Origin of the sequence: Streptomyces kronopolitis (assembly GCF_014646275.1) — a bacterium.
Taxonomy (GTDB): Bacteria; Actinomycetota; Actinomycetes; order Streptomycetales; family Streptomycetaceae; genus Streptomyces; species Streptomyces kronopolitis.
Window position 1 is genome coordinate 1 of sequence record NZ_BMND01000037.1, and the last position, 57262, is coordinate 57262.

Genomic DNA, 57262 nt, shown 5'->3' on the forward strand with positions numbered 1-57262 from the left:
CGGCCGGCCCGGTACGCCTCGGCGGCTCGCCCGCCCCGATAGGGCCCGGTCCGCGTGCCGACGCCCCGGGCCCGCAGCCGCGTGCGCAGGCCGGTGCGGCCACGAACTGGGTGCGTCCGCCCGGCGCCGCCACGGCCGGTGTGCCGTCGCAGGGTCCGGCGGCCGGCGGCGCGACGGAGGGTCCGGCCCGCGGTGAGGCCGCGCCGCCCGCCCCGCCCGAGGCCCCGACCGCCGAGCCGGGCCGCTGGCGCCCCTGGCGGTTCCGGATGTCGAACGACGTCTGGGGCACCCCCGCCGTCGCCGACGACCTGCTGTACGTCACGTCCTTCGAGGTGCACGCGCTCGATGTGGCCAGCGGGCGCCGCACGTTCAAGACCCGTGACGTCGCCTGGGCGATGGCGGTCGCGGACGGCCGGATCCACGCCTCGGACGGCCCCAGCCTGTACGCGCTGGACGCCAAGGACGGCAGCGACCGCTGGCGGCTGAGCACCGAGGGCTGGGTCTACGCCCTCACGGTCGACCACGGGACGGTCGTCACCAGTACCCGCGGCGGCGGCGTCCAGGCGTGGGAGGCCGGGACCGGCGAGCTTTTGTGGGAGACCGGTGGCGTCCAGACCGACTTCGAGAGCGCCGAGGCCGGGCCCGTGGTGCACGACGGCACGGTGTTCCTCTGGGCCGACGCGCGGCTGAAGGCGCTGCAGGCGCGGACCGGCGCCGAGCGCTGGTCGTACCCGATCGGCGACGCGGCGGCCTGCGGCGGGGTGCCGATGCGGCTGCTGCCTGCGTCGGACGGCACGGTCTACGTGGTGGCCGGCACCCGGGTGCTGGCGCTCGACATCGCCCGCGGCGACGTGCGCTGGCACTTCGAGGCGCCCGCGGTGTTCCTGAGTCCGCCCGCCTTCGCGCCCGGCCCGGCCGTCACCGGCGGCGGGGTCTATCTGGCGGACTACCTCGGCACGGTCTACGCGCTGGACGCGGCGGACGGCCGCGACCGCTGGCGGATCGCCACCGAGGCGCGGCAGTCCACCGAACCGGTGCTGGTGGCGCACGGCGCGGTCCATCTGGGCAGCGGCAAGGCGCTCTACACCCTCGACGCGGTCACCGGCACCCCGCGCTGGCGGTTCCAGGCCGGCGCCGAGGTCGTGGGCGCCCCGGTCGTCGCGGAGGGCCGGGTGCACTTCGGCTCGGCTGACCACTGCCTCTACACGCTCGACGCGATGGGCGGCCAGCTCCGCTGGAAGCTGGAGACCGGCGGCGAGATCACCGGCTCCCCGGTGGCGGTCGGCGGAGTGGTCTACGCGTGCAGCAAGGACCGCTGCGTGTACGCGCTGGACGCGGCCAAGGGGACGGGGCTGGCGCGGCGTTCGTGACGCGGCGGCCGTGCGGGGCGGTGCCCCTGGCGGCCCGTGCCGTGCGGCGCCGCCGTGCGTGCCGCCACTGCCGCCCGGACGTCTACTGACGCTCCTCCGGGGGCTGTTCGGGTTCCTGCCGGGGAGGCGGCTCGGGCTCCTGGCGCGGCTGCGGCTCCTGCGGCGCCCCCTGTCCGGGCTCCTGCGGCCGCCGCTGCCGGTGTTCCCTGCCCCATTCCACGGGAGGCGTGGGGGGCTGGCGGTGGGCCGGCATGGTCGGCGGTGGCGGAGGTTGCTGCTGCGGCTGTTGGGGCTGTGGTGGTGTCTGCTGCCGGGTGGGCGGAGGCGGCGGGGTCACCGGCTGGGGAGCGGTGGGGGTGTCGTCGCCCGGCCCGTGGGCGCCGGCGCCGTGGCCTGTGTGGGCGGGGCCCGCCGGCGGTCCGGCGGGGGTGGGGCCGGTCGGGTACGGCTCCGGGTTCCACCCCTCGGCGCCCGGGCGGCCCTCGTCCCAGGGTTCGGGGAGCCCCGGGGGATAAGGGGTGCCCTGGTCGTAGTGGGTGGGGGCGTCGTAGCGCGCGTCGTACGGCGGCCGTGCGTAGTACCCGTCGTCGTATCCGCGGTCGTCATGGCGCCGGTCGTCGTACCCGCGGTCGTCGTAGCCCCGGCCGCCCTCGTCGCGGTCCAGGACCCGGCGGCCGCGGCCCCGCATGATCAGGGCGCCGAGCAACAGCAGGAAGCCACCGCCCAGGGCGTTGGCCACGCCCACGCCCAGACCGCGGGCGCCGGCCGTCAGCTCGGTGGCGGCCTGCCCCTGGCGGACCATCCACAGGACCGTGAAGCCCAGCACCACCAGGCCCGCGAGGGTGACCAGCAGCCGGGAGCGCAGGGCGACACCGATCAGCGTCAGCAGCGCGGCGAAGGCCATGGGGAGGAGGAGGGAGCCGAAGAGCGCGGCACCGTTGCCGGTGAGGCCGTGGAAGAGGTCCTCGATGCGGAAGTCGATTCCGTGACGGCCGTCGTACCAGGGACGGAAGGGGCTCCAGACGGCGGCCGCCGCTCCGATGAGGGCGATCAGCGACCCGAGAACGTTGCGCACCACGGGCGTCGCCTCGCTTCGGGTCGTCCGGTCGTCCTCCGTGACCGACGCTACGCCTGGGTGTGCGCGCCCGCGAGACAAGTACGCCCGCCCGCGTGGCCGGTGCCGCTCCGGGGTGTCGGCGGCGCTTGCTAGGGTGCCGTGCACGCGTCAAGCCACGGGGTGGCGGCGAGGTCGGACGTTTTCACGGGGGATCGAGCGGAGCATGAAGCAGCGCACGCGCACGGGCACGGCCGGACGCGGGGGCGCCCGCAGGGGGAGCAGAGCGGTGGCCGCGGCCGCCCTGACCCTGGTGGCGGCCACCACTCTCAGCGGCTGCCTCCTCCCGCGGGCGCACCCCGTGATCCTGCCGCCCTCCCCGTCGCCCACGTCGAGCGACGGCTACGACCCGGACGCGAGCCCGTCGGAGGAGACCGGTTACTCGCCGTCGCCGGCCGAGGAGACCTACGACCCGGACGGCCGCTCGGACGTCCGCGGCAGCGACTGCGACTTCTCCAATTCACTGCGCCAGTTCACGTACACGGTCTCCATCACCAACCCGTCCACGACGGACTCCTTCTCCTACGACATGGCCGTCAACTGGATGAAGGCCAAGCCGGCCGACGGCAAGGCGTACGGGCTGCACCAGCGCTCGATCGTGGTCGGCCCCGGGGACACCGAGACGTACACCGCCAAGTACACCGTCAACCAGTCCTCCATCGGCCAGTTCTGGTACACCTGCCAGATCACGCGGGCGCACAAGACCCGTATGTGAGGCGCCGCCCGCCGGGTGTCCCCGGGGGCGGTCCCGGGGTCACCTCACCAGGGGGCCGTCGTCGGTTCCGCCGGCCGGGTGGCCGGGCCGTTTGCGGGCGGCGAACAGCTCCGCCTGGCGGTCCGGGGGCAGGTTGCCCAGCGCGATCAGCTGGGGGGCGTGGGCCAGGGCCGGTGCCGCGGCCGCCTCCCGGGCCGCCCACAGGGCGCGCACGGTGCCCTGGACCGCCTCGGTCGGCTGGGCGGCGAGCACGGCCGCGCGGCGCAGCGCCACCTCGGCCGCGGCGCCGGGCGCGGTCAGCTCGGAGACCAGGCCGATCGCGTAGGCGCGGGGGGCGCCCAGCCGCTCCGCCGTCCCCATCAGGGCCAGCCGGGCGCTCTCCCCGTAGGGCATCCGCTGGGCCAGGTAAACGGACTCGTAGGCGCTGACCATCCCGTAGGTGGTGTGCGGGTCGAAGAAGGTGGAGTTCTCCGACGCGATGAGGAACTCGCACTCGCCCAGCAGGTAGAAGGCGCCCCCGCAGGCCATTCCGTCGACCGCGGCGATCACCGGTTTCCACAGGTCGTTGGCCTTCGGGCCGATGTGCAGCAGCGGGTCGTCCAGGGAGAACGGCGAGGTGGGCTGGGGGACGTGCGCGGAGCGGTCGAGTCCGGTGCAGAAGGCCCGGCCGCCGGCGCCGGTGAGCACCGCGGCGCGCACCGCGTCGTCGTGGCGCAGCGCCCGCCAGGTGGCGGCGAGTGCGGCGGCGGTGTCCAGGTCGAGGGCGTTGTGCCGGTCGGGCCGGTCGAGGGTGACCAGCGCGACCCCGTCCTTGACGGCGGTGTGCAGGGTCATGGCCGCTCCAGAAGCCAGCGGGGCACGGTCATGCCCTCCGGGAGGGTGTGGAAGGCGGCCTTGACCGGGGCGCCGATGCGCAGCCGGGCGGGGTCCACGGAGTTGAGGGGGGCGTCGGCGGCGGTGACGAGGTTGCCGACGAGGCGGATGCGCGGGGCCTCGGCCAGCTCCACGACGATCGCGTTGTAGCCGGGCAGGGCGGCGTACGCGGGCAGCAGCGGCGGGTGCGGCAGGACGTAGGACCAGATGCGGCCGCGGCCGCTCATCCGCTGCCAGCGGGCGGCGAAGGACTGGCAGTGCGGGCAGCAGGGCCGGGGCGGGAAGCGCAGTGCGCCGCAGCCGTCGCAGGCCTGGATCCGCAGCTCGCCCCGGGCCGCGTACTCCCAGAACGGGGCGCCGTCCTCGTCGGGGACGGGGAGCAGCAGGCGCTCGCCGCTGTCGCTGCCGCCGGGCCGGTTGTCAGTGGCGGGTGCCACGCTGGGTGTCATGGCAGCACGCACGGACTCCCGCACGGGCCCGCCGGCGGATTCACCGATGGTCATGGCGTCTCAACTCCTCAGCAGCAGGGCCGAGGTGGGGACGCCCTCGCCCGCGGTGACCAGACAGGTGGCGGCGCCGGGGACCTGCGCGGTGCTGGTGCCGCGCAGCTGCCGGACGCCTTCGGTGATGAGGTTGAAGCCGTGCACGTACGCCTCCGAGAGGCCGCCGCCGCCGGTGTTGAGCGGCAGCCGGCCGCCGGTCTCCAGGGCGCCGCCCTCGGTGAAGGCCGCGCCCTCGCCGCGTCCGCAGAAGCCGTAGCCCTCCAGCGAGAGGGGGATCAGGGGGGTGAAGGCGTCATAGATCTGTGCCACGTCGACGTCCTGCGGGCCCAGGTCGGCGCCCTTCCACAGGTGCCGGGCGGCGGTCCAGGCGGGGCCGGTGAGCGGGTCGTCGTTCCAGTAGTTGACCATGCCGTGGTGCTGGGCGGGCAGGCCCTGGGCGGCGGCGTGGACGTAGACGGGCCGGTGGCGGCAGTCGCGGGCGCGGTCGGCCGCGACCACGACACAGGCCAGGGCGCCGTCGGTCTCCAGGCAGTTGTCGAACAGGCACAGCGGCTCGCTGATCCAGCGGGCGGTCATGTACATCTCGCGGGTCAGCGGGCGCTCGTACATCATCGCGGCCGGGTTCTGGTTGGCGCGGTTGCGGCAGGCGAGGGCGACGTTGAAGAAGTGGTCGCGGGTGGCGCCGTATTCGTGCATGTAGCGGCGGGCCAGCAGGCCGATCTCGTCGGCGGGGCGCAGCAGTCCGAAGGGGCGCGTCCACTGCCCCGGGGTGGGCAGCTGCACCCGGGTGTTCTTCCAGGGCCGCGGTCCCGAGCCGCGCTTGCGGGACCGCCAGGCGACGCCGACGTTCGCCTGGCCGGTGGCGATGGCGGCGGCCAGGTGCGCCACGGTCGCGCAGGAACCGCCGCCGCCGTAGCCGACCTTGGAGAAGTGGGTGACGTCCCCGGCGCCGATGGCCTTGGCGATCTCGACCTCGTCGGTCTCCTCCATCGTGTAGGAGGCGAAGGCGTCCACCTCCGAGGGGGCGATCCCGGCGTCGTCCAGCGCCGCGACGATCGCCTGGCAGGCCAAGGTCTTCTCGGATGCCGGGAGTTGCTTCGCGAACGGCGTCTGCCCGATGCCGGCTATCGCCGTCGCGTCCTTGAGGGTCGCCACCGTCGCCACCTCCGTGGTCGGTCGTCAGTGCTGACAGCGGAGGAGGCTACCGCTAATCTGACGCCCAGTCAGCTAGTGCTGAGGGATGCTCTCTTCGCCGGGAGGAAAGTGCATGCGTGACGACCTGGATGCGCGGGCCGACCTGGAGTACGGCGCCATTCCCCGGCTGGTGCGCGCGGCCGCCCTGCGGTACGGCCCCCGGGAGGCCGTCGTCGAGGGCCGCACCCGCGTCTCGTACGCCCAGCTGGGGGAGCGGGTGGAGCGGGCGGCGGCCGCCTGCATCGCCGCCGGGGTGCTGCCCGGCGACCGCGTCGCCGTCTGGGCGCCCAACACCCTCGACTGGATCGTCTCCGCCCTCGGGGCCGTCACCGCCGGCGCCGTCCTCGTCCCGGTCAACACCCGCTTCAAGGGCGCCGAGGCCGCCTACGTCCTGCGCCGCACCCGCGCCCGGCTGCTCTTCGTCACCGGCACCTTCCTCGGCACCTCCTACGCCGCCTCGCTGCGCCGCGCCGCCCGGGAGGGCACCGGCCGCGGCCCGCTGCCCGGACTCCCGCAGCTGGAGCGGGTCGTGGTGCTCGCCGACGACGCCCCCGCGGACTTCGTCAGCTGGCCGGACTTCCTCGCCGGAGGAGCGGCGGTGCCCGCCGGGACGGTCCGCGAGCGGGCCGATGCGCTGCGCCCCGAGGACGCCTCGGACATCATCTTCACCTCCGGCACCACCGGCCACCCCAAGGGCGCCGTGATCACGCATGCGCAGACCCTGCGCGCCTACGACGTCTGGAGCGAACTCGCCGGCCTGCGGGAGGGCGACCGCTACCTGATCGTCAACCCGTTCTTCCACACCTTCGGCTACAAGGCCGGGATCATCGCCTGCCTGCTGCGCGGCGCGACGATGATCCCGCAGCCGGTCTTCAGCGTGGAGACCGCGCTCGCCCACATCGCCGCCGAGCACATCTCCGTGCTCCCCGGCCCGCCCACCCTCCACCAGCAGCTGCTCGACCACCCCGCCCGGGGCCGCTACGACCTGTCCGCGCTGCGCCTGGTGGTCACCGGCGCCGCCGTGGTCCCGCTGGAGCTGGTCGAGCGGCTGCGCAGCGAGCTGAAGATCTCCACCGTGCTGACCGCGTACGGCCTCTCGGAGAGTTCGGGCATCGTCACGATGTGCCGCCGCAGCGATCCGCCCGAGACCATCGCCACGACCTCGGGCCGCGCCCTGCCCGGCACCGAGGTCCGGGTCGTCGACGCCACGGGCGCGCCGGCGGCCCCCGGCGAGGCGGGCGAGGTCCTGGTCCGCGGCTACCACGTGATGTCCGGCTACTTCGAGGACCCGGCCGGCACCGCCCGCGCCCTCACCCCCGACGGCTGGCTGCGCACCGGCGACATCGGCGTCCTCGACCCGGCGGGCAACCTGCGGATCACCGACCGCCTCAAGGACATGTTCATCGTCGGCGGCTTCAACGCCTATCCCGCCGAGATAGAGCAACTCCTCGGCCGGCATCCGGACATCGCCGAGGTCGCCGTCATCGGCATCCCCGACGCCCGACTCGGCGAGGTCGGCCGGGCCTACGCGGTCCGCCGGGCCGGCTCCCGGCTCACCGCCGACGACCTGATCGCCTGGTCCCGCCGCGAGATGGCCAACTACAAGGTCCCCCGGGAGGTCACCTTCGTCGCCACGCTCCCACGCAACGCCAGCGGCAAGGTCCTCAAGACCCGGCTGCGCGCCGCCGTCCCGGGGCCCGCGCCCGCGTGACCCGCCGGGCGCGCGGACCGGCCCCCGGGCCGCGGCGGCCTACGCCCCCGGGGGCGTCCAGTCGGGCCGGCGGCCGCTGAGCGCCACCACCCGGTCGAGCAGCGGCGCGTCCTCGGGCACGGCGACCGCGGCCCCGAACGGCCCGTCGCCCGTCCCGCCCGCCCCGCCGTCCCCGGCCCAGGCGGACAGCAGCGCATGGCAGACGTCCAGGTCGGCCCGGGCGGGGGCGTAGTCCTGGCCGGTGGCGCGGGCCAGGTCCCAGCCGTGCAGGACCAGCTCGTTGAGCGCGACCCGGCCCGCGACCGCGCCCGGCAGCGTCACCCCGCCCGCCTGGGTCTCCCCCTCCCACGCCCGCGGATCGCGCCAGGCCTCGGTCATCCCGCCGAGGTTGCGGTCCAGCTCGGCCCGCCAGCCGGCCGCCACGTCGGCCCGGGGCCCGGAACCCGGAGCCGTGCCGGTCACCGGCCCGAGGTCCTTGCGCGCCACGTCCTGGAAGGCGCCGGCCAGCCCGACGAGATGCCCCAGGAGATGCCGCACGGCGTAGTCCTCACAGGGGGTGGGCGCCTCCAGCAGCGCATCGTCGGTGTGTTCCCCGAGCCGCGCCACCAGCCGGGCCTGCGCCGCGAGGTCGATCATCTCGGTCATGTCGGTCATCGTCCGGGATCCTTCCGTTCCGAGGGGGCCGTGCCGGCGCAGAGCTGTCGCCGCACTCCCAGTGAAGACTCCGCCCGCCCCCGGAACTCATCGCCACACCGCCCGCGGCTCCCGGCTACTCCGTATACCGCTGCGCGGGCGGCGGTGCGTACCGCTCCCGCAGCGCCGCCTTCAGCACCTTGTCCAGCGGCCCGCCGCGCGGCAGCTCCCCGGTGATCTCCAACTGCTCCGGCAGCTTCTGCACCATCAGCCCGGCCGCCCGCAGATGCGCGGTCAGCGCGTCCAGGGTGAGCGGCGGCGCGGCCGGATCGGCGGGGACCACCACCGCGCACACCCGCTCGCCGCGCTCCCGGTCCGGCAGCCCGATCACCGCCGCCTGCGCCACCGCCGGATGGGTGTGCACCAGATCCTCGATCTCCTGCGCGGAGATGTTCTCGCCCTTGCGGATGATGATGTCCTTGAGCCGCCCGGTGAGCACCAGGTGACCGTCGGGGCGCACGGTGCCCAGGTCGCCGGTGCGGAAGTAGCCCTCGGCGTCGAAGGCCTCCGCGGTCAGCGCCGGGTCGGTGTAGCGCCGGAACAGCATCGGGCCCCGCAGCGTCACCTCCCCGCTCTCCCCGGCGGCGGCCTCGGACCCGTCCGGCCGGGCGATGCGCACCCGCGCGCCCGCGACCGGCCTGCCGACCGTACGGGCGAGCTGCTCATCGCTGTCGTACGGCGTGCCCATCGCGATCATCGGGCACTCGGTCATCCCGTACCCGTGCACGATCGCGCAGCCCAGCTCCCGCCCGGCCGCCCGGTACAGCTCCGGCGGCAGCGGCGCCCCGCCGCCCGACAGCAGCCGCAGCGACGGGATCAGCGGGCCGGCCTGCGGCGTCCCCTGCCGCAGCCGCCGCGACTCGTCCAGGAACGCCTGGTAGAAGGCGGTACTGCCGCCGGCCATCGTCACCCCGTGCCGACGGTAGACCTCGGCCGCCCGCCCCGGCTCGAAGCTCTCCAGGACGACCGCCGGAAATCCGCTCACCAGCATGGCGATGACGTAGTCCGGGCCGGCGATGTGCGCGTAGGGAAAGGCGATCGAGCCGATGTCGTCCGGGGACATCCCCAGCGCGGTCGCCAGCCCGACGCCGCCGGCGATGAGGGTGGCATCGGTGTGCTCGACGCCCTTGGGGGCGGCGGTGGTGCCGGAGGTGTAGTAGATCCAGGTGGTGTCCCCGTCGCCGCCCGGCGCCGGCTCGGGCAGCCCCGCCGGATCCCCCACGGGCAGCCGCTCGCCCACCGGCAGCACCCGCACCCCGTCCCCGGCCAGCGCGCGCACCATCGCGGTGTGATCGAACCCCCGCCACACGCCCGGCACGAGCACCCATTCCGCCCCCGACTCCGCCAGGATGAAGCCCACTTCACGCGCGCGGTGCTGGGGTATGACAGGTATCTGCACGGCCCCGACCCGAGCCAGCGCCAACGAGACGACCACCGTCCCGACCCGACTCGGCAACTGCCAGGCGACCCGGGTGCGGGGGCCGATGCCCAACGCCAGCAGGCCGGCGGCTACCCGCAGCGCCTCGTCGCGTACCTCGTCGAAGGTGACCGTCCGTCCGCCCTCGTCGAAGAACATCGGTGCCCCGCGCGAGGCCTTTGCCCGGTAGTTGACCAGTTCCCACAGCGACTGCACACGGGCGGGTTCGAACACGGCGCGCCTCCTGGGGTGGGCAGGACGGAACGTGATCCGGCCCCGGCGATCTCGCCGGGGCCGGATGGCGCGACTGTAGCAGCGAAACTGACGGATCGTCAGAGTGCTGCGGCCTACTGCTGCGTCTGCTGCTGTATGGCCGCTGGGCCTACTGCTGGGCCACGGGCCGGTGCCGGTCCAGGGTGGTCAGGCCCGCTCCGGGAACGTGATGGCTGCTGTCCGCCAGCGCCGGTGCCGCGGCGGCGCCGGATATGGCGGCGGCCACCGCCAGGGTCACCAGGGCCGTCTTGAGTCGGTTCATGCGTACTCCGGGTGTGAAAGGTTCCGTGGGCGGAGGGGACAGCAGAAAACGCCGCAGGGACCGGTCCCGATGGCTCCCCTCCGTGCCATCGAAACCAGCCCCTGCGATCCCCCGAAACGTCGTGCTCCCGCTCAGAACTACTGCGGGTCCACGATCGGCCTGTGCTTGTCCTTGGCGGACAGGACACTCGGCGCCGGCGCCGAAGACGCCTCCGGCGCGGTGCCCTCGCCGATGATCGGCCGGTGCTTGTCCATCGGCTTCATGACGGGCTTCTGGGTCGGCTGGACGTTGCTCTCTTCTGTGCTCACGGTGACCAACTCCTGTGTATGGGCGCTGTACAGTACGCCTCGCCGGCGACTCCCCCGAGGGCCGCCGGAGAGGTGTACCAGGGCCGAACACCTTACGGTGAGGCCGGGTCACCGAGCCGCTTGCCCCCCGAGGCGGCGGATCGGTTGGTAAGAGAATGGCCGCCGGCGATGAACGATCGATAAACGCCCGCGATTACGTCGCTGACCTGCGGTTACGCGGCGGCCATGGGGGCCAGCAGCGAGCGCACCGTGATGACCTCGGGCGAGCCGAGCCGGTCGTGGATGGCCAGCGCCTCCTGCCAGCACACCCGCGCCCGGCTGGGGTGGCCGATGGCGTGCAGGGCCCGGCCGAGCGTCGTCAGGGCGTTGGCCCGCCACCATTCGCCGCCGATGCCGCGCAGCGTGGTCAGCGCCTGCTCGGCGTGGTTGGCGGCGTCCGCGGGCCGGTTCCCGGCCAGTTCGACCTCGGCGAGCCGGAAGTACGTCATGCCCTCCCAGAACCGCTGCCGGCTCTGCTGGAATATCGTCAGCGCCTTCATCAGCTGAACGGTGGCGTCGTCCAGGCGGTCGGCCAGCGTGAAAGCCAGCGCGAGGGCGTACATGCCGTTGGCCAGGCGGCGTTCGGCGCCGAGCCGGCGGTAGATGGCGATGCCCTGTTCGGCGAGTTCGATGGCGCTGTCCGTGCGCCCGGTGTCCAGATGGACCCGGGAGAGGTTGCACAGCGCGCTGGCCTCGGACTGCTCGTTGTTGTCCGCGCGGAAGGCGCTGAGCGCCTGGTTGAGATAGGCCTCCGCGTCCGCGTGCCGCTTCTGCTCACCGGCGATGATGCCCCGGTCGTTGGGCGCGTTGGACGACGAGAAGGGGTCACCCACGGCCAGCCCGAGCAGCATGGCCGACTTGGCGTGCTCGTCCGCCTCGTCGAGCCGTCCGGCGAGGGTGTGGACGTTGGTGAGCGAGGTGTGCAGCCGGGCCTGGGCGTGCTGGTCCTCGGCGGCCCGGGCGGCCTCCAGCAGCCGCACATTGGCCTGCTCGTACTGCCGGGCGTCGGCGCCGGACTCGGCGAGGTCCAGGGTCAGCAGCAGCAGGTCGACCGAGCGCCGCAGGAAGGCGGGGCCGGTGGCGTGCCGGGCGCAGGCGAGCACGCAGCTGGCCTCGCTGAACAGCCAGGCCAGGGCGTCCTGCCGGTCCGTCAGCTCCAGCCCGGGATAGCTCGTGGTCTCCATGTGGTCGATGAGCCGGTCGCCGGGCCGCTCCAGGGCGTACATCCGGGCGGCCGTCGCCAGATAGAAGTCCAGCAGCCGCGACAGGGCCGCCTCCCGCTCCGAGGGCGGCTGTTCGTCCCGCTCGGCGCAGGCCCGGGCGTAGAGCCGGACCAGGTCGTGGAAGCGGTAGCGGCCCGGGGCGGCGGACTCCAGGAGGCTGGCGTCGACCAGGGACTCGACGAGGTCCTCCGCGGCATCGATGTCAAGGTCGAGGACGGCCGCCGCGGCGGCCAGCGAGATGTCCGGGCCGTCGGCCAGCCCCAACAGCCGGAAGGCCCGTGCCTGGTGGGGCTCCAGCTGCCCGTACCCCAGCTCGAAGGTGGCCTTGACGGCGAGGTCGCCGGCGCGCAGCTCGTCCAGCCGGCGGCGTTCGTCGGCGAGCTTGCTGGCCAGGACGGAGACCGTCCACGTACGGCGCGCGGCCAGCCGGGAGGCGGCGATGCGGATGGCCAGCGGCAGGAAGCCGCAGGCGCCGACGACGGCCATGGCGGCCTGCCGCTCGGAGGTGACGCGCTCCTCCCCGACGATGCGGGTGAAGAGGGTCAGGGCCTCCTCGGGGCTCATCACGTCGAGGTCGATCAGATGCGCGCCGGCCAGGTCGATCATTCGGGCGCGGCTGGTGATCAGCGCGGCGCAGCCCTCCGCGCCGGGCAGCAGCGGGCGGATCTGGGCGGCGTCGCGCGCGTTGTCCAGCAGCGTCAGGACGCGGCGGCCGGCGACGGTGGAGCGGTAGAGCGCGGCGCGCTCCTCCAGGCCGTCGGGGATGGCGGAATCAGCGGTTCCGAGCGCCCGCAGGAAGGCGCCGAGCACCGCCTCCGGCTCGGAGGGGGCCTGGCCGGCGCCCTGCAGGTCGACGTAGAGCTGCCCGTCGGGGAAGTGCTCGCGGGCGGCGTGCGCGACATGGACGGCGAGGGTGGTCTTGCCGACGCCGCCGATGCCGGTGAGCGCGGAGACGGCCATCACGCTGCCCTCGGCGGTGGCCAGTTGCCGGCCGAGGTCGTCGACGAAGGCGCTGCGGCCGGTGAAGTCGGCGACGGTGGCCGGGAGCTGCTGGGGGCGCACGAAGACCTGGTCGCTGGTGTCGGGGCAGTCGTCGATGACGGGCGGTGCGTCGAGCTCGGTGTCGGCGCGCAGGATCCGCTGCTGGAGGTCGGAGAGCGAGGCGCAGGGGTCGACGCCGAGTTCGTCGGCGAGCAGCCGGCGGGTGTCGGCGTAGACGGCGAGCGCCTCGGCCTGCCGTCCACTGCGGTAGAGGGCCAGCATGAGGAGTTCGCGCAGCCGCTCGCGCAGCGGGTGGGCGGCGGTGAGCGCGGTCAGCTCGGAGACAACCTCCGCGTGGCAGCCGGCTTCCAGGTCGAGTTCGAGGCGGGTCTCGGTGAGGGAGAGCCGCCACTCCTCCAGGCGGGTGCGCTGGGTGTCCACGTACGGCCCGGCCAGCCCGGCCAGCGGCTCGCCGTCCCACAGCGCCAGGGCCGTGTCGAGGAGTTCCCGGGCGCGGGTGCGGTCGCCGGAGGCCTTGGCCTTCTCGGCCTCGGCGGCGAACTGCTCGGCGTGGTCGTGGTCGAGGTCCAGCGGGCGGCCGTCCACCGGGCGCAGGGCGTAGCCGCCGGACTCGCTGACCAGGGCCTCGGAGTCGTCGCCGAGGGCCTTGCGCAGCCGGGAGGCGTAGGTGCGCAGCGCGGCGAGCGCGGCGTGCGGCGGTTCGTCGCCCCAGAGGGCGTCGACGAGTTCGGCCGCGGTGGCGGTGCGCCCGCCGCGCAGCAGCAGTGCAGCGAGCAGCGCGCGCTGCTGCGGGGAGCCCGCTGCCAGCGGTGTTGCGCCGCGCCAGGCCCGTACGGGACCGAGCACGGTGAAGCGGAGCCGCTCCCGCCCCGGACCGTCGTCCATGGTGCCCCCCTGCTGTGTGACTCTGTCGCGCTGTACGCACAACCTCGCTGTGCGCAACGGTCAGTCTGCCTTGTCGCGCCCGCTTCCGTCAGTAGGGGTCCCGTCCGTGCACAAAGCCTCCCCGCCTGATCGGGACCGGGGCCGGGGCGGCGCGCCCCGGGGCCACGGATTCGAACGTTCCATGCGCGCTCGGTATTCCCGTCCCCGCCTTCCTCGTTGCTGACGGATCGTCAGATCGGCGCTACCGTATCCGGCATGGCGACCTTCCCCAGGATCATTTCGGTGGATGACCACACGGTGGAGCCACCCCACGTCTGGCGGGACCGGCTCCCGTCGAAGTACCGCGACAGCGGTCCGCGCGTCGTCCGGGCGCCCGTGAAGGAAATGACCTTCGTCGGCGGAAAGTTCGCTCCAAAGATGGGCGCCGCGGGCGACGAGGGGCCGATAGCCGACTGGTGGGTCTACGAGGACCTGCACCGTCCGCTGACCCGCCTGGACACCGCCGTCGGCTACTCCCGCGACGACATCAGGCTCGAAGGGATCACCTACGAGCAGATGCGCCCCGGCTCCTTCAGCGTGCCCGAGCGGCTGGCCGACATGGACGTCAACCACGTCCAGTCCGCCCTGTGCTTTCCCACCTTCCCGCGCTTCTGCGGCCAGACCTTCACCGAGGCCGCGGACCGTGAGCTGGGGCTATTGGGCGTGCGGGCGTACAACGACTGGATGGTGGAGGAGTGGTGCGGCCCGCAGGCGCGGGGGCGGCTGATCCCGCTCACCCTCGTCCCGCTGTGGGACGCGGAACTGGCCGCCGCGGAGGTGCGGCGCAACGCGGAGCGCGGGGTCCGGGCGGTCTGCTTCAGCGAGATCCCGCCACATCTGGGGCTGCCCAGCATCCACACCGACTACTGGGACCCGTTCCTGCGCGCCTGCGACGAGACCGGCACGGTCATCGCCATGCACATCGGCTCCTCGTCGAAGATGCCCTCGACCTCGCCCGATGCCCCGGCCGCCGTCGGTTCCACGATCACCTTCGCCAACTGCTGCTTCTCGATGGTCGACTGGCTGATGAGCGGAAAGTTCGACCGCTTTCCCCGGCTGAAGATCATGTACGCCGAGGGGCAGATCGGCTGGATTCCGTATGTCCTGGAGCGCGCCCATGTGGTGTGGGAGGAGAACCGCGCCTGGGGCGGCGTCGCCGACAAGGTCCTGCGCCCGCCGGCCGAACTCTTCGCCGAGCACATCCACGGCTGCTTCTTCGACGACGCCTTCGGCCTGCGCAACCTCGACGCGATCGGCGTCGGCAACGTCCTCTACGAGACGGACTACCCGCACTCGGACTCCACCTGGCCGAGGTCGAAGGAGGTCGGCGAGTCCCAGATGGGCCACCTGGCCCCGGATGTGGTGGAGCGGATCGTGCGGGGGAACGCGATCGAGTTGCTGGGACTCACGGGGGAGGGGTTGTGGGCGGGGGCGGCTGCCGGCGGCTGAACGGGGGGCCAGGTCTTTGGCCCCTCCGGCATTGAACCGTCGCCCGTCGCCCGTCGCGCCCGTCGTCCGGCCTTCCGGCGGAGTGGCTTTCCCGCGCGTGGTCGCAGCAGAAGCCCCACATCCTGCCCTGGAGAAAATCTGTCGCGGTCAGAGTAGACATCTGGTTCTCAGTGGAGTTAGTGTTTCGTTCGTAGCCAAGACAGCAAAGAGGGCACGGCAGAGATGAACTGCCATGCATGCAGGTCACAGCACGTGTGGAACGGCAGTGGAGCGGCGGGGCCGGAATTAGTGGGTCCCCTCACTGACTGCCGGGCCCAGCGGTCCAAGGGGCCGCAAGCAGTACCGGCAAGTCCAGTAGTACGACCGATTCAGCGAACGAGGTAAGGAGCAGACGCCATCAGGATCGCCCGGGCGAGGAAGAGTGCCGCTCGGGTACCGCAGGCCCCAGATTGGAAGGTGGTCCCCGGTCACGCATTCGCGATCCCCGCACCTCCGCCCTCCCAGGCGGACGAGCGGAAAAAGAAGGCCGGCGCAGTCAGCCGGTAGATGGTGTTGAAAGCTCGGGGTCCGAGTGCCGTACGGCACTCGGACCCCTCGATGCGTCCCCGAAAGAAGAGGTGCTATGCCCCCTAGTAGTCCCCGCACCACCCACAATCTCGACGACGATGACTACCCCGCCTACACCATGGGCCGGGCCGCCGAAATGATCGGCGCCACTCCCGCCTTCCTCCGCGCCCTCGGCGAGAACCGCCTGATCACCCCGCTGCGCTCCGAAGGCGGTCACCGCCGCTACTCCCGCTATCAGCTCCGCATCGCCGCCCGCGCCCGTGAACTCGTCGACCAGGGCACCAAGGTCGAGGACGCCTGCCGCATCGTCATCCTCGAAGACCAGCTCGAAGAGGCCCAGCGCATCAACGAGGAACTGCGCTCCCGCGGCACCACACCGCAGTCGAACGCCTCAGCGTGACCGGAGTCGGCGTTGCGGGGCCGCGTGCCGATCGTTTCCGGGGGTGGGCAGGCTGCTGATCTCGCCTGGTCGCACTGCCGGCGGGGCCGACTTGAGGGCCCCGCCGGCGGCCTGGTCAATGGCGATGCCATGCGAGTGTGCAGCGCCGGAACAGCCGACGGCGGAGCCGTGCGCCGGGCGGGGCGTCATGGGCCTCACTGACGATGTCGGGAAAGCTCACGTCCGCCGGCCGGGGTGAAAGGCCGACGGCCACCAGGGTCCTCCGGGTGCCAGGTGCCGTCGGAAGGCGGCGGGAGCTTCGGTGAAGCGCAGATGGTGGCGGGTGGCACGCAGGTGATGGCGTCGTGGGAACCGGCGGGGATTCCGGTCAGCGCGTGCGGTCTTGGACGTGGCGTCCGACTGGCGGCGTAGGGGGTCGAGGGCTCGTGCTCGTCGATGAGTGGTGCGGCCCAGCCGGCCCGGCCGCCCCGCCCCCAGTGCGATCACCCGCAGGGCTCTGCCCCCACCCCCTTGTCTGATGTCACGTCAGGCACGACGATGTCCCGCGCAATCTATATGACGAACCGTCAGGTATAGCGGGAGGGCGTATGGACGGCGCGGGTGGGGCGGTGTGGCGGCCCGAGGTGGGGCGGCTGGCGTATGGGATGCAGTTGCCGGTGCAGGCGCAGAGCACGTTGTTCGCGGAGGGGTGGGAGCCGGGGGCCGGGCCGGCCGATCTGGTGGCGGTCGCGCGGGCCGCCGACCGGTACGGGTTCGCGTATCTCGCCTGCTGTGAGCACATCGCGATCCCGCGGCGGCTGGCCGAGGCGATGAGCACGGTCTGGTACGACCCGGTCGCCACCCTCGCGCATCTGGCCGCCGTGACGGAACGGGTGCGGCTGCTGAGTCATGTGGCGGTGGTCGGGCTGAAGCATCCGCTGGTCTCGGCCAAGCAGTACGCGACGCTGGACCGGCTCTCCGGGGGGCGGCTGATCCTCGGCGTCGGGGCCGGGCACGTCCAGGAGGAGTTCGAGGCGCTCGGGGTGGACTTCGCGCGGCGCGGGGCCGTATTGGACGAGACGGTCGACGCGCTGAAGGCGGCGCTGGGGCCCGAGGAGTTCCCCGAGTTCGCGGGGGAGCGGTTCGCGTTCGAGGGGCTGGGGCAGGCGCCGCGCCCCGTGCAGACGCCGCGGCCGCCCCTCTGGGTGGGCGGCTCCTCGCCCGCCGCCGTCCGCCGGGCCGCGGAGCGCGGCGACGGCTGGCTGCCGCAGGGGGACCGGCGGGACGCGCTGCCCGGGCAGATCGCGCGGCTGCGGCGGCTGAGGGAGGCCGCGGGGGTCGAGGCGCCGCCGGTGATCGGCGCGCTGGCCGAGTCGCTGTACGTGGGCGAGCCGAAGTGGGCGGTCGGCCGGCGGACGCTGTCGGGGGCGCCGGAGCGGATCGCGGACTCGCTGCGGGAGTACCGGGCGATGGGCGTGGACCAGGTCCAGGTGCGGTTCCGCAGCCGCAGCCGGGTCGAACTGACCGACCAGATGGCCGCGTTCGGGACGGACGTGGCGGCGCTGCTCGACGACTGACGGCCCGGGCGCGGGCGGATGCCGGCGCCCGTCACGCACGGTCGTGCTCATCAATCAGGGGAGTGCAGGTATGGGCAAGCTCGACGGTCGGGTGGTCATCGTGACGGGGGCCGCGCGGGGGCAGGGGGAGCAGGAGGCGCGGCTGTTCGTCGCGGAGGGGGCGCGGGTGCTGCTCGGGGACGTGCTCGACGGGCAGGGGGAGGCGCTCGCCGCGGAGCTGGGGGAGGACGTCGCGCGCTACGTCCATCTGGACGTGACGCGGGAGGACGACTGGGAGGCCGCCGCCGTCGCCGCGAAGGACGCCTTCGGGAAGATCGACGGGCTGGTCAACAACGCCGGGATCCTGCGCTTCAACGAGCTGGTGTCGACGCCGCTGGCGGAGTTCCAGCAGGTGGTGCAGGTCAACCAGGTCGGCTGCTTCCTGGGGATCCGTACGGTGGCGCCGGAGATCGAGGCGGCGGGCGGCGGGACCATCGTCAACACGGCCTCGTACACGGCGCTGACGGGCATGGCGTTCGTCGGGGCGTACGCCGCGACCAAGCACGCGGTCCTCGGGCTGACCCGGGTCGCCGCGGTGGAGCTGGCCGCCCGGAAGATCCGCGTCAACGCGGTGTGCCCGGGGGCGGTGGACACCCCGATGACCAACCCGGCCGCGCTCGACCCGGCCGCCGACCCCGCCGAGTCGAAGCGGGCCGTCGACGAGCTCTACCGGAAGGTGGTGCCGCTGGGGCGGATCGGGCAGCCGGCGGAGGTCGCCCGGCTGGCGCTCTTCCTGTCGTGCGAGGACTCGTCGTACATCACCGGGCAGCCGTTCGTCGTCGACGGGGGCTGGCTGGCGGGGGTCAGCGTCATCTGATGTAGCGTCAGCTCGTCCGGTGGCGGGCCTTGACGCTCCATGCGTGCGCTGGAACAGTCGGCACATCGGATCTGACGATGCGTCAGAAACAGTACAGGGGACGGTGAACCTCCGTGGAATTCGGGCTCTTTGTACAGGGGTACGTGGGCAAGCGGGCCGAGACCGATCCGCTCGCGGAGCACAAGGCGCTGATGGAGGAGACCGAGTACGTCATCCAGGCGGACAAGTCCGGCTTCAAATACGCCTGGGCGTCCGAGCACCACTTCCTGGAGGAGTACTCGCACCTCTCCGCCAACGACGTCTTCCTGGGCTATCTGGCCCACGCGACCGAGCGGATCCACCTGGGCTCCGGGATCTTCAACCCGCTCGCCCAGGTCAACCACCCGGTGAAGGTCGCCGAGAAGGTCGCCATGCTCGACCACCTCAGCGAGGGGCGCTTCGAATTCGGCAGCGGGCGGGGCGCCGGCAGCCACGAGATCCTGGGGTTCCTGCCGGGCATCACCGACATGAACCACACCAAGGAGATCTGGGAAGAGACCATCGCCGAGTTCCCGAAGATGTGGCTCCAGGAGGAGTACCCGGGATTCCGGGGCACCCACTGGCAGCTGCCGCCCCGCAAGATCTTCCCCAAGCCGTACGGGGCCTCGCACCCGGCGATGTGGTACGCGGCCGGCTCGCCTTCCTCGTACGCCATGGCGGCGAAGAAGGGCCTGGGCGTGCTCGGCTTCAGCGTGCAGAAGGTCTCCGACATGGAGTGGGTGCTGGAGCAGTACAAGACGGCGATCCGGGACGCCGAGCCGATCGGCGACTTCGTCAACGACAACGTGATGGTGACCTCGACCGCGATCTGCGCCGAGACGCACGACAAGGCGGTGGAGATCGCGGTCAACGGCGGGCTCAACTACCTCCAGTCGCTGGTCTTCCGCTACCACGACACCTTCCCGCGGCCCGACGGCATCCCCGAGTGGCCCGAGCTGCTGCCCGACTACACCACGGAGGTCATCGAGCTGCTGATCGCCGAGGAGCTGATGATCTGCGGCGACCCGGACGAGGTGCTCGGGCAGTGCCGGCGCTGGGAGCGGGCGGGCGCCGACCAGCTGAGCTTCGGGCTGCCGATCGGGATCCCCTACGAGGACACCATGAACTCGATCCGGCTGATCGGCGAGCACGTGATCCCGAAGATCGACACGGATCCGGTGCACCGGACCACCCGGTTCCGCACGACCGCGGGCAGCTGACGCCCGCCGGCCGCGCTCCGCCGCCGAGGAGCGGCCACCGAGCAGCCACCGAGGAGCCACCGAGAAGGGGGCATCGCCCGTGCTCGACCACCTGATCAAGGGCGCGACCGTCGTGGACGGCACGGGCGCGCCCGCCCGCACCGCCGACGTCGGCATCCGGGACGGCCGGATCGCCGTCATCGCGCCGGCCGGCACCGTCACCCGGGCCGCGACGACCAGCGAGGACGCCACCGGGCTGGTCCTCGCCCCCGGCTTCGTCGACCCGCACACCCACTACGACGCCCAGCTCTTCTGGGACCCGTACGCCACCCCCTCGCTCAACCACGGGGTGACGACGGTGGCCGGCGGCAACTGCGGCTTCACCCTGGCCCCGCTCCACCCCGAACGGCCCGCCGACGCCGACTACACCCGCCGGATGATGGCCAAGGTCGAGGGCATGTCCCTGGTGGCGCTGGAGGAGGGCGCGCCCTGGACGTGGAGCTCCTTCGGCGAGTATCTGGACGCGCTGGAGGGGCGGATCGCCGTCAACGCGGGCTTCATGGTGGGGCACTGCGCGCTGCGCCGCTACGTCATGGGGGAGGACGCCGTCGGCGGGCAGCCCACGCCCGCGCAGCTGGAGCAGATGCTGACGCTCTTCCACGAGGCGATGGACGCCGGGGCGTGGGGCTTCTCCACCACCCGGTCCGCCACCCACTCCGACGGCGACGGCCGGCCGGTCGCCTCCCGGCACGCCGAGCCGGCCGAACTGCTGGCGCTGGCCCGGGCCGTCGCCGCGCACGAAGGCACCCAGATCGAGGCGATCGTGGCCGGCTGCCTGGACCGCTTCAGCGACGACGAGATCGACCTGCTGGTCGAGCTGAGCGCGACCGCCGGACGCCCGCTGAACTGGAACGTGCTGACCATCGACGCGGCCGTGCCCGACCGCGTACCGCGGCAGCTGCTCGCCGGCGAACGGGCCCGGCGGGCCGGCGGCCGGGTCGTGGCCCTGACGATGCCGATCCTCACGCCCATGAACATGTCCCTCGGCACCTTCTGCGCCCTGAACCTGATACCCGGGTGGGGCGAGGTCCTGGGCCTGCCGGTGCCCGAGCGGATCGAGCGGCTGCGCGACCCGGACGTGCGCGACGAGATGCTGCGGCGGGCGAACAGCGAGGAGGCGGGCGTCTTCCGGCGGCTGGCCCACTTCGGCCGATATGTCATCGGCGACACCTACTCCGCCGCCAACGAGGGCCTGACCGGCCGCGTCGTCGAGGACATCGCGGCCGAACGCGGCCAGGAGCCCTTCGCCTGCCTGGTCGAGATCTGCGCCAACGACGCGCTGCGGACGGTGCTGTGGCCGATGCCCAGCGACAACGACCCGGCCTCCTGGGCGCTGCGCGCCGAGACCTGGCGGCACGAGGACGTGCTGCTGGGCGGGTCGGACGCGGGCGCCCACCTGGACCGGATGTGCGGGGCGCCGTACACCACGCGCTTCCTCGGCGACTGCCTGCGCGGCCGGAAGCTGAGGGGGCTGGAGCAGGCCGTGAAGATGCTCACAGACGACCCCGCGCAACTCTTCGGCCTGCGGGAACGGGGCCGCATCGAGGAGGGCTGGCACGCGGACCTGGTGCTCTTCGACCCCGAGCGGATCGACGCGGGCAAGGCCACGCTGGTGCACGACCTGCCCGGCGACAGTCCGCGCCTGGACTCCCGGGCGATCGGCGTCACCGCGGTGTGGGTCAACGGCGTCGAGGTGATCCGGGAGGACGTGGTGACCGGCGCGGTGCCGGGGACGGTGCTGCGCTCGGGGCGGGACACGCGAACGGTGAGCACCAAGTGAGGGCCGCGGAGCGGCTGTTCATCGGCGGGGAGTGGACCGAGCCGGACGACGGGCACCACGAGGTCGTCGACCCGGCGACGGAGGCCGTCGTCGGGCTCGCACCGCAGGCGAGCCGGGCGCAGGTGTACGAGGCGGCGGCCGCGGCGCGCGCGGCCTTCCCGGCCTGGTCCCGTACGCCGCCGCAGCGCCGGGCCGCGCTCCTGGACCGGGCCGCGGAGCTGATGCAGCGGGACTTCGCCGCGCACGCCGAACTCGCGCAGGCCGAGAGCGGGGCGACGACCGCCACCGCGCGCGGGATGCAGGTCGCGGTGGGGGTGGCCCGCTTCCGGCGCTATGCGCGGGGGGCGCTGGAGCCGGTCGAGCAGGGGCTGCCGCCGCAGATCAACGAGGCCGGGCCGATGGGGCGGGCGGGCGTGCTGGGCGCGCTGGCCGTACGGCAGCCGGTCGGCGTCGTCACCTGCATCACCTCGTACAACAACCCCTGGGCGAACCCCGCGGGGAAGATCGCGCCGGCCCTGGCGATGGGCAACACGGTCATGGTCAAGCCGGCCCCGCAGGACCCGCTGTCGGTGTACCGGATGGCGGCGGCGCTGGCGGAGGCGGGGGTGCCGCCGGGGGTCGTGAACGTCGTCGGCGGGGCCTCGGCGGAGGTCGGCGCGGCGGCCGTAGAGGCGCCCGACGTGGACATGGTGAGCTTCACCGGCTCCACGGCCGTCGGGCAGCGCATCGCCGAGGTCTGTGGACGCGGGATGAAGCGCCAGCTCATGGAGTTGGGCGGCAAGGGCGCCGCGGTGGTGTTCGACGACGCGGACCTGGACGCGGCGGTGGCCGGCATCGGCACGACGTACTCCTTCTACAGCGGCCAGATCTGCACGGCGCCCACCCGGGTGCTCGTGCAGCGCCGGGTGTACGAGGCGCTGGTGGAGCGGCTGGCGCGATACGCCGAGCGGCTGCCGGTCGGCGACCCCCGGGCGCGCGGGGCGGTGGTCGGGCCGGTGATCTCGGCCGCGCACCGCGACCGCGTCGAGTCGTACGTGGAGCTGGGGCGCAAGGAGGGCGCGCGGGTCGTCACGGGCGGGGAGCGGCCGTCCGGTCCGCGGCGCGGCTTCTACGTCGCGCCGACGCTGCTGGCCGACTGCACCCCCGGGATGCGGGTGGTGCGCGAGGAGATCTTCGGCCCGGTCGTCGTCACCCTGCCCTTCGACGACGAGGACGAGGCGGTGGCCCTCGCCAACGACAGCGACTACGGCCTCCTCGACTACGTGTGGTCCGGCGATGTCGCCCGCGGCTTCCGGGTGGCCCGGCAACTGCGGGCCGGCGGGGTCGGGGTGAACACCGTCGGGCGGAACATGGAGGCGCCGTTCGGCGGCTTCAAGCAGAGCGGGGTGGGACGGGACGTGGGCTCCTACGCCCTGCACGCGTACAGCGAACTCCAGGCGATCGTCTGGCCGGGGTGAGGGCGGGCCGATCAGGGCGTCTCCCGGCGGATCACCGTCAGGACCACCTCGGCGGCCGGGACCCGGCCCGGGGCTCAGCACCGGCGTCCCAGGAAGACCGGGTTGGTCATCGCGGCCATCGGGCCCGGGAGGCCCGGGGTGGTGGCGGGGTGGCGGACCTCGGCGCGCAGGTAGGCGGCGTTGTCGGGGGTGGTCCGCCAGCTGAGGGTGCCGTCGCCCGAGGGCGGGAGCGGGGCCGAGTGCAGCCGCCCCTGGTCGGTGACGAACGAGGCCGTGCAGCCCGGGGCGCCGGTGACCTTCAGCCGGGCGGTGACCTCGGAGGCGCCGGGGACGTCGAGGCGCTCGCCGATCCCGGCGTGTTCGCCGTGCGCGCCGGTGACCGAGAAGGCCAGGTCGACCTTCGCGGACTCGGCGATCCAGACGCGTCCCGCCCGGATGCCGTCCAGCAGCGCGCGGCGGGAGAGGTCGTCGGCGAGCACCACGGTCTGCGGCAGGCCGACGACATCCGGATCGCGGTGGGCGTCGCTGTGGCCGACGGCCGGCAGCCAGTCGGCGCGGCCCTGGGCGTGCGCGACCAGGGTGTTGTCCCACTCGGCGAGGGTGACCTCGTCATCGGGGGTGTACGGGCCGTTCCACACCTCCACGGCGTCGGCGTCGTTCAGCCCGAACTTCCAGTTGCAGCCGATGCAGGTGGCGTGCGGATGCGCGGGGATGACCAGGCCGCCGGCCCGCCGCACGGCACGGGCGTACCTGCCGAAGGCGTTGTCGCGGGCACGGTAGCGCCAGTCGAGGAAGACCCCGGGGTCGGTGCCCATCGCCACCACGTGGCCGTTGCGGGTGGTGATCTCCTCGCCGGTGAGGATCAGCAGGTCATCGCCCCACAGGCCCTCCCAGGCGCGGTGCGAGGAGGTGGTGTTGTGCTCGGTGGTGGTGAGGAAGTCCAGCCCGGCGGCGCGGGCCAGCGCGGCGATCTCGGCGGGCGTGCGTCCGCCGTCGGAGTGCACGGAGTGCAGATGGCTGTCCCCGCGGTACCAGGCGCGGCCGCGGCCCCGGGCGCGCTCGGGCGGATGGACGGGAGGCGGGGTGTGGCCCCGGGGGCCGTACCGCAGGGTGACGGTGACGTCGTAGGACAGCCCCTGCGGCGCGACCGTGTACGGGCCGAGGGCGATGTGCCAGGTGCCGGCGTTGACGGGGCCCGGGAGGTAGCCGGGGGTGGCGTCGTCGGCGCGCAGGAAGAACTCCGTGCGCGCCCCGCCCGACCAGCCGCGGAAGCCGGCGCCCCCGAGGGCGGTGCCCCGTTCGTCGAAGATGCCGATGTCGCAGGCGTTGCCCGCCGTGCCCTCGGGGACGGCGGGCCGGTCATAGGTGTAGGAGACGGCGATCTCGCGGACGCCCTGGGGGACTTCGACGGGCAGATAGACGAAGTCCGGCGCTCCCGTGGGCAGATGGCCGGTCACGCGGCGGGTCTGCTCGCCGGGCCCTCCTCCGGGCCGCCCGTCCGCGGGTGCCGCGTCGGCGAAGCTCACACGTCCGAGCGTAAGCGCGCCCGCCGCGCCCGCAACCGCCGAAAGTCTCAGGACCTCGCGTCGTTCCATCCCCGCCCCCTTGCCGGTCTTGCCGAGTGGTGTCCGTTCCGTGTCGCGCCGCGGTCGGCTCGTTGCGCCGCGTGAACTGTTGTACGCGGAGCGGGACACGCGGCGAAAGGGCTGTGGATAACCGTTGACCGGTGAGGCACCATGCGGTCACCCACACGTCTGACGGAGGTTTCCCCATGCGGATCGCGACCACGATCTTCCTGACGGACGAGACGATCCGGCCGGACCGGCTGGGCCGCGAACTGGAGCAGCGCGGGTTCGCCGGGCTCTACCTCCCCGAGCACACCCACATCCCCGTCAGCCGCGAGACCCCCGCACCCATGGGCGAGCCCCTGCCCCGCGAATACGGCCGCACCCTCGACCCGTTCATCGCGCTCGGCCAGGCCGCCGCGGTCACCGAGCGGCTCGCCCTGGGCACCGGCATCACCCTCGTCGGCCAGCACGACCCGGTCGACCTCGCCAAGCAGGTCGCCACCCTCGACTTCCTCTCCGGGGGCCGCTTCACCCTCGGCGTCGGCTACGGATGGAACGCCGAGGAGGCCGCCGACCACGGGGTGGAGTGGTCGACCCGGCGGGAGCTGGCCCGTGACCGGGTGGCGCTGATGCGCGCGCTGTGGGCCGGGGAACCGACCGCGTACCAGGGCGCGTTCGGCTCCGTACGGGCGTCCCTCGCGTACCCCAAGCCGGTGCACGGCGCGCCGCGCATCCTGCTGGGCGGCGCGGCCGGGCCCAAGCTCTTCGGGCAGATCGCGGACTACGCGGACGGGTGGCTGCCGATCGGCGGGCGGGGGCTGACCGAGACCGTGCCGGCGCTGCGGCAGGCCTGGACGGACGCCGGGCGCACCGGTGAGCCGGTCGTGGTGCCGTACGCGGTCCGCCCCTCGCCCGGGAAGCTGGCGCACTACCGCGAGCTGGGCCTGGCGGAAGTGGTCCTGCAACTGCCGGCGGCCGGGGACGCGGAAGTCCTGCGGACGCTCGATGACTTCGCGCAGTATCTGTGACGCAGGGGAGTGGGGCGTACGGGGACGGTGACGGCCGGAGCCGGCGGCCGGGGGCGCGAAGGGCGCCCTCCCCGGGGCGGCGGGGGCGTCGCGCCCGTTCACCCGCACCACGCCCGCCCTCCCGCGCCACACCCCACCGGCGAGCCCTAGGACCATCGGCGTACCGTCCCCCGCCCGGAGGGCGACCGATGGCCGTTCCGGGAGCGCCCGCGCAGTCGTAGCGTCGTAGGTGAGGACCCCGCGGCCGGGCGTCGCGGCGGCTCAGGGGTCCGCAGGAGTCCGGTCAGCGGCCCCGAAGAGCGACGGCCGGCCCGCTCCCCGTGGTGCGGGGCGGCGGCGCCGGTCAGGGGCCCGGAGAGAGCAAGGAGATCCCATGCCCCGCCTCGACCACACGATCGTGCACAGCACCGACCGGTTCGCCTCCGCCAGGTTCCTGGCCGAGCTGCTCGGCGCGCCCGAACCGAAGGCGTACGGCCCCTTCGCCGCCCTCAAGCTGGACAACGGGGTGGCCCTCGACTACGCCGAGCATGTCGCCAGCGGCCGCGAGTTCGTCCCCACGCACTACGCGTTCCTGGTGACCGAGGAGGAGTTCGACGCGATCTTCGCGCGCATACAGGAGCGCGAGCTGTCCTACTGGGCCGACCCCCTGCACCACAGGCCGCAGGAGATCAACACCCTGGACGGCGGCCGGGGGCTCTATCTCAACGACCCCGACGGCCACAACATGGAGTTCCTGACGCGGACCTACTCCGAGGAGTTGCTGTCCGGCATGTAGGCATGCGGTGAGCCGCCGCCGGGAAGTGCCCGCACGGGCCCGGACGGAACCTCCGGCCGTAGTGATCAGTGGCACAGCCGCCGCCCGATCTCCGGCGGCGGCGCTGTCGGTGGGCGCTCGTATCCTCGGAGGATGACTTCCAGCGCGCAGGGACCTGACCAGGCATCCGACCAAGGGACCGACCGCGACCTCAGCCTGGGGCCCACCCGCGGGAGCCGGCCCACGGCCAACGCCATGCGCCGTGCGCTCAAGCGGGCCAGGGACGGCGTGGCGCTGGACGCCGCCGAGGCCACGGTGCTGCTCCAGGCCCGCGGTGAGGACCTGCGGGACCTGTGCGCCTCCGCGGCCCGGGTGCGGGACGCCGGCCTGGAGGCCGCCGGCCGCCCCGGCGTCATCACCTACTCGCGCGGCGTCTTCCTCCCCCTGACGCGGCTGTGCCGGGACAAGTGCCACTACTGCACCTTCGCCACCGTCCCCGGCAAGCTGCGCCGGGACGGCCACGGGATGTTCATGTCGCCCGACGAGGTGCTGGACATCGCCCGCCGCGGCGCCGAAATGGGCTGCAAGGAGGCCCTGTTCACGCTCGGCGACAAGCCGGAGGACCGCTGGCCCGAGGCCCGCGAGTGGCTGGAGGCGCACGGCTACGACGACACGCTCTCCTATGTACGGGCCATGGCCATCCGCGTCCTGGAGGAGACCGGCCTGCTGCCGCACCTCAACCCCGGGGTGCTGTCCTGGACGGACTTCCAGCGTCTCAAGCCCGTGGCCCCCTCCCTGGGGATGATGCTGGAGACGACCGCCGAGCGCCTGTGGAGCGAGCCCGGCGGCCCGCACCACGGATCGCCCGACAAGGAACCGGCCGTCCGGCTGCGCGTCCTGGAGGACGCCGGCCGCTCCAACGTCCCTTTCACCACGGGCCTGCTCATCGGCATCGGTGAGACGTACGAGGAGCGCGCCGAGTCCCTCTTCGCGCTGCGCCGCATCCAGCGCGCCTACCACGGCATCCAGGAACTGATCATGCAGAACTTCCGCGCCAAGCCGGACACGGCGATGCGCGGAATGCCCGACGCCGAGCTGGAGGAACTCGCCGCGACGATCGCGGTGGCCCGGCACCTCATGGGCCCCTCGACCCGCATCCAGGCACCGCCCAACCTCGTCGACGGCGCATACGCCCTGCTCATCGACGCCGGGATCGACGACTGGGGCGGCGTCTCCCCGCTGACCCTGGACCACGTCAACCCCGAGCGCCCCTGGCCCCAGATCGAGGAACTCACCGCGCGCTGCGCCGCCGCCGGCTTCGAGCTGCGCGAACGGCTCCCCATCTACCCGGAGTTCCTCCGGCGCGGCGAGCCCTGGCTCGACCCCCGCCTGCTGCCCCATGTCCGTGCGCTCGCCGACCCCGAGACGGGTCTGGCGGTGGAGGACGCCCCCGTGGTGGGCCGCCCCTGGCAGGAGCCCGACGAGGGCTTCACGATGAGCTCCTCGGGCCGTACGGACCTGCACCACACCATCGACACCGACGGCCGCACGACCGACCGCCGCGACGACTTCGACGAGGTCTACGGCGACTGGGAGGCGCTGCGCGAGGCCGCCGCCCCCGGGATGGTCCCCGAGCGCCTCGACGCCGACGTACGGCAGGCGCTGTCCCGGGCAGCCGACGACCCGACCCGGCTCACCGACGCCGAGGCGCTGGCACTGCTGCACGCCGACGGACCGGCCCTGGACGCCCTCTGCGGCATCGCCGACACGCTGCGCCGCGACACCGTGGGCGACGACGTCACCTACATCGTCACCAGGAACATCAACTTCACCAACGTCTGCTACACCGGCTGCCGCTTCTGCGCGTTCGCCCAGCGCCGCACCGACGCCGACGCCTACACCCTCTCCCTCTCCCAGGTCGCCGACCGCGCCCAGCAGGCCTGGGACGTGGGCGCGGTGGAGGTGTGCATGCAGGGCGGCATCCACCCCGACCTGCCCGGCACCGCGTACTTCGACATCGCGCGGGCCGTCAAGGAACGCGTCCCGGGGATGCATGTGCACGCCTTCTCGCCCATGGAGGTCGTCAACGGCGCCACCCGCACCGGGCTGTCGATCCGCGAGTGGCTGACCGAGGCCAAGGCCGCCGGCCTGGGCTCCCTCCCCGGCACCGCCGCCGAGATCCTCGACGACGAGGTCCGCTGGGTCCTCACCAAGGGCAAACTGCCCACCGCCACCTGGGTCGAGGTCATCAAGACCGCCCATGAGCTGGGCATCCGCTCGTCCTCGACGATGATGTACGGCCATGTCGACCAGCCGCGCCACTGGCTGGGCCATCTGCGGCTGCTGTCGCGCATCCAGCAGGAGACCGGCGGCTTCACGGAGTTCGTCACCCTCCCCTTCATCCACACCAACGCCCCCGTCTACCTCGCCGGCATCGCCCGCCCCGGCCCCACCACGCGCGACAACCGCGCGGTCACGGCCATGGCCCGGGTGCTGCTGCACCCCCACCTCACCAACATCCAGACCAGCTGGGTCAAGCTCGGCGCGGAGGGCGCCGCCGAGATGCTCCGCTCCGGTGCCAACGACCTGGGCGGCACCCTCATGGAGGAGACCATCTCCCGGATGGCGGGCTCCAGTTACGGCTCCTACCGCTCTATCCAGGACCTGATCGCCATCGCCGACCTGGCCGGCCGCCCGGCCCGCCCGCGCACCACGACCTACGGCCCGGTCCCCGAGGAGCGCCGGGCCGCCGCCCTCGCCTCGGACGGCCATCTGCCGGAGCTGCTGCCGGTCGTGGAGTAGCGGGGGGCGGGGGACGGCGCCGCGGCTCCCGCTACTCGCCGCCCTCGTACTCGGCCTCGTGTTGCAGGATGGACTGCTGCCACTGCGACAGTGCCTCCTCGCGGTCGCCTCCGCTGTCCTGGGCGGCGACGATCAGCGCGTCGGCGGCCATCGCGGCGAGCCGTACGGCGATATGGCAGACATCGCTCTGGGGGAGCGGACGGAGGAGTTCCACCGCGCCGTCGCTGTCCCCGGAGAGCGCGGAGGCGACAACAGCCATGGTGGTGCGATCCCACTCGTACTCGGACATGGGGACAGCATGCCCAGCGGGCGGCACCGCCATGATCGAACGGTTGACCCCCTGGGCGGGGCCGGACCGCCCTGCCGTCCGCCCGCCCGGCGCCGCCCGCCCCGCGTCAGCCCAGTACGCGGACCGGGCCGCCCGCCAGGAAGGCGGTGATGTCCTCGACGGCCTGCGAGAAGTAGCCCTCGTAGTTGCGGCGGGTGACATAGCCGAGGTGGGGGAGGGCGAGCACGTTCGGGAGGGTGCGCAGCGGGTGGCCGGCGGGCAGCGGCTCCCGGTCGAAGACGTCCAGCCCGGCGCCGGCGATCCAGTGCTCCCGCAGCGCCCGCAGCAGCGCGGCCTCCTCGACGATCGCGGCCCGGGAGGTGTTGACGAGGTACGCCGTGGGCCGCATCCGGCGCAGCTCGTCCGCACCCAGCAGGCCGCGGGTGCGGTCGCCGAGCACGAGGTGCACGGAGACGAAGTCGCCGGTCTCCAGCAGCTCTTCCATGGAGGCGGCGCGCCGCACGCCCGCCTCCGCGGCGCGCTCGTCGGTCAGATTCCGGCTCCAGGCCGTCACGTCCATGCCGAAGGCCTGGCCGACCCGGGCGACCCGGGTGCCGATCCTGCCGAGGCCGAGCAGGCCGAGCGTGCGGCCGTGCAGATCCGCGCCGAGCGTGCTCTGCCAGGGCCCGTCGGCCCGCATCGCGGTGCTCTCGGTGGTGAGGTGGCGGGCGAGGCCCAGGATCAGCGCCCAGGTCAGTTCGACCGGCGGCTCGGTGTGGCTCGCGGTGCCGCAGACCGTGACGCCGTGCCGGGCGGCGGCCGCCAGATCGATGGCGGCATTGCGCATCCCGGAGGTGACCAGCAGCCGCAGCCGGGGCAGCCGGGCCAGGAGCGAGGCGGGGAACGGGGTGCGCTCGCGCATCGCGACCACGATCTCGCAGTCGCCGATCGCCGCCACCACCTCGTCCTCGGAGCCGAGCGGCCGGCGCAGCGCACGGACGTCCACGGCGCCCGCCAGCGGGGACCAGTCGGCCATCGACAGGGCGATGTCCTGGTAGTCGTCGAGTACGGCGCAGCGCAGCGTCATGCGGGTTCTCCCTGGAGGGCGCGGGGGACGGCCGGGGTGGCCGGATGGTGCTGATCGGGACCGTACCGGCCAAAAGCCTCCTTGCGAGTGACTATTCGCATTACCCTCTCGGCCAAAAATTGATCAATCCTGAACGATTACAGTGCTGCTCCGAGGGGCCTCTGCTAGGCCCCGAACGTCGTGAGCTTCGGGAGGCGCAGTGAGCGCAGCGGGAGGCGGCGCCATCTGGGGGCGCGCGGAACAGCAGGACTTCCGCAGCCGGGTGCGCGGCTGCCTGCTCGGCGGCGCCCTCGGTGACGCACTGGGCGCCGGTATCGAATTCGACTCGCTCGACGCGATCCGCACGGCGCACGGCCAGGACGGCGTCACGGACCTGGTGCCTGCCTTCGGGCGGCGCGGCGCGATCACCGACGACACCCAGATGACCCTGTTCACCGTGGACGGACTGATCCGGGCGCAGGTCCGCCGCGACACCGGGGCCTGGCACCCGCCGACCGACGTGCACCGCGCCTATCTGCGCTGGGCCGCCACCCAGCGCGACTGGGGCCCCGACGAGCGCAAGAAGGACGACGGCTGGCTCGCCCGCGAGGAGTGGCTCTACTCCCGCCGCGCGCCCGGCCGGGCCTGCCTGAGCGGACTCGGCGACGAGGCCATGGGCACCCTGGAGGCGCCCAAGAACCCGGACTCCAAGGGCTGCGGCGCGGTGATGCGCTCCGCGCCGTTCGGGCTGCTGGTCGGCTGGGAGCCGCAGCTGGTCTTCCAGCTCGCCGCCGAGTGCGCCGCCCAGACCCACGGCCACCCCACCGGCTATCTGGCCGCCGGCGCCCTCGCGGTCATCACCCACTCACTGGCCCGCGGCGAGGTGCTCGACGGGGCCGTGCAGAAGGCCCTGGCGCACCTGGCCACCCGCCCGGGCCACGAGGAGACCTCCGACGCCCTCAAGCGCGCGCTCGGCGCAGTGCGGCAGGGGATGCCGACGCCCGCCCGGGTGGAGTCGCTGGGCGAGGGCTGGACGGCCGAGGAGGCGCTGGCGATCGGGGTGTACTGCGCACTGGTCGCCGAGGACATCCGGCACGGGCTGCTGCTCGCCGTCAACCACGGCGGCGACAGCGACTCCACCGGCGCCGTCTGCGGCAATCTGCTGGGCACCCTGCACGGCGAGACGGCGCTGCCGCCGGAGTGGCTGGCCGAGCTGGAGGGCCGGGGCACGATCCTGCAACTGGCCGACGACTTCTCGATGGAGATGACCCAGGGGGCCGCGCTGCACGGCCCGGCCGGCTCGTCGCCGGGGTGGCTGGCCCGGTACCCCAGGGCGTAGGGCGCACCGGCCGGCCGATCAGCACCGGAACCGGCTACCGCATCAGCTCCCCCGCGTTGACCAGCAGGGACTGGCCCGTGATGGCCCGCGCCCGGTCGGAGGCCAGGAACACCGCGGTCTCGGCCACGTCCGCGTCCGTCGCCAGCCCGGGAAGCGCCATCCGCGCGGTGAGGCGGTCGAGCACCTCGGACTCCGGGACGCCCTCGGTGTGCGCCTGGAAGCGCACGTACGCCTCCACCGGCGGGCCCCACATCCAGCCCGGCTGCACGGTGTTGACCCGGATCCGGTCCGGCCCCAGCTCCCGCGCCAGCGAGTACATCGCCGAGACCAGCGCGCCCTTGGACGCCGCGTATGCCGCCTGCTGCACCTGCGAGGGTGCGGCGAGGGACGACTGGGTGCCGATCATCACCACCGAGCCGCCGCCGCGCGCCGTGAGCGAGGGCAGGCAGGCGCGGGTCATCCGCAGCGTGCCGAAGAGGTTGATGTCCACGACGCGGCCCCAGGACTCGAAGTCGGCGTCCCGCAGGCCCCCGAAGAGCGAGTCCAGCGCGGCCACATGGATCACCGCGTCGATCCCGCCGAACCGCTCCACGGCCAGTGCGGCCAGCGCCGCGCACTGCGACTCGTCGGCGATATCGGTCGACCGCCAGGCCGTCCGCGCGCCCGAAGGATCCAGCTGCGCCGCCGACTCGGCGAGCTGCGCCGCCGTGCGGGCGCCCAGCACCACCGAGGCGCCGTCCCGCAGGCAGGCCGCCACGACCTGCCGGCCGAGCCCGGTGCCCACGCCCGAGACGATGACGGTCTTGTTCCGCAGCAGCATGCGCGCCTCCCGGCCGGGCCGTCCGGTACGTTCCGCGTTCCTGATGGCGCGTCAGGATAGGTGCGGGACCCGCGGAAGGCCAGAGCCTCGCCGCGCACGGGGGCCCGCGGAGGCGGCTCGGACGCGGCCCGTGGCGCTCGTCGGTCCCGGCAGCCGCCGTCCGCCGGACTCATCCGCCCCCGTGGGCGTGCTCCAGCGCCTTCCGCAGCCGGCCGAGACCCTCGCGGATCTCCTCCGGGGAGTGCGTCACGAACGACAGCCGAGCGGCGGTGGCGTCCGGCGGCCCGGCGAAGAACGGCGCCCCGGGGACGTAGGCGACATCGTGCCGCACCACCTGGGGCAGCAGCGCCGTGGCGTCGTACCCCTGCGGCAGCGTCGCCCACACGAACATCCCGCCCGCCGGACGGTTCCACCGCGAGCCCTCGGGCAGCGCCTCGGACAGTCCGTCGACCAGCGCGTCGCGCCGCGCGTGGTAGGCCGTGCGCACCCGTATCAGATGCGCGTCCAGGTCGGCGACCGCCAGATACCGCGCCGCGGCGGCCTGGTCGACGGTCGAGGTGTGCAGATCGGCGGCCTGCTTGGCGATCACACAGGCGCGCCGCAGCGCGGCCGGTGCGCGCAGCGTCCCCAGCCGCAGCCCGGGCGCCATCACCTTGGAGAACGAGCCGAGCAGCGCCGTGCGGTCCTCGGCCCCGGGGAAGGAGGCGACCCACGGCACCGGTTCGCCCTCGAAGCGCAGCTCGCCGTACGGATCGTCCTCGGCTATCCACAGGCCGCGCCGGGCGGCGATCTCGGCCACCGCGGCCCGGCGGTCGGCGGACAGCGTACGACCGGTCGGATTCTGGAACGTCGGCACGAGGTAGAGCAGCTTGGGCCGCTCGCGCGCGGTGATCTCGTCCAGCGCGACCGGGTCCAGCCCCTCGTCGTCGGTCGGCACCGGCACCACCCGGGCGCCGGCGAAGGAGAAGATCTGCAACGCGGCGAGGTAGCAGGGGTCCTCGACCAGCACCACGTCGCCGGGCTCCAGCAGGGCCGTGGCCAGCAGCGTCAGCCCCTGCTGGGAGCCGGTGGTCACGAGCAGGTCGTCGGCGCCGGTGGCCAGCCCCCGCGCGGTGGTACGCGCCGCGACGGCCGCGCGCAGCTCCGGATCGCCCTCCGTCGTGGAGTACTGCAGCGCGCGCGACGGGTCCTCGGCCAGAACCTGGGCGAAGGCGGCCGCGATGCCCTCCGCGTCGAACAGCTCGGGCGCGGGCAGCCCGCCGGCGAACGAGATGACCTCGGGCCGGGCGGTGAGCGCCAGGATCTCGCGCACCGGCGAACCACCGGTACGCGCCGCCCGGGAGGCGAGCCCGGGCACGGGGACACCCGCCCGGCCACCTGGTGCGTCCGGCATGACGACTCCCCTCGCTACTGGTCCGCGCGACGCCTGAGCGGCAGACGACACGAGCTTAGGCGGGGCGGTCGGGGGTGCACAGGTTTTCCACAGGGCGAACCCGGCCCCGGCCGGAGGCGCCGAATGGCACGGTGCCGGGGTGGGCCGCGCGGGACGCCCCGCGGCAGCCGCACCCCTGGCGCCAGATCTGACGGAGCGTCAAACTTGCTTCCCCGTAACTGCCGTCGCCCCGGGAGGACCGTCATGAGCGAGGCCAGTGATCTGGAGACCTATGCCCGGCTGGCCGGTGCGGGCCCCTACGGTGTGCGCCCGGGGCATGCGCTCATCACGATGGTGGAGCCGCACCCCGGACAGGAGCGCGCCTACAACCGCTGGTACGAGGACGACCACTTCATCGCCGGGGCCATGGCCATGCCGTGGATGTACGCGGGCCGCCGATGGGTGGCGACGCGCGACCTCCAGCTCCTGCGGTATCCGGTGGAGTCCGCGGTCGCCGATCCCGTGACAAGCGGGTGTTATATCTCGACATACTGGGTCACGGAGGGGCGCTATTCCGAACACCTGAAGTGGAGTGTGGGAATCAATCAGCGCCTCCACCGCGACGGCCGCGTCCATCACGACCGGACCCATGTCTTTACGGCGTTCCACGGACACCTGGCCACGGTGTACCGCGACGGAAGCGACGGCCCCCGGGACATTCACGCGCTGAATTACCCCTACGGCGGTTTGGTCGTGGAGGTTATCGACGCCGCCGGCCCGGATCAGCGCGGGCGTCTTCTGGAGTGGCTGTGCGCGCGGCACCTTCCGGCACGGCTGTCAGGATCCCCCGCGGCCATGGTGCTGATCTTTCGCCCCCACCCATTGCCGGACGACCGAATGTCATACGTCGATCAGGTCGCCGGCGTGGATACCCGGCTGACGCTTCTCTGGTTCCTGGACCGGGATCCACGCGAGTGCTGGGACGAGCACTTCACGGGGCTCGATTCCCTGGTCGCGGAAGGTGGTGCGGGGTCCGTCGAATTCGTCGCGCCGTTCATTCCCACCGTGCCGGGAACCGATCGCTATGTGGAGGAACTCCGCTGACGCGGGGCCGCCCCGTCCCGGGGGGAGGTGGCGGGTGGGGCTGCGCGACGGGCGAGGCTGAGCCCCCTCGGCCAGGACGGCGGACCAGTCGAGAGGGCTCGTATCGTGACGCGGGTGAGAAGCGTGTCAGGCGCTGCCAAGACGTCCGTGGTCGATATCCGAGAGCAGGGCCGTCCATGCCTGCGCGGAGAAGGAGAGAACCGGTCCGCGGGGGGCCTTGCTGTCGCGCACGCCGACCACGGAGTCGTCCACGCGGGCCACCTCGACGCAATTTCCGTCCTTGCCGGAGTATGTCGACTTCCGCCACATCAGATCGGTGTTGAGATTCCTCGTCATTTGCACTCCCGTGCGTTCAGGTGGGCGAGAAGTGGTGACTTCTCGGGGTGCTGATGACGCTACGCTCCAACATCGCTAACGGGAGGAGCCGCTCACTCGACTGGATGACATATGCCGGAGGGCTCTTCCTTCGCAGTGCGGTGGTGGTGTACTTTCCGGCCCGCCGGATCAGGCCGCGTACTCCTTGGCCACATCTGAGATGAATTTGCGTGTCTCGTCCGCATTCAGTGCTTGGGCCCGGAGATGTTCGTACATGATCCCGTACTTGTGCACGTCCCCGTGCTTCTCCAGGTAGAGGTCGCTGGTGACGCCTTCCAGATAGACCGTGGTCGAGTCCGAGGGGTCGTCGAACTCCAGGATGGAGAACGTCCCGGTCATCCCGGGGTGGGAGCCCACGGTGTACGGCACCACCTGGAGCGTGACGTGGGGCAGCAGGCTCAACTCGACGAGCCGCTCCAGCTGTTCGCGCATCGTCCGGCGGTCCCCGACGACCCGGCGGGTGGCCGACTCGTCGATCACGGCCCAGAAGCGGAGCGGGGCCTCGGGAGCGTGCAGCCGCTGCTGCCGCTTGAGGCGCACGCCGACGCGGCTCTCGACGTCTTCCGGGGTGGCCTCGGGCCACATCCCGCGGATCACCGCCTCCGCGTACTCCGGGGTCTGGAGCAGGCCGGGCACCAGGAGTGACTCGTAGTTCCGCACGGAGAGCGCGTCGGCTTCCAGCCCGATGTAGACGCTGTAGCTCGGCGAGAGGCTCCCGAAGGCGTGCCACCAGCCCTGCTGGCGGGACTCCTTCGCCATTTGCATCAGAGATTCGACCATGTGCTGGTCGGCCACCTCGTAGACCCCGCAGAGATCGCGCACATCCCGCTGGCTGATGCTGCGGCGGCCGTTCTCCAGCCGGCTGATCTTCGACTGGGAGACCAGCAGCCGGTCCGCCACTTCTTCTGCCGTCATGCCTTTGGCCTCGCGAAGCCTGCGCAGCTCCTGGCCCAATCGGCGTCGCCTGACGGTGGGGTTGACATTGGACGCCACGCTAAGTGCACCTCCGGCTCCGTACTGCTGTTTTCTGTTCAGCAGACTGCCACCAACGGTCCGCATCGCGCTGGCAAATGGCTGGACAAGGTGGTCAGGCTGGAAATTTGGGGCCGGAACCGGTAAAGCGCGGCGGGACGGACGCAGAGGCGCGGGGTGGCGGGCCGACCGCTTTGGAGATCGGTCGGCCCGCCACCCCGCGCCGTGTGCTGCGGCTCCCGAACGGGATGTGGGGACGGTGGTGCGCGCGGTACCTGTGCGCGGGCACCGCCTGTATGGGTGCTGTCGATGGCGCGGAACGGCGTCCGCCGAGGTCAGCGGGCGCCCACCCGGGCCATCCTGCCGTGGCCGTGCCGCGACTGGCCCGGCGCGCCGGCCGGTTCCGCGGCGGCCCGGGCCGCCGGTTGCCGTACCGGTGCCACGGCGGCGGCCTGCGGCCTCCGGGGCTGGGCCCCGACGCCGTTCTGCACATCCATGACGGCGTGTGCGACCAGCCCGCCCATCGGGTCGTGGCGGATCAGGTCCCGGAGACGGGAGCGCGATGACCGCCCTTCGTTCCCGGGGTACAGATGCTTGCCGAGCCCGACCGCATGGGCCAGCGCGGCCAGCGCCGCGGTCCGCGGGTCCGGGGGTACGCCGGTGCGGATCGCGTTGTCCAGCCGGGTCCTGATCTCCCGGCTGATGGCCGTCTCCGTCGCCTGGTAGCGCGTCGTCGGCAATACCCCGCACATCTGGCCCGCCACGGCATGCACCATGCCGCACCGTTCGAGATGCGTGAGGTAGGTCTGGCGCAGCCCGAGTCGGGGCCCGCCGATCCAGTGGACCGCACGCACCGGACTGCCGCGTCGGCGCAGCAATTCGAGCGCGGAGTCCAGTGTTGGATCTCCTGTCGGCCGTGCCATCACCACGGCGATACGATCCCCGTCTGGGGCTATCCGTCCTGCCAGAGCCAGCTCTACTAGCTGGGCCCCGGCCAGGCCGAGGTCGAGCGACTGCGGCTGCGCTGTGGTGCCCGTGGCCGGGTCCAAAGCCAGCAGCAGAAGCTCCTCCGGAATTGTTCTGCGGCTCCTGCCCATCCATGCCTCCCCGCGTGGATGAATGACAGGGTGACCCCTCTCACATTCATCTGTCGAGGGTGCGTGGGGGGTTCGGTAGGGAACCGGTAGGTATGTCGTTCTCGTCTTGCACGTCGGCGACATCTTTCTGCGGGGTGTGACGCGTCCTGTTACGCGTGGCGGCGAGATGGTGCACCGCATACACAGGGACACTTGGAAACACTGGGCCAAGGCAGGCAGTGCGACAAATGAAGGAGACATCGGTGGCGGGCGAGTCCCCCGACAAGTCGGACAAGAAGCAGTCGTCGGGGGAGACGGCGCGGAGCGAACGTGATCCGCGCCTGTCCGCCTTCCGCCGTGAGCCGGACGAGCCGGCGAAGAAGCAGGAACCGGGGGCGGGGGAGGACGCGCGCCCGGAGGAGGGCGCCTCGAAGAAGGACGGTCCGAAGAAGGACGGTTCCAACGGGCCGAAGGGCGGTGCGCAGGGCGTGAACGGCGCGAAGTCCTCGGCCGGGGCGACATCGAAGCCGAAGTCCGAGGAGTCGGCATCCGGGAAGTCGAAGTCGGAGAAGCCGGCGTCCGGGAAGTCGGCGTCCGCGGAGACGCCGGAGGCCGCGGGCGGGGCGAAGGCCGTGGAGCCCTCCGAGGGGGAGGCTGCGGGCTCGTCCGAGGCATCCGGGGGAAGTGGCGCCTCCGAGGCCGCTGAGGCGTCTCAGGGGGCCGCTGAGGGCGATGGGGGCGGTGAGGGTGGCGACGACCGCCTCCGCGCCGCTGTGGCCGCCTGGGTCGCGGGGACGGACGACGAGGCCGAGGGCGACGCCGAAGGTGACGGCGACGCGGCCGCGGTGGAGGAGTCGAAGCCGGCGGCCGCCGGTGCCGACGCAAAGCCGAAGTCCGACGCGAAGCCGAAGCCGGAGGCCGACCCGGACGCGAAGGCCGAGGTGGAGGCGGACGCGAAGTCCGAGGCCAAGAAGGAGTCCGAGGCCGAGCCGGAGTCGGAGGAGGCCACCTCGTCCGAGGCCGGGGCCGGTGCCGCGTCGGTGCCGCGGCAGGCCGGGGCCGTCGATCAGCCGACCGCCGTGTTCAAGACCACCGGGGCGCGGAAGGGCAAGCCCGCCGGTGCGGAGAACAAAGACGGCAAGGACGGCAAGGACGGCGCGGCGGACGAGGGCGCGGGTGACGGCGGTGACGCCGACGAGGCGCCGGTCGATGACGCGACCCGGGTGTTTGCCATTGCGAAGCTGAAGCTGAAGGGGAAGGGTGCGGCGGCCGAGTCCGTCGACCAGGCGACCACCGCGTTCAAGATCAACCCGCAGGCCAAGGCCAAGGCCAAGGACGAGGACGCGGCCAAGGGCAAGCCCGGGAGCACCGGCAAGGCCGATGCCAAGGAGGACCCCAAGGCCAAGGACGAGCCCAAGGCCAAGGAGGACCCCAAGAGCACGGCCAAGGCCGAGGCCAAGGACACCTCCGACGGTGACGGCGGGGCCGGTGCCAAGAAGGACGGCGACGCCAAGGGCGACGCCAAGAAGGACGGCGACGCGGAGAAGGGCGCCGGCGGCAAGGCGAAGGGCGCGCCCGAGCGGGACTCGGAGCGGACCAGCCAGTTCGTGGCGCTGAAGTCGGCGGACGACGGTACGGCGGGCAGGTCGCTGGGCAAGACGGCGCCCAGGACGCCGGCCCGTACGCCCGACAAGGCCTCGGACAAGGCGTCTGACAAGACGGACGACAAGGCCGAGGGCAAGGCCGCGGAGAAGCCCGCGGACAAGGCGTCGGAGAAGCCCGCCGACAAGCCCTCGGGCAAGGGCGCGGGCGCGGGCACGTCCTCGGACGCGGCGGCCGCGAAGTCCGCCGGTGCGGCGGATGGCAAGGCCGCCGAGAAGCCCGCGCAGAAGTCGCCGGAGAAGCCGGCGGCCAAGGCGCCCGGTGCGCCGCCCGCCGCCAAGCCGGCCGCGGCACCGTCCGCCGAGGCCACGGGTGCGTCGGCGGCAGCCGGGCTGACCGACTCGGAGCGGACCAAGCAGGAGCCGCTGCCGCCGCTCGACCTCCTGGCGCAGCTCACCAACACCCCGCCGCCGGCCGAGACGCCGCTGCGCACGGTCGTCCGCCGCTTCAAGATCTGGACCCCGCTGGCGGTGCTGCTGGCGATCGTGTTCGTGGTCGCCCAGGCGGTGCGTCCGCTGCCCAACCCGACGCTCACCGTCGGCGACGCCAAGTCCTCGTTCACCTTCGAGGGCGGCAAGCTCACCATCCCGTGGCCCGACCAGGGGCAGGCCGCGATCAAGGTGGTGGGCTCCGGGGACCTGGGCACGTTCGGCCCGCAGAAGCCGGTGCCGACGGCGAGCGTGGCCAAGATCATGACGGCCTACGTCATCCTCCGGGACCACCCGCTCAAGAAGGACGAGAAGGGCCCGCAGATCAAGGTCGACGCCAAGGCGGTGGCCGAGGGCGGCTCCACGAGCGAGTCCCGGATCGAGGGGCTCAAGGCGGGGCAGAAGTTCAGCCAGCAGGACATGCTGAAGATGCTGATGATCCCGTCCGGCAACAACATTGCCCGGCTGCTGGCCCGTTGGGACACCAACTCCGACAACGAGACGGCGTTCGTCAAGAAGATGAACGCCGCCGCCAAGGAGCTGGGCATGAAGAACACCACCTACACCGACCCCAGCGGCCTGGACCCCAAGACCGTCAGCACCGCCGTCGACCAGCTCAAGCTGGCCGAGGCCGTGATGAAGTTCGACGCCTTCCGGCCGATCGTCGCCATGACCAACGCCGACATCCCGGGCCTGCCGGAGCGGATCAACAGCAACATCGACAACCTGCTGCTGGCCGGACTGAGCATCAAGGGCATCAAGACCGGCTCCAGCACGGCGGCCGGCGGCACGCTGTCCTGGGCGGCCTACAAGACCGTCGACGGCAAGGACCGGCTGATACTGGGCACGATGATGGACCAGCACTTCAAGGGGCTGGACCCCAACGGCTCCAACAGCCTCACGCTGGTCAAGAACAACAGCCAGAAGGTCATCGAGGCCGTGCGCGACGCGCTGAACTCGGCCACGGCGGTGAAGAAGGGCCAGGTCGTCGGGTATGTCGACGACGGTCTGAACGGGCGCACGCCGGTCGTCGCCACCAAGGACCTGAAGGCGGTCGGAGTCCCGGGCCAGAAGCTGGAGTTGAGCGTCGGTGACGGGGGCAAGACCATCCCGCACACCGCCAAGGCAGGCACCGAGGTCGGGGTGCTGACCGTCGGCAACGGCCAGAGCATGCAGAAGGTGCCGGTCGCCCTGCAGAAGGACCTCGTCGAGCCGGGCTTCGGCGCGAAGCTGGTCCGCATCGGGTGAGCGATCCGGGGGCTCCGGGCGGCCGGCCCGGAGCCCCCCCGCACACCGGGCCGCACCGCCCGCGAGCCACCCGGCCCGCCCCCTCTCCCCCGGGCCGATCGCCGGTCCGCCTCTGCTCGTGAGCCTGTCTTTCTGACTGTCTGTCCGTCCGTCCCGTGCGTGACCGGAGTCCGTCATCGACGTAGCGCAAGCACAGAAGACCTACGCGCCCGCAGTGGCCGCCCGCGGCGCGTGGGCGGCACGGAGCGCGGTGGTGCTGGCGCCCTCCGGGCTGATGCTGCTCCTGGGCGCCTGGGGCATCCGCCGGCAGGACGCCGTCTGGCGGGACGAGGCGGTCACCTACGACATGGCGCACCGCGGCCTGGCCGACCTGTGGCCCACGCTCCAGCAGGTCGATGTCGTCCACGGCCTGTACTACGCGCTGATGCACTGCTGGTTCCTGGTCTACGACGCCACCCTCGGCGACGCCCTCGGCGCGGTCATCGGCCTGCGGCTGCCGTCCGTGGCCGCGATGACGGCGGCCGCCGCGGGGGTCGCCCTGCTGGGGCAGCGCCTGGTCGGCCGGCGGGCGGGGCTGCTGGCGGGCCTGACCTTCGCGCTGATCCCCGTCGTGCAGCAGTACGCGCAGGAGGGGCGCTCGTACGCCGCGGTCTGCGCGCTGGTCGTCTGGGCCGGCTATCTGCTCGTCCTGGCCGGCGCCCGCCCGCGCCGCCGGCTGTGGCTCGGCTACACGGCGCTGATGCTGCTCGCCTGCCTGCTGCACGAGTTCGCCTCGCTGGCGCTGCCCGCGCACGGCGCCGCGGTGGTGCTGGCCCGGCTGCCCCGCCGCGTGCTGCGCGCCTGGCTGCTCTGCGCGGCGACCGTCCTCGGCTGCCTGGCGCCGCTCGCCGTCTTCAGCACCCGGCAGTCGGCGCAGATCAGCTGGCTCATGTGGCCCGACCCCGTCCAGCTGCTGACCTTCGCCGTGCTGGCGGTCCTCGGCCTTGCCTGCGCCCGCGTCCCGATCCGCTCCCGCGGCCCGATCGGCCTGCGCGCCCTGGGCATCCCGCTGCTCCTGCTGCCCACCCTCCTGCTGCTGCTCCTCTCCCATGTCGAGCCGGCCTACGTGGACCGCTACGTCCTCTACTACGTCGTCGGGTTCGCGCTGCTGGCGGGCGCGGCGCTGGCCCGGCTGCTGCGGCCGGCCGGTGAACAGGGCCAGACCCGGGGCCGGCGGCTGCGCCGGACGCTGGCGGTGGCGCTGGTGGTGACGGCGCTGCTGCCCGTGGACGTCCATCTGCGCAGCCCGGACAGCCGGGTCGACGATGTCACCGCGGTCGCCCGGGAGGTGCGGGCGATGTCCGAGCCCGGCGACGGGCTGCTGTTCATGCCCGCCCGGCGGCGGATCTGGCGCGCGACCCAGCCGCACGACTTCCGGGGGCTGCACGATCTCGCGCTGGCGCAGAGCCCGCGGGCCTCGCACACCCTCTACGGCATCGAGCGGTCCGGCGACGCGATCCGCGCGCGGATGCTGACCGCCCGCCGGATCGTCGTCGCCGGCGACCCGGACGGCGCGACGGACGACGACAACGACCAGGAGCTCGCCAAACGGGCCACGCTGCACGACGCGTTCACGGTCTGCCGCAGCACGGAGGTCCGGGGCGCCCGGATCACGCTGTACGGGCGGCCGGGGACGTGCCAAGGGGGCGGGTAGCGGGCGGCGGCGGCTTCAGGAGGCTCGGGGCCGTCGTGCGGGCCCCGGGGGAAGCCTCCGTCGGCGGGTCTCCCGGAGGGGGCCGCGAGCGGTGTGGCCCCCCCGGGCGGGCGCGGCGCTGTACGCCGGAATGGTCATCACTCCGGTGTCCGCCGCGAGTCTTCGGTGACTGTCGAAGGGCCTCCGGCCTACGGTGCCCGTATGAGTAGCTCCCCGGAGTACGCCACCTTCCACTTCCACGCGCTGCACCACGCCGATCAGCCGCTGCTGCTGCCCAACGCCTGGGATGTCACCTCGGCCCTCGCACTCGCCGGGGCCGGGTACGCGGCGGTCGGCACGACGAGCCTGGGCGTCGCCGCGGCTCTGGGCTGCCCGGACGGGGAGGCCCGCCCCGAGGTCAGGGAGGCGACGCTGGCCCTGGCGCGGCGGCTCTCGGGCCGGCTGGCCTGCCCCTACACCGTCGACATCGAGGGGGGATTCGGCGGTGACATCGGACAAGTGAGCCAGCTGGCGGCCGAGTTGGCGGAGGCCGGGGCCGCGGGGCTGAACCTGGAGGACGGTCTGCCGGGCGGCGAGGGGCTGCAGGACCCGGTGCGCCAGGCGGAGTTGATCAGCGCGCTGAAGGAGCGTGCGCCGGGCCTGTTCCTCAACGCCCGGGTCGACACCCACTGGCTGGCGGACGCGCCGCCGCCGCTGTCGGTGACACTCGCCCGGGCCGAGAGCTATCTCGCGGCGGGCGCGGACGGCATCTTCGTGCCGGGGGTCACCGCCGACGAGGACGTGTCGGTGCTGGCCGCCGAGATCCCCGCCCCGCTGAACATCCTCTTCGCGCCGGGGCGGCACACCGTCGGCCGGCTGGCGGAGCTGGGGGTGCGCCGCATCAGCACCGGCTCGCTGCTCTTCCGCACGGCCCTGCAGGCCACCCTCACGGCGGCGGACGCCATCCGGACGGCCCGGCGCCCGGAGGACGCGGCGGGCGGCGAGGTGATGGGGTACCAGGAGGTGCAGCGCCTGGTGGGGGAGGAGTAGCCCGCGGGGAGGGCGGGGCGTTCGGTGCGGTGGGGCGGCGGCTCAGGCCTGCCGGCCCCGGGTTCCGCTGCGCCGGCGGTGCAGGGCGGTGGCGACGCCGGCCACGCCCAGCGCGCCCACGCCGCCGAGCAGACCCGCCTTGGGCAGGTGGCCGGCCTTCTCGGCCAGTCCGGCCAGCCCGTTGTCGGGCAGCATGATCGATGTCCGGCTCTCCGTGGGTGCGGTGGAGTCGGCGGCGAAGGCGGCGCCCGTGGGAAGCAGCAGGACGGCCAGCGCGCCGGTCGCGACGGCTGCGGTGCGGATCATGGAGCGGTACTGGGCCCGCATGGGTACTCCTCGTCATGGGCGACGCGCGGCCGCCCTGGGGTCAGGTACAGGAGGCACGGTACGGAGCATCCTTAACGGCAATCCGTAGGTTGTGTAACAGTCCGCAAGATCTCTGGGATCGGTCCTGTGAAGGCCTCGCCCGTTCGGCCCAGTCGAAGGCCGCAAAAGCCGCGAGTGGCCACGCAATGGCCGATCCGGAGATTCCGCTCGTCGCCCCGTTGGATAGCGTGATGCAGGGCTACGTCCGCATATCCGATGAATTGCCGCTGCGGTGATCGTCCGGGCACCCGGCCCGGTACGGCAGGGCGCGGTGCGGCGAGGCGGCGAGACGGCGAAGGCGGTGGCGACGAGATGCGACGGCTGCGATCACGCACGGCGCCGGCCTCCCGCTCCGTCACCGCCCTGACCTCGCGCACCGCCACCTCGGCCGCCCTCGCCGCCGCCCTCGCCCTCCTCGCCGGCTGCACGAACCTGGAGGGCCTGCAGAGCGAGGGGCGCGCCAGGGACGTGGACGCGCCGCTGGTGCTGTGGCCCGGCTACTCGCCCGCCCCGCCCAGCCGCAACGAGAATCCGGCGGTGCTGGTGCCCGTCCCCGGCGTCCCGCGGATCCCCGGGGGCAGCATGGCCGCCGCGAAACCGCTCGCCGTCCTGGACGCGGACATCGCCGCGCAGGGCCGGACCCCGCCCGCCCCGAGCGCGGTCCGCCCGCCCGCGCTGCACGACCTCACGGCCGACGGCGAGCCCGATCTGCTCATGGCCGTCAACCTCGGGCCGCGCACCAGCGAACTGCGGGTCTACGCCGTCCGCAAGACGGTGGTGACCCGGATCCTGGTGCTGCGCGGGGTGCTGGCCGGGGTCGAGCTGGCCGCGGGGCATCTCGCCGTCCGCGAGCCCACCAAGGACCCGCGCTACGTCAGCGTCACCGACTACGTCTGGGACGGCCACGAGATGGACCTGTGGAACCTCACCCTCGACGACGCCCGCACCCCGCAGACCCCGCAGGCCGTCGGCGGCAGCCCGTGAGGCCGCCGGCGGTCTCCCTCCGCTGGAAGATCGCGCTGACCGTGATGGCGGTGAGCTGCGCGGTCGCCGCCGTCCTCGGGGTGCTCGTGCACAACGCGGTGGCCCGTCAGACGGTCGGCCAGGTGCGCAAGGAGGCCCGCGCGAACCTGGACACCGCCCTGAACCTGTTCGAGTACGGCACCTCCCGGGAGGGCCTCAACTCGCTGCTCGACCCGCCCGAACTGCCCGCGCCGCTGCGCCGGCTGGCGCGCTCCGGCCGGCACGGCACCATGGTCGGCAGCTACCACGGCCGTTCCGTCATGTGGGCGGCGGCGCCGGCCGACGGCCAGGTCATGGCGGTCTGGACGCCCTACGGCACCGTCCACCGCTCGCTGGACAACTTCGACACCGCCATCCTCGGCTCGGCCGTGCTCGCCGCCACGACGGTCGCCCTGGCCGGGCTCTTCCTGGCGCAGCGCATCAGCCGCCGGCTGGGCACCACGGCGGCGGTCGCCCGCCGTATCACCGCCGGCGACCTGGACGCCCGGGTCGGCGACGGTGCCGGCCGGGGGCCGGGCGGCCGGGCGGCGGGGCAGGACGAGGTGGCGGCGGTGGCCGCGGCGCTGGACTCGGTGGCCGGCTCGCTGCAGAGCCGCCTGCAGGCCGAGCAGCGCTTCACCGCCGATGTCGCGCACGAGCTGCGCACGCCGCTGACCGGCATCCTCGCCTCGGCCGAGCTGCTGCCGGAGGGCCGCCCCAAGGAGATGATCAATGACCGGCTGCGGGCGCTGCGCCGGCTCACCGAGGACCTGCTGGAGATCTCCCGGCTCGACTCGGGCACCGAGCACGCGGACCTCTCCGCCTACGACCTCGGGGACCTGGTCCGCCGCTGCGTCGCCGCCACCGCGCTCGACACCGAGGTGCGGATCGCCGCCGACGCGGTCGTGGAGACCGACCGGCGCCGCCTGGACCGGATCCTCGCCAACCTCGTCATCAACGCGCACCGGCACGGCCGGGCCCCCGTCGTCGTCACCGTCGACGCCGCGGCCGGGCCCCGGCCGACCATCGAGGTGCGTGATCACGGCCCCGGCTACCCGCCCGACCTGCTGCACCACGGCCCGCAGCGCTTCCGCACCGACGCCCCGGGCCGCGGCCGGGGCCACGGGCTGGGCCTGACCATCGCCGTCGGCCACTCCGCCGTGCTGGGCATCGACGTCCGCTTCACCAACGCCCCCGACGGCGGCGCCCGCACCCTGCTGCGGCTGCCGCGGAGCGCCGTCGTCGAATGAGGTCACGCCACCGGGGGCGGTGGCGCGTCACCGGTCGTTCCTCACCAGCCGCCTCACCAGTCGATGTCGTCCGGCGGCTCCGGGAGGTCCTCGTCCTCGGGCTCGGGGGGCAGGTGGCCGCCACCGGGGCCGTTGCCCGTGGGGGCCGCGGGAGTCCGGGGGGCCTCGGCCGGTGCCGTGGAGCCGGCGGGTGTGGTCCCGGTGGCCTCGGCGCCCTCGGCGCCGTCGTGCGGGTCGCGTCCCGCCAGTACCTCCAGGATCTGCGCGCCGTACTTCGCGAGCTTGTTCTCGCCGACGCCGTTGACCGAGCCCAGCTCGGCCGTCGTCGTGGGCCGGAGGGTGGCGATCTCCCGCAGCGTGGCGTCGTGGAAGATGACATACGCCGGGACGCCCTGTTCCTTGGCCGTGCTGCCCCGCCAGCCGCGCAGCGCCTCGAAGGCCGGCACCGCCTCCGCCGGCAGATCCACCGGCGCCGCGCGCTTGCCCTTCGCCTTCGCCCGGGCCGCCCGGGCCGGCTTCTCCGGCTCCCGGCGCATCGGCACCTCGCGCCGGCCGCCCAGCACCTCGCCGCTGGCCTCCGTGAGCACCAGCGTGCCGTAGTCACCCTCGACGGCGAGCAGCCCCTGGGCCAGCAACTGCCGTACGACGCCGCGCCATTCGGCTTCCTTGAGGTCGTCCCCCACGCCGAACACGCTCAGGCCGTCGTGGTCGAACTGGATGACCTTGGCGGTCTTCTTGCCCTGAAGGATGTCGATGATCTGGCCCGCGCCGAACTTCTGCCCGCGCTCCCGCTTCAGCCGGACGATGGTGGACAGCAGCTTCTGCGCGGCCACCGTGCCGTCCCAGGTCTGCGGCGGGGCCAGGCAGGTGTCGCAGTTGCCGCACGCGGTGCTCTCCTGCCCGAAGTAGGCCAGCAGGCGCACCCGGCGGCACTCCACGGTCTCGCACAGCGCCAGCATCGAGTCGAGGTGGGCCGACAGCCGCCGCCGGTGCGCCTCGTCCCCCTCGGAGCCGTCGATCATCTTCCGCTGCTGGACCACGTCCTGCAGGCCGTAGGCCAGCCAGGCCGTCGACGGCTGGCCGTCGCGTCCGGCGCGCCCGGTCTCCTGGTAGTAGCCCTCCACCGACTTGGGCAGGTCCAGATGCGCCACGAACCGCACGTCCGGCTTGTCGATGCCCATGCCGAACGCGATGGTGGCGACCACGACCAGACCGTCCTCGCGCAGGAACCGGGACTGGTGCGTGGCACGGGTCCGGGCGTCGAGGCCCGCGTGATACGGCACCGCGGCGATGCCGTTGTCCACCAGGAACTGCGCGGTCTTCTCCACCGAGGCCCGCGACAGGCAGTAGACGATGCCCGCGTCCCCGGCGTGCTCACTGCGCAGCAGCTCCAGGAGCTGCTTCTTGGGCTCGCTCTTCGACGCGATGCGGTACTGGATGTTCGGCCGGTCGAAGCTCGCCACGAAATGGCGGGCCCGCTCCATCCGCAGCCGGGAGCTGATCTCCGTGTGGGTGGCCTCGGTCGCGGTGGCGGTCAGGGCGATCCGCGGCACCTCGGGCCAGCGCTCGTGCAGCATCGACAGCGCCAGATAGTCCGGCCGGAAGTCATGGCCCCACTGGGCGACGCAGTGTGCCTCGTCGATGGCGAAGAGCGAGATCTTTCCGCGGTCCAGCAGGCTCAGGGTCTGCTCGACCCGCAGCCGCTCGGGCGCCAGATAGAGCAGATCCAGCTCCCCGGACAGGAACTCCGCCTCGACGAGCCGCCGCTCCTCCAGATCCTGGGTCGAATTGAGGAATCCGGCCCGCACGCCGAGCGCCCGGAGGGCGTCGACCTGGTCCTGCATCAAGGCGATCAGCGGCGAGATCACCACGCCGACACCGCCCCTGACCAGGGAGGGGATCTGGTAGCACAGCGATTTGCCGCCACCGGTCGGCATCAGGACGACCGCGTCCCCGCCCCCTATGACGTGCTCGATGATCTCCTGCTGACTGCCGCGGAACGCCTCATAGCCGAACACCCGGCGCAGCACCTGCACCGCCTCGCTTGCCTCCGAAGCGCCTTCCACATCCATGTCCACGACCACTTCCACGTCCGCCAGAGCCATTCCGAAAGCCTACGAGCTTCGCGGGGGTCGCCGTCGACCCTGTGGACAACCGGCCCCGGCGGCCGGGCCGGGTCCCCGCCTGCGCCGGCACCGCGAGGTCGGTATGGGAATGGTCAAGTCCGCCGAACAAAGTGGGCAATACGCCCGCGCGGTCGTGTCGCTCTCACCTGCATAACCGACCGATGAGGCAAATACGTGTAAGTATTGGGCCGCTCAACCGACCGGAGCGAAGGCTTCGGTGTCCGGAATTGACCATTCCGATTGCGCGCCCGCCATACGCACCGCACCTTCACGCGCACCGCGAAGCACCCCGCTCCCCCCACACCCGCAGCCCCTTGCCCTCGCCACGTCTACCCGGGACCAGGTGTGAAAGACAGTGCTGATCTTGCAGCGTGATATCGAAGTGAAACTCCTGCGCACTTTTGTCGCCGTGGTCGACGAGAACGGATTCGCCCGGGCCGCTCAGGCACTCCATGTGACCCAGCCGACCGTGAGCCAGCAGATCAAACGCCTGGAGACGATCATCCAGGCGCCGCTGTTCCAGCGCACCAAGCGCCCGTTACAGCTCACCCCCGCGGGGCGGGAGGTGATGGCGCACGCCCGCCGCGTCATCCTGCTCAACAACGAGGTGCTCAGCACGATATCGGCGTTCAGCAGCCAGGAATGGTTCAGCATGGGCTGCTCGGTGCACTTCGCCGACGGGCTGCGGACCATGCTCACCCAGCTCGCGGTGGAGCGGCCGCGCCTGCGCTGCGCCATGGCGACCGGCCTCAGCGCCGTGCTCGCCGACCAGCTCGCCCGGGGGGAACTGGAGGCGGCGGTGCTCCTGGGGACGCCCACGCCGCGCAGCGAACTCCTGGGGCGGCTGCGACTGGCCTGGTACGGGCAGGCGCTGCCCGCCCCGGGGGAGCGGCTGCCGGTGGCGCTGGTCAGCGAGCGCTCGGCGCTGAGCAACCGGATCATCGAGACGCTCGCCGAGCGCAAGGTCGCCTGGCACTCCGTCCCCCGGTGCTCCGACCCGCTGGCGGTGCGGGCCTCCATCCAGGCGGGACTGGCGTACACGGCACTGCCCGCCAACGCCCACCACCATCACCCCTCGCTGCGTCCCGCGCCGCCCGGCGCCCTGGGCCCCGCGCCGGAGCCGCTGCCCGTCTACCTGGCGTTCTCGCCGTCGGTGCGTGAGCCGGTCGTCGACGCGGCGCGCGCGGCGGCCCGTGCGACGCTCAAGGACGTTCCGCTGTCCCCTCCCTGATCGCCGCCCCGGACCGCCGTCCCCGCCCGGTCAGTAGGAGCTCCGGGCGGCCCTGGGTGCCGCCAGCTTCGGGCCGTAGGGCGCGGAGTCCAGCCAGGCCCCCGCCCGGCGCCCGGTGCCCGCCACGGCCGCGGCGACGCGCCGGCGGAGCCAGACCGACGGACGGTGGGCCAGCATGTGCTCCAGGGCGGCGCCGGCGCAGGCGCGGTTGTACGCGGCCGCTTCCTTCCGCTCCTGGGCGAAGCGGAGGATCTCCGCCTGGGCCGCCCCGGACGTACCGGCCGCCAGCGCCGCCCGTACGGCCCCCACCGCCCGGATCGCGTCCGGGATGCTGGAGTTCATGCCGCGGGCCCCGAACGGTGCGAACAGGTGCGAGGCCTCCCCGGTGAGCAGCACCCGGCGGTGGATGTCGGTGAAGTCGGCGGCCACCTGCTGGGCGAACCGGTACGTCGACACCCAGCGCACCCGCTCGCCGTACGCCTCGGGCAGCACCCGGGGTATCCAGCGGCGCAGCCCCTCCGGTGAGGTGAAGCGGTCCGGGTCGTCGTGCACCAGCAGGTTGAGGTCGACCCGCCAGCCGCCAGCGAACGGCACCAGCAGGACGTTGCGGCCGCCGACCTTCGGGTGCTTGTAGTGGAAGACCCGTTCCAGAGGCAGCGGGTGGGCGGGGTCGTCGTCGAGGTCCACCACCACGAAGGTGTTGCGCGAGCGCGGCCCCTCCAGGGGGATGCCGGCGGCGGAGCGCAGCGCGGAGCGCGAGCCGTCCGCCGCGATCACATGGTCCGCCGCCCACTCGCCTCCCGTGGAGTCCACGAGCCGCACGCCGTCCGGGGTGCTCTCGGCGGACCGCACCTCCACGCCCCAGTGGAACTCCACCCCGCGCTCCCGGCAGGCGGCGGCCATCAGGTCCTCGGTGCGCACCTGCGGAAGGCTGGTGAACGGGGGCAGCCCGGCGCGGCCGGCCGGCGGGTAGGTCCGGGTGTAGATCTCCTCGCCCGCCCAGTACGACCGCTTCGTCGCCCACATCAGACCGCGGCCGGCGATCTCGTGGCCCAGGCCGGGGGCGACCTGTTCCAGTTCGCGCAGCGACGTGCCGTGCAGGTAGGCGGCGCGGCTGCCGGGACGGACCGCGTCCCGGGCGCGCTTCTCCAGGACCACCGCGGGCAGCCCGGCCGCGCGCAGCGCCAGTGCGGCGCTCAGCCCGGCCGGACCGGCGCCGACGACGAGTACCGGGTGGCGGTCCGGGCGGCCGCCGGTGGTGGCGCTCATGCGTGGTCCTCCGTCGCGAGGTGCAGGATCCGGGGGGTGAAGGAGACGATGCGGCCCGTGAGGCCGCCGGTCAGCGCGGCGTGCCAGACCGCCGTGGGCATCTCGGTCACCTCCCGGCGCAGCACCACCTCGCGCTCGGCGGTGGCGAGTTCCAGGTAGTCGCCGACCGCGCGGACGTCCATCCCGGCGGCCTCGGCGGTCCGCACCACGGGCGCGAACTCCGGTACGGCGGGCACATATACGGCGAGCGTCACGGCCCGGTCACCTCCTTGTCGTCGCGGACCCGCGCGGCTTTGCGTACCAGCTCCGCCTTGCGCACCAGCTCCGCCTTCCGCTGCCACAGCGCCTGCGCGCCGGGGCGGGGGGACTCGGCGACGTCGGCGAGCGCGCGCAGCGTCAACTCCGCGTCCCGCGCGTCGAGCGCCGACATCGTGCGCAGCGGCCGGGTGATCTCCAGCTGGAGGCCGTTGGGGTCGTCGAAGTAGATCGACTCGATCAGCTCGTGCGGCAGCGGCGGGGTGACCCGCACCCCGTGCGCCTTGAGGCGGTCCCGCCAGGCCAGCAGCTCCTCCTCGGTGTCCACATGGAAGGCGAGGTGGCGGGAGCGGTGCATGAGGTCGCTCGGCGGCTCCTCCTCGGGCAGGCCGAAGTAGTAGAAGAACGCGATCCGGTTGCCCTTGCCCATGTCGAAGAAGAAGTGCACGAAGTCCGGGTAGTCCTCGGTGACCCAGCCGGTCGCGGTGATCGCGTGCACCAGCGGCATGCCCAGCACCTCGGTGTAGAACTCGCAGGTGGCACGCGGTTTCCAGGTGACGAAGGCCAGATGGTCGACCCCTGCCACCCGCGGGCTCGGCGGGCCGGCCGGTGGACGGGCGGACGGTGAGGTGAGGGTCAATGCTCCTCCAGAGAGCAGGGCGGCCGCCGGCCGCGCGTCGGAAAGCTGTCGGAAAGCCGTCGGGAAAGCCGTCGGGAAAGCCGTCGGAAAGGGCTCAGCGCGCCGCGGACGGGGACCGGCCGCGCAGCCCCGTGCCGGCGACGAGCGCGCCGACGAGCAGGCCGAGGCCGCCGACGACCAGCGCCCAGCGGGTGCCGGCCGCCGTGGACGAGGACAGGTTGAGGATCACGCCGAGGACGGCGACACCGAGCGAGGCGCCGACCTGGCGGGCGGAGTTGAGCGCTCCGGCGCCGATGCCGGCCAGCTCGGCGGGTACGGAGCCGGCGACCCCGGCGACCAGGGCCGGCAGGGCGAAGGAGACACCGAAGCCGAAGGCCAGCAGGCCCACCACGGTGGCGACGAGCGCCCCGGCGGAGTTCTGGGTGAACGGCGCCTGGATCAGCGCGCCGGCGCCCATGAGGACGAAGCCGAGGGTGGCCGGGCGCCGCGGCCCGATCCGGCCGACCAGCCGCCCGGTGTAGATCGGGTTGAAGGCGGTGGGCAGGGTCAGCGGCAGGAAGGCGAGACCCGCGGCGAACGACGAGTAGCCGCGGCCTTCCTGGAAGAACAGCGACAGCGCGAACAGCAGCCCGGACAGTCCGAAGTTGGCGAGCAGTCCGGCCACCAGCGCGGAGGAGAAGCTGCGGCTGCGGAACATCCGCAGCGGCAGCATCGCCGCGTCGCCGGAGCGCCGCTCCGCGACGACGAAGACCACCGCGGCGGCCGCCGCCAGCGCGAAGCCGCCGAGCACCCCGCCGGCCGTCCAGCCCTTGTCCGGGCCCTCGATCAGCGCGTACACCAGCGCGGCCAGTGCGACGACGGCGCTGAGCTGGCCGGTCAGGTCCAGCCCGCTGCGCTGCTTGCGCGCGGTCTCCGGGGCCAGCCGCGCGGTAATGGCCCAACTGGCGAGCGCCAGCGGCACGTTGATCAGGAAGATGGCGCGCCAGCCGACGGTGTCCGTGAGCATTCCGCCCACCAGCGGCCCGGCGGCCAGTGCCGCGCCGGTGATCGCCGCCCAGGCGCCCACCGCGCGGGCCCGCGCGGCGGGGTCGGTGTAGGAGTGGACGATCAGGGCCAGGGAGGACGGCAGCAGCAGCGCGCCGGCGACGCCCAGGGCCAGCCGGAGCACCACCAGCACGCCGAGCGTCGTCGCGACGGCCGAGACCCCCGACAGCACCCCGAACGCCACCAGCCCCCAGAGGAAGACCCGGCGGCCGCCGAGGCGGTCGGACAGCCAGCCCGCGGTGAGCAGCAGGGCGGCGAAGGTGATGGTGTAGCCGTTGGTGACCCACTGGAGGCCGCTGAGGCCGGTGTGCAGATCGCCGGCGATGGCGGGCAGCGCCACCGAGACGATCGTCATGTCGAGCAGCACCATGAAGTAGCCGAGGGAAAGCCCGATCAATAAGGTGCGCGAGGGCTTTCCGGTGCGCTTGGGTGCGGCAACGGAATCCCGCTCAGGTTCCGCCTGTGTCGTCATAGGAATTCTCCTCCGTTTCGGAATCTCTGCTTTCGCGGCCCGCGCTGCTGGGGGCGGCACAATCCATTCAACCGGAATCGGAAGGGGAATTGAGGGTGGTGACGACGGGGATGGCCTATGGGTACCATCGGCCCAGCCGATAGGTCAGCCAGGGGGGCGGCACAATCGTGGAGCTGCGGCATCTTCGTACGTTCGAAACGGTGGCCAGGACGCTCAGCGTCACGCAAGCGGCCAAGGAACTGCACTACGCGCAGTCCAGCGTCAGCGACCAGATCCAGGCGCTGGAACGCGATCTGGGGGTCGAGCTGCTCGACCGGTCGCAGCGCCGGGTGCGGCTGACCCCGCAGGGAGTGGCGCTCGCCGCGTACACGGACAAGATCCTCAAGCTGCTGGAGGAGACGCGCTGGGCGGTCTCCCGGCCCGGCGCGGAACTCGCCTTCGGCGCCCTGGAGACCCTCTGCCGCCACCTGCTGCCGGAGGTGCTCGCGCACTACCGCTCGCTGCATCCGCAGGCGCGGGTGCGGCTGGCGCAGGACAACCGCGGCGAGCTGTACAAGGCCGTGCGCCGCGGCGACCTGGACCTGTGCCTGACCTTCGGCGACCCGCCGGACGACGCGAGCCTGCGCGCCGAGACGCTGGCCGAGGAGCCGCTGGCGGTCATCGTGCCGCCGGGGCACCATCTCGCCGGCCGCGGCGAGGCCGGTCTCGAGGAGCTGGCCAAGGAGCCCTTCCTGGCCACCGAACGGGGCTGCGGCTTCCGGGAGATGTTCGACCGCGCCTTCGGGGCGGTGGCGGCGAAGGAGCCGGTCGCGGAGGTGTCCAGCATCGGCACCCTCGGCGCGTGCGTGGCCGCCGGGATGGGCTGCGCACTGCTGCCCCTGACGGCGGTGCGCGAGCAGGCGAGCCGCGGCGAGGTGGCCCTCGTGAAGGTCGGCGACACCGATCTGCACACGACCGTGACCATGACCTGGCTGGACCGCAACTCCGCGAACCCGAACCTGATGGGCTTCCAGACCGTGCTGCGCCGGCAACTGGGCGGCTGACGGCGGCGGGCGGCCGGTCACCGGTCGCCCTCGCCGGCCACCGGCACGGGCGGCCGCGGACGGGGCGGCAGCGGGATCGACGCCAGCCGGTGCCGGGCGATCTTGCCGGTGACCGTGGTCGGCAGCCGGTCCACGACCACCAGCTCCTCGGGCAGCTTGTACGTGGCCAGCCCCTTGCGGGACAGATGCCCGGTCACCTCGTCCAGCGTCAGGGCGGCGCCGGCGCGGAGCGCGGCCAGCAGGCAGGAGCGCTGCCCCAGCCGCGGATCGGGCCGCCCCACGATCGCGTGCTGCGCCAACTGCGGCAGATCGCCGAGCAGTTCCTCCACCTCCAGGGCGCTGAACTTCAGCCCGCCGCGGTTGATCAGCTCGTCGGCGCGGCCCCGGTAGCCGACCGAACCGTCCGGGTGGAGGACGGCCAGGTCGCCGGTGCGCAGCCAGCCGTCGGGGGTGAGCGCGGCCCGGGTCAGCTCCGGCGCGCCGTGGTAGCCGTGGAACAGGAAGGGGCTGCGGTACTGGAGTTCCCCGGTCGCGCCCGGCCCGGCGCGGCGGCCCGCGCGGTCCACCACCCTGACCTCGCCCCCGGACACCGGCCGCCCGATGGTGGACGCCGCTTCGGGCGGATCGCCGGGACGGGTGAAGGTCCCCGCGCCGATCTCCGTCATCCCCCACTGCACGACCAGCCGCGCGCCCAGCGTCCGCCGCACGTCCCCGGCCAGCTCGCGGGGTACCGGGGCGCCGCCGGTGCGCACCTCCCGCAGCGCGAGCGGCGGATCACCGGCCTCCGCATCGTCCGCCAACAAGGCGACCAGATCTCGTAGTTGGGCCGGGACGAGGAACGCCGTGGTGGCCGAGGCGTCGCGCAGGGCGCGGGCGAACCGCCGCGGATCCCACCCGTCGAACAGCCCGACCCGGCCGCCGGTGACCAGCGCCAGATGGACCGAGAGCAGCCCGAAGGCATGGCTGAGCGGGCTCGCGGAGACCAGCGTGTCCCCGGCTCCCAGGCCGCCGTCCGCCGCGACGGCCGCCGCGTTGCCGAGCAGGCCTTCATGGCTGTGCACACACAACTTCGGGCGCCGGGAGGTCGTCCCGGAGGAGGCGAGCAGCATCAGCGGGGCCCGCGGATCGCGCGGCGGCTCCGGCAGTACCCCGGGGGCCGGTTCGGGCGCCTCGTCCAGCAGCTCCGCGGCGCTCGGCAGCGACCCCGCGCCGGACGCCCCGCCGTCCCCCACCACCCACACGTGCCGCAGCGAGCCGCACCCCTCGCGCACCGCACGGATCTCCCCGACGCGGTCCCGGCCGCGGTAGGAACCCCGCGCCACCAGCGCGACGGCGCCGGCCTGGTCGACCAGGGACCGCACCTCGCGGGCGCCGTACGCGCAGTGCAGCGGCAGCAGCAGCACACCGAGCCGGGCGGTGGCCGCGTGCAGCACCACCAGCTCCCAGGAGTTCGGCAGCTGCGCCGCGAGGACGTCACCGGGCCGCAGTCCCCGCCCGTACAGCGCGCCGGCGGTCCGCTCAGCCTGGTGCAGGCAGTCGAGCCAGGTCCGCCCGGTCCCGCCGTCCCACACCGCCGGATCCGTCCGGCGGGCCGCGGCACGCGCGAGAGCGCCGGTGAACGTGAAAGCGGTCGTCGTCGATTCCGTGGGGAGAGCGTTCACGAAGAATCCTCCGTTCCGGGCAGCGGCGGAAGTCCTTGCCTTGCGCTGCCTCGCCGCACGGATTCTGGGCGGAATTCGCGCGGACGGTCCAGGGGAAAACCGATAAGAACTCCTGATACGCCGCACCGCCCCGGCCGCGATAACAAACGGCCGGTCCCGTGATGTGGGGGCGGTGCGCGGGCGTGCGGATAGGGGAGGACGCCCGCTGCCGATTGCTTTCCCCCGCCGACGTTCGGCCGCGCCGATGGATGTCGTCTGCACGGACGACGCTGGACCGTTCATTTCTGAACAACCGGCTGCCGGGGCCCGGACGCCACGCCGCGTGCCTATAAGGAAACTCAATAACGAAGCCCTGACCTCCGGTTGGGCATGCCCTCGTGAATCGTTCCGGCAGAGGTATTCGGCGACTCCGATGAATGCCATCGAGAAGGCCGAACGTGTCACGTATCCGCTGGTCAACCGCCTTGCCGGACCGAACTCCGGCCTATCGGAGCCGCCTGCTCCGATACCCGTCCGCCCAGGGCCTTGCCGGGCGCCGGAAAACCACCACAGAATTCCGACGGCCCCGATACAGGAGGTATCGATGTCCGTAGTCCGCGCTTCTCACGCCACAAAGGAAAGTGTGCGTTCCGCCGGCGAATTCCCGTCCGTGGACGGTGAATTACCGGTGGGCGGCGCATTCTCCGGCACCGATCTGCGGCGGCTGGCCGACACGATCCGCGACGCCCGCCGCGCGTCGGGCGCCCCGGTGTCGTCGCTGCTCGAACCGGCCCTGCCGGAAGGCGGGGCCACGTCCCTGACCGAGCGGAACTGCCGGTTCGACCACTGCGCCGTCCTGCTGTTCCCGCAGACCCTCGACGCGGGCCTGCGCCATCTGGAACAGTGCGGCCTGGCCCCGCTGCCCACCGTGCCGAGCACGGTGGTGCGCCGCCGGCTGAGCGCACGCCACGGCCTCGACCCGGAGAGCTGCGACGTCCACCTCACCCGGCTCCGGCTGGACCTGCCGGACGGGCGGCGCCACCCGGCGGTCGAGGTGTTCCTCTTCCCCCGCGACTGCGCCGCGTTCGACCCGCACCTGGCCGCGTCCGAGGCCGCGCACGGCTTCGAGGACCACACCGCGTTCGTCGTCGGCCGCCCGAGCCCGCCGCTGCTGGCGGACCTCGTCACCGCCTGGCGTACCGAGGCCGGTCTGCTGTGGGAGGGCGGCGGACACAACCCCCACGAGGGCCCCCAGGGCTCCACCGTCCTGTACTTCGTCCGCGCGCACGGGCAGCCCGCCCGGCGGCGTCGCTTCGAGCTGCACTGCCCCGGCGATCTGCGGGCCTTCCTCGACCGG

47 protein-coding genes (1 of these 47 cut by a window edge) are annotated in these 57262 nt (G+C 73.1%); 23 read left to right on the forward strand and 24 right to left on the reverse strand.

Annotated elements, in window-relative coordinates; all coding sequences use genetic code 11:
* Window positions 1-1370, forward strand: a 1370-nt coding sequence (locus tag IEY78_RS28385) for an outer membrane protein assembly factor BamB family protein (protein WP_189103055.1), incomplete at its 5' end; no start/stop codon positions are given.
* Window positions 1371-1452: 82 nt separating this feature from the next.
* Here the strand turns inward: IEY78_RS28385 and IEY78_RS35045 are convergent.
* Window positions 1453-2448 carry a hypothetical protein gene (locus IEY78_RS35045; protein ID WP_189103056.1) on the reverse strand — a complete coding sequence of 332 codons (996 nt, stop codon included), beginning with the start codon at window positions 2446-2448 and terminating at the stop codon, window positions 1453-1455.
* A gap of 202 nt (window positions 2449-2650) precedes the next feature.
* Here IEY78_RS35045 and IEY78_RS28395 point away from each other — a divergent pair, with 202 nt between their 5' ends.
* Window positions 2651-3199, forward strand: coding sequence for a hypothetical protein (locus IEY78_RS28395; protein ID WP_189103058.1), 549 nt, complete (start codon window positions 2651-2653; stop codon window positions 3197-3199).
* 39 nt (window positions 3200-3238) lie between these two features.
* On the opposite strand, the gene IEY78_RS28400 is transcribed toward IEY78_RS28395, so the two are convergent.
* From IEY78_RS28400 to IEY78_RS28410, 3 genes are read right to left on the reverse strand one after another with little or no spacing between them, the layout of a single operon-like run.
* Window positions 3239-4033, reverse strand: coding sequence for an enoyl-CoA hydratase/isomerase family protein (locus IEY78_RS28400; protein ID WP_189103060.1), 795 nt, complete (start codon window positions 4031-4033; stop codon window positions 3239-3241).
* On the reverse strand, window positions 4030-4575 hold the full coding sequence (locus tag IEY78_RS28405; protein ID WP_373294265.1) for a Zn-ribbon domain-containing OB-fold protein: 546 nt from the start codon (window positions 4573-4575) through the stop codon (window positions 4030-4032). Before IEY78_RS28405 ends, IEY78_RS28400 begins: the two co-directional genes overlap by 4 nt.
* Before the next feature lie 6 nt (window positions 4576-4581).
* A complete protein-coding gene (locus IEY78_RS28410; RefSeq protein ID WP_189103062.1) occupies window positions 4582-5730 on the reverse strand; it encodes a lipid-transfer protein in 1149 nt (382 codons plus the stop codon).
* A gap of 112 nt (window positions 5731-5842) precedes the next feature.
* Between IEY78_RS28410 and IEY78_RS28415 the strand changes: the two genes are divergently transcribed.
* Window positions 5843-7480 carry a FadD3 family acyl-CoA ligase gene (locus tag IEY78_RS28415; RefSeq protein ID WP_189103064.1) on the forward strand — a complete coding sequence of 546 codons (1638 nt, stop codon included), beginning with the start codon at window positions 5843-5845 and terminating at the stop codon, window positions 7478-7480.
* A 39-nt stretch (window positions 7481-7519) separates the two neighbouring features.
* Here IEY78_RS28415 and IEY78_RS28420 read toward each other — a convergent pair whose 3' ends face one another.
* The 5 genes from IEY78_RS28420 to afsR all read right to left on the reverse strand — a co-directional run bounded on the left by IEY78_RS28420 (window position 7520) and on the right by afsR (window position 13624).
* Window positions 7520-8125, reverse strand: coding sequence for a TIGR03086 family metal-binding protein (locus IEY78_RS28420; protein ID WP_189103142.1), 606 nt, complete (start codon window positions 8123-8125; stop codon window positions 7520-7522).
* A 124-nt stretch (window positions 8126-8249) separates the two neighbouring features.
* Window positions 8250-9824 carry a class I adenylate-forming enzyme family protein gene (locus IEY78_RS28425; protein ID WP_189103066.1) on the reverse strand — a complete coding sequence of 525 codons (1575 nt, stop codon included), beginning with the start codon at window positions 9822-9824 and terminating at the stop codon, window positions 8250-8252.
* A gap of 148 nt (window positions 9825-9972) precedes the next feature.
* Window positions 9973-10125, reverse strand: a complete 153-nt coding sequence (locus tag IEY78_RS28430; protein WP_189103068.1) for a hypothetical protein — start codon at window positions 10123-10125, stop codon at window positions 9973-9975.
* A gap of 137 nt (window positions 10126-10262) precedes the next feature.
* Entirely contained in the window at window positions 10263-10433 is a 171-nt protein-coding gene (locus tag IEY78_RS28435) for a hypothetical protein (RefSeq protein ID WP_189103070.1), read from the reverse strand.
* Window positions 10434-10645: 212 nt separating this feature from the next.
* A complete protein-coding gene (afsR, locus tag IEY78_RS28440) occupies window positions 10646-13624 on the reverse strand; it encodes an SARP-family global regulator AfsR (RefSeq protein ID WP_506417103.1) in 2979 nt (992 codons plus the stop codon).
* Between the two features lie 213 nt (window positions 13625-13837).
* Here afsR and IEY78_RS28445 point away from each other — a divergent pair, with 213 nt between their 5' ends.
* From IEY78_RS28445 to IEY78_RS28475, 7 genes are all read left to right on the forward strand, one after another.
* Window positions 13838-15070 carry an amidohydrolase family protein gene (locus IEY78_RS28445; RefSeq protein ID WP_189103074.1) on the forward strand — a complete coding sequence of 411 codons (1233 nt, stop codon included), beginning with the start codon at window positions 13838-13840 and terminating at the stop codon, window positions 15068-15070.
* A gap of 622 nt (window positions 15071-15692) precedes the next feature.
* On the forward strand, window positions 15693-16037 hold the full coding sequence (locus IEY78_RS28450) for a MerR family transcriptional regulator (RefSeq protein WP_189103076.1): 345 nt from the start codon (window positions 15693-15695) through the stop codon (window positions 16035-16037).
* Between the two features lie 587 nt (window positions 16038-16624).
* A complete protein-coding gene (locus IEY78_RS28455) occupies window positions 16625-17593 on the forward strand; it encodes a TIGR03619 family F420-dependent LLM class oxidoreductase (RefSeq protein ID WP_189103078.1) in 969 nt (322 codons plus the stop codon).
* Window positions 17594-17663: 70 nt separating this feature from the next.
* Window positions 17664-18449, forward strand: a complete 786-nt coding sequence (locus IEY78_RS28460) for an SDR family NAD(P)-dependent oxidoreductase (RefSeq protein ID WP_189103080.1) — start codon at window positions 17664-17666, stop codon at window positions 18447-18449.
* A 113-nt stretch (window positions 18450-18562) separates the two neighbouring features.
* Window positions 18563-19687: an LLM class flavin-dependent oxidoreductase gene (locus tag IEY78_RS28465; protein ID WP_189103082.1), complete on the forward strand. Its 1125-nt coding sequence runs from the start codon at window positions 18563-18565 to the stop codon at window positions 19685-19687.
* 79 nt (window positions 19688-19766) lie between these two features.
* Window positions 19767-21506 carry an N-acyl-D-amino-acid deacylase family protein gene (locus IEY78_RS28470; protein WP_189103084.1) on the forward strand — a complete coding sequence of 580 codons (1740 nt, stop codon included), beginning with the start codon at window positions 19767-19769 and terminating at the stop codon, window positions 21504-21506.
* A complete protein-coding gene (locus IEY78_RS28475) occupies window positions 21503-22963 on the forward strand; it encodes an aldehyde dehydrogenase family protein (RefSeq protein ID WP_189103086.1) in 1461 nt (486 codons plus the stop codon). The genes IEY78_RS28470 and IEY78_RS28475 overlap by 4 nt, the downstream gene beginning before the upstream one ends.
* 74 nt (window positions 22964-23037) lie before the next feature.
* On the opposite strand, the gene IEY78_RS28480 is transcribed toward IEY78_RS28475, so the two are convergent.
* Window positions 23038-24558, reverse strand: coding sequence for a CehA/McbA family metallohydrolase (locus IEY78_RS28480; protein ID WP_189103088.1), 1521 nt, complete (start codon window positions 24556-24558; stop codon window positions 23038-23040).
* A 176-nt stretch (window positions 24559-24734) separates the two neighbouring features.
* On the opposite strand from IEY78_RS28480, the gene IEY78_RS28485 reads away from it, so the two are divergent.
* The 3 genes from IEY78_RS28485 (at window position 24735) to IEY78_RS28495 (ending at window position 29115) form a co-directional block, all read left to right on the forward strand.
* Window positions 24735-25559 carry a TIGR03619 family F420-dependent LLM class oxidoreductase gene (locus tag IEY78_RS28485; protein ID WP_189103090.1) on the forward strand — a complete coding sequence of 275 codons (825 nt, stop codon included), beginning with the start codon at window positions 24735-24737 and terminating at the stop codon, window positions 25557-25559.
* A 373-nt stretch (window positions 25560-25932) separates the two neighbouring features.
* Window positions 25933-26334 (forward strand): VOC family protein, encoded by a 402-nt coding sequence (locus IEY78_RS28490; RefSeq protein WP_189103091.1) that lies wholly within the window; start codon window positions 25933-25935, stop codon window positions 26332-26334.
* A 132-nt stretch (window positions 26335-26466) separates the two neighbouring features.
* On the forward strand, window positions 26467-29115 hold the full coding sequence (locus tag IEY78_RS28495; RefSeq protein ID WP_189103093.1) for a bifunctional FO biosynthesis protein CofGH: 2649 nt from the start codon (window positions 26467-26469) through the stop codon (window positions 29113-29115).
* A 31-nt stretch (window positions 29116-29146) separates the two neighbouring features.
* Here the strand turns inward: IEY78_RS28495 and IEY78_RS28500 are convergent, their stop codons facing one another.
* Together IEY78_RS28500 and IEY78_RS28505 are read right to left on the reverse strand one after the other, a co-directional pair.
* Window positions 29147-29404 carry a hypothetical protein gene (locus IEY78_RS28500; protein ID WP_189103095.1) on the reverse strand — a complete coding sequence of 86 codons (258 nt, stop codon included), beginning with the start codon at window positions 29402-29404 and terminating at the stop codon, window positions 29147-29149.
* A gap of 106 nt (window positions 29405-29510) precedes the next feature.
* Window positions 29511-30470, reverse strand: coding sequence for a D-2-hydroxyacid dehydrogenase family protein (locus tag IEY78_RS28505; RefSeq protein ID WP_189103097.1), 960 nt, complete (start codon window positions 30468-30470; stop codon window positions 29511-29513).
* A 199-nt stretch (window positions 30471-30669) separates the two neighbouring features.
* On the opposite strand from IEY78_RS28505, the gene IEY78_RS28510 reads away from it, so the two are divergent.
* Window positions 30670-31788 carry an ADP-ribosylglycohydrolase family protein gene (locus IEY78_RS28510; protein WP_189103099.1) on the forward strand — a complete coding sequence of 373 codons (1119 nt, stop codon included), beginning with the start codon at window positions 30670-30672 and terminating at the stop codon, window positions 31786-31788.
* Between the two features lie 34 nt (window positions 31789-31822).
* On the opposite strand, the gene IEY78_RS28515 is transcribed toward IEY78_RS28510, so the two are convergent.
* Window positions 31823-32608 carry an SDR family oxidoreductase gene (locus IEY78_RS28515; protein ID WP_189103101.1) on the reverse strand — a complete coding sequence of 262 codons (786 nt, stop codon included), beginning with the start codon at window positions 32606-32608 and terminating at the stop codon, window positions 31823-31825.
* A gap of 169 nt (window positions 32609-32777) precedes the next feature.
* Window positions 32778-34001 carry an aminotransferase-like domain-containing protein gene (locus IEY78_RS28520; protein WP_189103102.1) on the reverse strand — a complete coding sequence of 408 codons (1224 nt, stop codon included), beginning with the start codon at window positions 33999-34001 and terminating at the stop codon, window positions 32778-32780.
* A gap of 243 nt (window positions 34002-34244) precedes the next feature.
* Between IEY78_RS28520 and IEY78_RS28525 the strand changes: the two genes are divergently transcribed.
* Window positions 34245-35084: a hypothetical protein gene (locus IEY78_RS28525; RefSeq protein WP_189103104.1), complete on the forward strand. Its 840-nt coding sequence runs from the start codon at window positions 34245-34247 to the stop codon at window positions 35082-35084.
* Window positions 35085-35210: 126 nt separating this feature from the next.
* On the opposite strand, the gene IEY78_RS28530 is transcribed toward IEY78_RS28525, so the two are convergent.
* The 3 genes from IEY78_RS28530 to IEY78_RS28540 form a co-directional block, all read right to left on the reverse strand.
* Window positions 35211-35420: a DUF397 domain-containing protein gene (locus IEY78_RS28530; protein WP_189103106.1), complete on the reverse strand. Its 210-nt coding sequence runs from the start codon at window positions 35418-35420 to the stop codon at window positions 35211-35213.
* A 168-nt stretch (window positions 35421-35588) separates the two neighbouring features.
* A complete protein-coding gene (locus IEY78_RS28535; protein WP_189103108.1) occupies window positions 35589-36452 on the reverse strand; it encodes a helix-turn-helix domain-containing protein in 864 nt (287 codons plus the stop codon).
* 314 nt (window positions 36453-36766) lie between these two features.
* Window positions 36767-37528: a GOLPH3/VPS74 family protein gene (locus IEY78_RS28540; RefSeq protein WP_189103110.1), complete on the reverse strand. Its 762-nt coding sequence runs from the start codon at window positions 37526-37528 to the stop codon at window positions 36767-36769.
* A 227-nt stretch (window positions 37529-37755) separates the two neighbouring features.
* Between IEY78_RS28540 and IEY78_RS28545 the strand changes: the two genes are divergently transcribed.
* The 3 genes from IEY78_RS28545 to IEY78_RS28555 all read left to right on the forward strand — a co-directional run bounded on the left by IEY78_RS28545 (window position 37756) and on the right by IEY78_RS28555 (window position 43567).
* Complete coding sequence (locus tag IEY78_RS28545; protein ID WP_229700220.1) at window positions 37756-40845, forward strand: D-alanyl-D-alanine carboxypeptidase; 3090 nt, start codon at window positions 37756-37758, stop codon at window positions 40843-40845.
* 274 nt (window positions 40846-41119) lie between these two features.
* Window positions 41120-42538 (forward strand): glycosyltransferase family 39 protein, encoded by a 1419-nt coding sequence (locus IEY78_RS28550; protein ID WP_229700225.1) that lies wholly within the window; start codon window positions 41120-41122, stop codon window positions 42536-42538.
* Between the two features lie 201 nt (window positions 42539-42739).
* Window positions 42740-43567 (forward strand): isocitrate lyase/PEP mutase family protein, encoded by an 828-nt coding sequence (locus IEY78_RS28555; RefSeq protein ID WP_189103112.1) that lies wholly within the window; start codon window positions 42740-42742, stop codon window positions 43565-43567.
* 42 nt (window positions 43568-43609) lie between these two features.
* Here the strand turns inward: IEY78_RS28555 and IEY78_RS28560 are convergent, their stop codons facing one another.
* On the reverse strand, window positions 43610-43894 hold the full coding sequence (locus IEY78_RS28560; protein ID WP_189103114.1) for a hypothetical protein: 285 nt from the start codon (window positions 43892-43894) through the stop codon (window positions 43610-43612).
* Between the two features lie 351 nt (window positions 43895-44245).
* On the opposite strand from IEY78_RS28560, the gene IEY78_RS28565 reads away from it, so the two are divergent.
* Both IEY78_RS28565 and IEY78_RS28570 read left to right on the forward strand, forming a co-directional pair.
* Window positions 44246-44917 (forward strand): hypothetical protein, encoded by a 672-nt coding sequence (locus tag IEY78_RS28565; RefSeq protein WP_229700221.1) that lies wholly within the window; start codon window positions 44246-44248, stop codon window positions 44915-44917.
* Entirely contained in the window at window positions 44914-46185 is a 1272-nt protein-coding gene (locus tag IEY78_RS28570) for a sensor histidine kinase (protein WP_189103116.1), read from the forward strand. Before IEY78_RS28565 ends, IEY78_RS28570 begins: the two co-directional genes overlap by 4 nt.
* Before the next feature lie 53 nt (window positions 46186-46238).
* Here the strand turns inward: IEY78_RS28570 and recQ are convergent, their stop codons facing one another.
* Window positions 46239-48290 (reverse strand): DNA helicase RecQ, encoded by a 2052-nt coding sequence (recQ, locus tag IEY78_RS28575; protein ID WP_189103118.1) that lies wholly within the window; start codon window positions 48288-48290, stop codon window positions 46239-46241.
* 385 nt (window positions 48291-48675) lie between these two features.
* Here recQ and IEY78_RS28580 point away from each other — a divergent pair, with 385 nt between their 5' ends.
* Window positions 48676-49542 carry a LysR family transcriptional regulator gene (locus tag IEY78_RS28580; protein ID WP_189103120.1) on the forward strand — a complete coding sequence of 289 codons (867 nt, stop codon included), beginning with the start codon at window positions 48676-48678 and terminating at the stop codon, window positions 49540-49542.
* A 30-nt stretch (window positions 49543-49572) separates the two neighbouring features.
* On the opposite strand, the gene IEY78_RS28585 is transcribed toward IEY78_RS28580, so the two are convergent.
* The 4 genes from IEY78_RS28585 to IEY78_RS28600 form a co-directional block, all read right to left on the reverse strand.
* Window positions 49573-50811, reverse strand: coding sequence for an FAD-dependent monooxygenase (locus IEY78_RS28585; RefSeq protein ID WP_189103122.1), 1239 nt, complete (start codon window positions 50809-50811; stop codon window positions 49573-49575).
* Window positions 50808-51065, reverse strand: coding sequence for a hypothetical protein (locus IEY78_RS28590; protein WP_189103124.1), 258 nt, complete (start codon window positions 51063-51065; stop codon window positions 50808-50810). Before IEY78_RS28590 ends, IEY78_RS28585 begins: the two co-directional genes overlap by 4 nt.
* Window positions 51062-51706, reverse strand: coding sequence for a VOC family protein (locus IEY78_RS28595; RefSeq protein ID WP_189103126.1), 645 nt, complete (start codon window positions 51704-51706; stop codon window positions 51062-51064). Before IEY78_RS28595 ends, IEY78_RS28590 begins: the two co-directional genes overlap by 4 nt.
* Before the next feature lie 94 nt (window positions 51707-51800).
* Window positions 51801-53222: a DHA2 family efflux MFS transporter permease subunit gene (locus IEY78_RS28600; protein WP_229700222.1), complete on the reverse strand. Its 1422-nt coding sequence runs from the start codon at window positions 53220-53222 to the stop codon at window positions 51801-51803.
* A gap of 167 nt (window positions 53223-53389) precedes the next feature.
* On the opposite strand from IEY78_RS28600, the gene IEY78_RS28605 reads away from it, so the two are divergent.
* A complete protein-coding gene (locus IEY78_RS28605) occupies window positions 53390-54265 on the forward strand; it encodes a LysR family transcriptional regulator (RefSeq protein WP_189103128.1) in 876 nt (291 codons plus the stop codon).
* A gap of 17 nt (window positions 54266-54282) precedes the next feature.
* Here the strand turns inward: IEY78_RS28605 and IEY78_RS28610 are convergent, their stop codons facing one another.
* Complete coding sequence (locus IEY78_RS28610; RefSeq protein WP_189103130.1) at window positions 54283-55926, reverse strand: class I adenylate-forming enzyme family protein; 1644 nt, start codon at window positions 55924-55926, stop codon at window positions 54283-54285.
* 667 nt (window positions 55927-56593) lie between these two features.
* On the opposite strand from IEY78_RS28610, the gene IEY78_RS28615 reads away from it, so the two are divergent.
* Window positions 56594-57262, forward strand: the 5' portion of a protein-coding gene (locus IEY78_RS28615; protein WP_189103132.1) for a hypothetical protein. Its footprint extends 75 nt past the window's final position; only the first 669 of its 744 coding nucleotides appear in the window; it begins with the start codon at window positions 56594-56596; the stop codon falls past the right edge of the window.

Excerpts from the sequence above, each read along its gene's own strand:
- IEY78_RS28395 (WP_189103058.1), top strand. The coding sequence starts at position 2,651 with ATGAAGCAGCGCACGCGCACGGGCACGGCCGGACGCGGGGGCGCCCGC.
- IEY78_RS28400 (WP_189103060.1), bottom strand. The coding sequence starts at position 4,033 with ATGACCCTGCACACCGCCGTCAAGGACGGGGTCGCGCTGGTCACCCTC.
- IEY78_RS28405 (WP_373294265.1), bottom strand. The coding sequence starts at position 4,575 with ATGACCATCGGTGAATCCGCCGGCGGGCCCGTGCGGGAGTCCGTGCGT.
- IEY78_RS28415 (WP_189103064.1), top strand. The coding sequence starts at position 5,843 with ATGCGTGACGACCTGGATGCGCGGGCCGACCTGGAGTACGGCGCCATT.
- IEY78_RS28420 (WP_189103142.1), bottom strand. The coding sequence starts at position 8,125 with ATGACCGAGATGATCGACCTCGCGGCGCAGGCCCGGCTGGTGGCGCGG.
- IEY78_RS28430 (WP_189103068.1), bottom strand. The coding sequence starts at position 10,125 with ATGAACCGACTCAAGACGGCCCTGGTGACCCTGGCGGTGGCCGCCGCC.
- IEY78_RS28445 (WP_189103074.1), top strand. The coding sequence starts at position 13,838 with ATGGCGACCTTCCCCAGGATCATTTCGGTGGATGACCACACGGTGGAG.
- IEY78_RS28450 (WP_189103076.1), top strand. The coding sequence starts at position 15,693 with ATGCCCCCTAGTAGTCCCCGCACCACCCACAATCTCGACGACGATGAC.
- IEY78_RS28455 (WP_189103078.1), top strand. The coding sequence starts at position 16,625 with ATGGACGGCGCGGGTGGGGCGGTGTGGCGGCCCGAGGTGGGGCGGCTG.
- IEY78_RS28460 (WP_189103080.1), top strand. The coding sequence starts at position 17,664 with ATGGGCAAGCTCGACGGTCGGGTGGTCATCGTGACGGGGGCCGCGCGG.
- IEY78_RS28480 (WP_189103088.1), bottom strand. The coding sequence starts at position 24,558 with ATGGAACGACGCGAGGTCCTGAGACTTTCGGCGGTTGCGGGCGCGGCG.
- IEY78_RS28485 (WP_189103090.1), top strand. The coding sequence starts at position 24,735 with ATGCGGATCGCGACCACGATCTTCCTGACGGACGAGACGATCCGGCCG.
- IEY78_RS28490 (WP_189103091.1), top strand. The coding sequence starts at position 25,933 with ATGCCCCGCCTCGACCACACGATCGTGCACAGCACCGACCGGTTCGCC.
- IEY78_RS28495 (WP_189103093.1), top strand. The coding sequence starts at position 26,467 with ATGACTTCCAGCGCGCAGGGACCTGACCAGGCATCCGACCAAGGGACC.
- IEY78_RS28500 (WP_189103095.1), bottom strand. The coding sequence starts at position 29,404 with ATGTCCGAGTACGAGTGGGATCGCACCACCATGGCTGTTGTCGCCTCC.
- IEY78_RS28505 (WP_189103097.1), bottom strand. The coding sequence starts at position 30,470 with ATGACGCTGCGCTGCGCCGTACTCGACGACTACCAGGACATCGCCCTG.
- IEY78_RS28515 (WP_189103101.1), bottom strand. The coding sequence starts at position 32,608 with ATGCTGCTGCGGAACAAGACCGTCATCGTCTCGGGCGTGGGCACCGGG.
- IEY78_RS28520 (WP_189103102.1), bottom strand. The coding sequence starts at position 34,001 with ATGCCGGACGCACCAGGTGGCCGGGCGGGTGTCCCCGTGCCCGGGCTC.
- IEY78_RS28525 (WP_189103104.1), top strand. The coding sequence starts at position 34,245 with ATGAGCGAGGCCAGTGATCTGGAGACCTATGCCCGGCTGGCCGGTGCG.
- IEY78_RS28530 (WP_189103106.1), bottom strand. The coding sequence starts at position 35,420 with ATGACGAGGAATCTCAACACCGATCTGATGTGGCGGAAGTCGACATAC.
- IEY78_RS28540 (WP_189103110.1), bottom strand. The coding sequence starts at position 37,528 with ATGGGCAGGAGCCGCAGAACAATTCCGGAGGAGCTTCTGCTGCTGGCT.
- IEY78_RS28545 (WP_229700220.1), top strand. The coding sequence starts at position 37,756 with ATGAAGGAGACATCGGTGGCGGGCGAGTCCCCCGACAAGTCGGACAAG.
- IEY78_RS28550 (WP_229700225.1), top strand. The coding sequence starts at position 41,120 with ATGCTGCTCCTGGGCGCCTGGGGCATCCGCCGGCAGGACGCCGTCTGG.
- IEY78_RS28555 (WP_189103112.1), top strand. The coding sequence starts at position 42,740 with ATGAGTAGCTCCCCGGAGTACGCCACCTTCCACTTCCACGCGCTGCAC.
- IEY78_RS28560 (WP_189103114.1), bottom strand. The coding sequence starts at position 43,894 with ATGCGGGCCCAGTACCGCTCCATGATCCGCACCGCAGCCGTCGCGACC.
- IEY78_RS28565 (WP_229700221.1), top strand. The coding sequence starts at position 44,246 with ATGCGACGGCTGCGATCACGCACGGCGCCGGCCTCCCGCTCCGTCACC.
- recQ (WP_189103118.1), bottom strand. The coding sequence starts at position 48,290 with ATGGCTCTGGCGGACGTGGAAGTGGTCGTGGACATGGATGTGGAAGGC.
- IEY78_RS28585 (WP_189103122.1), bottom strand. The coding sequence starts at position 50,811 with ATGAGCGCCACCACCGGCGGCCGCCCGGACCGCCACCCGGTACTCGTC.
- IEY78_RS28600 (WP_229700222.1), bottom strand. The coding sequence starts at position 53,222 with ATGACGACACAGGCGGAACCTGAGCGGGATTCCGTTGCCGCACCCAAG.